41 protein-coding genes and 1 pseudogene are annotated in these 40,544 nt (G+C 61.7%); 19 read left to right on the top strand and 23 right to left on the bottom strand.

Annotated elements, in window-relative coordinates:
* Positions 1-900 (bottom strand): annotated as a pseudogene (locus C5L12_RS02075) (hypothetical protein); the annotation flags it as partial.
* On the opposite strand from C5L12_RS02075, the gene C5L12_RS02070 reads away from it, so the two are divergent.
* The 4 genes from C5L12_RS02070 to queF all read left to right on the top strand — a co-directional run bounded on the left by C5L12_RS02070 (position 887) and on the right by queF (position 5,198).
* Positions 887-3,076: an anthranilate synthase gene (locus C5L12_RS02070; RefSeq protein ID WP_105370331.1), complete on the top strand. Its 2,190-nt coding sequence runs from the start codon at positions 887-889 to the stop codon at positions 3,074-3,076. The pseudogene C5L12_RS02075 and the gene C5L12_RS02070 sit on opposite strands and share 14 nt — an antisense overlap.
* 1 nt (position 3,077) lies before the next feature.
* The gene (locus tag C5L12_RS02065; RefSeq protein WP_425350723.1) at positions 3,078-3,578 is read left to right on the top strand and encodes a GNAT family N-acetyltransferase; all 501 of its coding nucleotides are present in this window, start codon (positions 3,078-3,080) and stop codon (positions 3,576-3,578) included.
* A gap of 238 nt (positions 3,579-3,816) precedes the next feature.
* Positions 3,817-4,737, top strand: coding sequence for a cation diffusion facilitator family transporter (locus tag C5L12_RS02060; RefSeq protein WP_105370329.1), 921 nt, complete (start codon positions 3,817-3,819; stop codon positions 4,735-4,737).
* Positions 4,734-5,198 (top strand): preQ(1) synthase, encoded by a 465-nt coding sequence (queF, locus tag C5L12_RS02055; RefSeq protein WP_105370328.1) that lies wholly within the window; start codon positions 4,734-4,736, stop codon positions 5,196-5,198. The genes C5L12_RS02060 and queF overlap by 4 nt, the downstream gene beginning before the upstream one ends.
* An 88-nt stretch (positions 5,199-5,286) precedes the next feature.
* Here the strand turns inward: queF and C5L12_RS02050 are convergent, their stop codons facing one another.
* Entirely contained in the window at positions 5,287-6,099 is an 813-nt protein-coding gene (locus C5L12_RS02050; RefSeq protein WP_105370327.1) for a DUF2076 domain-containing protein, read from the bottom strand.
* Positions 6,100-6,190: 91 nt separating this feature from the next.
* Positions 6,191-6,763, bottom strand: coding sequence for a HupE/UreJ family protein (locus C5L12_RS02045; RefSeq protein WP_105370326.1), 573 nt, complete (start codon positions 6,761-6,763; stop codon positions 6,191-6,193).
* Positions 6,764-6,973: 210 nt separating this feature from the next.
* Here C5L12_RS02045 and C5L12_RS02040 point away from each other — a divergent pair, with 210 nt between their 5' ends.
* On the top strand, positions 6,974-7,561 hold the full coding sequence (locus C5L12_RS02040; protein ID WP_105370325.1) for an ATP-dependent Clp protease proteolytic subunit: 588 nt from the start codon (positions 6,974-6,976) through the stop codon (positions 7,559-7,561).
* Between the two features lie 80 nt (positions 7,562-7,641).
* Here C5L12_RS02040 and C5L12_RS02035 read toward each other — a convergent pair whose 3' ends face one another.
* Entirely contained in the window at positions 7,642-8,241 is a 600-nt protein-coding gene (locus C5L12_RS02035; RefSeq protein ID WP_105370324.1) for a hypothetical protein, read from the bottom strand.
* Between the two features lie 137 nt (positions 8,242-8,378).
* Here C5L12_RS02035 and C5L12_RS02030 point away from each other — a divergent pair, with 137 nt between their 5' ends.
* Entirely contained in the window at positions 8,379-9,035 is a 657-nt protein-coding gene (locus tag C5L12_RS02030; RefSeq protein ID WP_105370323.1) for a TetR/AcrR family transcriptional regulator, read from the top strand.
* Here C5L12_RS02030 and C5L12_RS28660 read toward each other — a convergent pair.
* The 4 genes from C5L12_RS28660 to C5L12_RS02015 form a co-directional block, all read right to left on the bottom strand.
* Positions 8,992-9,216 carry a hypothetical protein gene (locus C5L12_RS28660; protein WP_245422724.1) on the bottom strand — a complete coding sequence of 75 codons (225 nt, stop codon included), beginning with the start codon at positions 9,214-9,216 and terminating at the stop codon, positions 8,992-8,994. The genes C5L12_RS02030 and C5L12_RS28660 overlap by 44 nt on opposite strands.
* A 36-nt stretch (positions 9,217-9,252) precedes the next feature.
* Positions 9,253-10,035 carry a MerR family transcriptional regulator gene (locus C5L12_RS02025; protein WP_245422723.1) on the bottom strand — a complete coding sequence of 261 codons (783 nt, stop codon included), beginning with the start codon at positions 10,033-10,035 and terminating at the stop codon, positions 9,253-9,255.
* 130 nt (positions 10,036-10,165) lie between these two features.
* Positions 10,166-12,862 carry a bifunctional diguanylate cyclase/phosphodiesterase gene (locus C5L12_RS02020; protein ID WP_105370322.1) on the bottom strand — a complete coding sequence of 899 codons (2,697 nt, stop codon included), beginning with the start codon at positions 12,860-12,862 and terminating at the stop codon, positions 10,166-10,168.
* Between the two features lie 82 nt (positions 12,863-12,944).
* Positions 12,945-13,892, bottom strand: coding sequence for a GGDEF domain-containing protein (locus C5L12_RS02015; protein ID WP_105370321.1), 948 nt, complete (start codon positions 13,890-13,892; stop codon positions 12,945-12,947).
* 283 nt (positions 13,893-14,175) lie between these two features.
* Between C5L12_RS02015 and C5L12_RS02010 the strand changes: the two genes are divergently transcribed.
* The 3 genes from C5L12_RS02010 to C5L12_RS02000 all read left to right on the top strand — a co-directional run bounded on the left by C5L12_RS02010 (position 14,176) and on the right by C5L12_RS02000 (position 18,182).
* On the top strand, positions 14,176-15,360 hold the full coding sequence (locus C5L12_RS02010) for a benzoate/H(+) symporter BenE family transporter (protein ID WP_105370374.1): 1,185 nt from the start codon (positions 14,176-14,178) through the stop codon (positions 15,358-15,360).
* Between the two features lie 325 nt (positions 15,361-15,685).
* Positions 15,686-17,404, top strand: a complete 1,719-nt coding sequence (leuA, locus tag C5L12_RS02005) for a 2-isopropylmalate synthase (RefSeq protein WP_105370320.1) — start codon at positions 15,686-15,688, stop codon at positions 17,402-17,404.
* Position 17,405: 1 nt separating this feature from the next.
* Positions 17,406-18,182 carry an alpha/beta fold hydrolase gene (locus C5L12_RS02000; RefSeq protein WP_105370319.1) on the top strand — a complete coding sequence of 259 codons (777 nt, stop codon included), beginning with the start codon at positions 17,406-17,408 and terminating at the stop codon, positions 18,180-18,182.
* On the opposite strand, the gene C5L12_RS01995 is transcribed toward C5L12_RS02000, so the two are convergent.
* The 3 genes from C5L12_RS01995 to C5L12_RS01985 form a co-directional block, all read right to left on the bottom strand.
* Positions 18,179-19,027, bottom strand: a complete 849-nt coding sequence (locus tag C5L12_RS01995; RefSeq protein ID WP_105370318.1) for a Fis family transcriptional regulator — start codon at positions 19,025-19,027, stop codon at positions 18,179-18,181. The two genes, C5L12_RS02000 and C5L12_RS01995, sit on opposite strands and share 4 nt — an antisense overlap.
* A 2-nt stretch (positions 19,028-19,029) precedes the next feature.
* Complete coding sequence (locus C5L12_RS01990) at positions 19,030-19,509, bottom strand: RNA polymerase sigma factor (protein ID WP_105370317.1); 480 nt, start codon at positions 19,507-19,509, stop codon at positions 19,030-19,032.
* Positions 19,510-19,613: 104 nt separating this feature from the next.
* Positions 19,614-20,567 carry a metallophosphoesterase family protein gene (locus tag C5L12_RS01985; RefSeq protein WP_105370373.1) on the bottom strand — a complete coding sequence of 318 codons (954 nt, stop codon included), beginning with the start codon at positions 20,565-20,567 and terminating at the stop codon, positions 19,614-19,616.
* A 65-nt stretch (positions 20,568-20,632) separates the two neighbouring features.
* On the opposite strand from C5L12_RS01985, the gene C5L12_RS01980 reads away from it, so the two are divergent.
* Complete coding sequence (locus C5L12_RS01980; RefSeq protein ID WP_105370316.1) at positions 20,633-21,121, top strand: NUDIX domain-containing protein; 489 nt, start codon at positions 20,633-20,635, stop codon at positions 21,119-21,121.
* Positions 21,122-21,553: 432 nt separating this feature from the next.
* Here the strand turns inward: C5L12_RS01980 and C5L12_RS01970 are convergent, their stop codons facing one another.
* Positions 21,554-22,543, bottom strand: coding sequence for a glutathione S-transferase family protein (locus tag C5L12_RS01970; RefSeq protein ID WP_105370314.1), 990 nt, complete (start codon positions 22,541-22,543; stop codon positions 21,554-21,556).
* 277 nt (positions 22,544-22,820) lie between these two features.
* Here C5L12_RS01970 and C5L12_RS01965 point away from each other — a divergent pair, with 277 nt between their 5' ends.
* A complete protein-coding gene (locus C5L12_RS01965) occupies positions 22,821-23,321 on the top strand; it encodes a GNAT family N-acetyltransferase (protein WP_105370372.1) in 501 nt (166 codons plus the stop codon).
* A gap of 77 nt (positions 23,322-23,398) precedes the next feature.
* A complete protein-coding gene (locus C5L12_RS01960) occupies positions 23,399-24,712 on the top strand; it encodes an MFS transporter (protein WP_105370313.1) in 1,314 nt (437 codons plus the stop codon).
* Between the two features lie 12 nt (positions 24,713-24,724).
* On the opposite strand, the gene C5L12_RS01955 is transcribed toward C5L12_RS01960, so the two are convergent.
* Genes C5L12_RS01955 through C5L12_RS01930 form a run of 6 tightly spaced genes read right to left on the bottom strand, consistent with a single transcriptional unit; the run spans position 24,725 to position 32,481 of the window.
* Complete coding sequence (locus C5L12_RS01955; protein WP_425350725.1) at positions 24,725-25,138, bottom strand: GNAT family N-acetyltransferase; 414 nt, start codon at positions 25,136-25,138, stop codon at positions 24,725-24,727.
* 50 nt (positions 25,139-25,188) lie between these two features.
* Positions 25,189-25,605 carry a GNAT family N-acetyltransferase gene (locus C5L12_RS01950; protein WP_105370311.1) on the bottom strand — a complete coding sequence of 139 codons (417 nt, stop codon included), beginning with the start codon at positions 25,603-25,605 and terminating at the stop codon, positions 25,189-25,191.
* A 2-nt stretch (positions 25,606-25,607) separates the two neighbouring features.
* The gene (locus tag C5L12_RS01945) at positions 25,608-27,674 is read right to left on the bottom strand and encodes a hypothetical protein (RefSeq protein WP_105370310.1); all 2,067 of its coding nucleotides are present in this window, start codon (positions 27,672-27,674) and stop codon (positions 25,608-25,610) included.
* 11 nt (positions 27,675-27,685) lie between these two features.
* Complete coding sequence (locus C5L12_RS01940; protein WP_105370309.1) at positions 27,686-30,526, bottom strand: DUF4159 domain-containing protein; 2,841 nt, start codon at positions 30,524-30,526, stop codon at positions 27,686-27,688.
* Positions 30,523-31,440 carry a DUF58 domain-containing protein gene (locus tag C5L12_RS01935; RefSeq protein WP_105370308.1) on the bottom strand — a complete coding sequence of 306 codons (918 nt, stop codon included), beginning with the start codon at positions 31,438-31,440 and terminating at the stop codon, positions 30,523-30,525. Before C5L12_RS01935 ends, C5L12_RS01940 begins: the two co-directional genes overlap by 4 nt.
* 27 nt (positions 31,441-31,467) lie before the next feature.
* Complete coding sequence (locus tag C5L12_RS01930; RefSeq protein ID WP_105370307.1) at positions 31,468-32,481, bottom strand: AAA family ATPase; 1,014 nt, start codon at positions 32,479-32,481, stop codon at positions 31,468-31,470.
* Positions 32,482-32,675: 194 nt separating this feature from the next.
* Here C5L12_RS01930 and C5L12_RS01925 point away from each other — a divergent pair, with 194 nt between their 5' ends.
* The 3 genes from C5L12_RS01925 to C5L12_RS01915 are packed head-to-tail and all read left to right on the top strand — an operon-like array spanning position 32,676 to position 35,190.
* On the top strand, positions 32,676-33,299 hold the full coding sequence (locus tag C5L12_RS01925; RefSeq protein ID WP_105370306.1) for a DUF1285 domain-containing protein: 624 nt from the start codon (positions 32,676-32,678) through the stop codon (positions 33,297-33,299).
* Positions 33,296-33,931, top strand: coding sequence for a CoA pyrophosphatase (locus C5L12_RS01920; protein ID WP_105370305.1), 636 nt, complete (start codon positions 33,296-33,298; stop codon positions 33,929-33,931). Before C5L12_RS01925 ends, C5L12_RS01920 begins: the two co-directional genes overlap by 4 nt.
* Entirely contained in the window at positions 33,928-35,190 is a 1,263-nt protein-coding gene (locus C5L12_RS01915) for a CCA tRNA nucleotidyltransferase (protein ID WP_105370304.1), read from the top strand. Before C5L12_RS01920 ends, C5L12_RS01915 begins: the two co-directional genes overlap by 4 nt.
* 18 nt (positions 35,191-35,208) lie before the next feature.
* Here the strand turns inward: C5L12_RS01915 and C5L12_RS01910 are convergent, their stop codons facing one another.
* From C5L12_RS01910 to hemF, 3 genes are all read right to left on the bottom strand, one after another.
* Positions 35,209-35,400, bottom strand: a complete 192-nt coding sequence (locus C5L12_RS01910; protein WP_105370303.1) for a DUF1059 domain-containing protein — start codon at positions 35,398-35,400, stop codon at positions 35,209-35,211.
* Positions 35,401-35,493: 93 nt separating this feature from the next.
* Complete coding sequence (locus C5L12_RS01905; protein ID WP_157948976.1) at positions 35,494-35,766, bottom strand: hypothetical protein; 273 nt, start codon at positions 35,764-35,766, stop codon at positions 35,494-35,496.
* A gap of 113 nt (positions 35,767-35,879) precedes the next feature.
* On the bottom strand, positions 35,880-36,794 hold the full coding sequence (gene hemF / locus C5L12_RS01900; RefSeq protein WP_105370371.1) for an oxygen-dependent coproporphyrinogen oxidase: 915 nt from the start codon (positions 36,792-36,794) through the stop codon (positions 35,880-35,882).
* Between the two features lie 172 nt (positions 36,795-36,966).
* On the opposite strand from hemF, the gene C5L12_RS01895 reads away from it, so the two are divergent.
* The gene (locus C5L12_RS01895) at positions 36,967-37,224 is read left to right on the top strand and encodes a hypothetical protein (RefSeq protein ID WP_105370301.1); all 258 of its coding nucleotides are present in this window, start codon (positions 36,967-36,969) and stop codon (positions 37,222-37,224) included.
* A gap of 21 nt (positions 37,225-37,245) precedes the next feature.
* On the opposite strand, the gene C5L12_RS01890 is transcribed toward C5L12_RS01895, so the two are convergent.
* Positions 37,246-38,457: a hypothetical protein gene (locus tag C5L12_RS01890; RefSeq protein WP_157948975.1), complete on the bottom strand. Its 1,212-nt coding sequence runs from the start codon at positions 38,455-38,457 to the stop codon at positions 37,246-37,248.
* Positions 38,458-38,567: 110 nt separating this feature from the next.
* Positions 38,568-39,005, bottom strand: a complete 438-nt coding sequence (locus C5L12_RS01885) for a hypothetical protein (RefSeq protein WP_245422722.1) — start codon at positions 39,003-39,005, stop codon at positions 38,568-38,570.
* Between the two features lie 267 nt (positions 39,006-39,272).
* Here C5L12_RS01885 and C5L12_RS01880 point away from each other — a divergent pair, with 267 nt between their 5' ends.
* From C5L12_RS01880 to C5L12_RS01870, 3 genes are read left to right on the top strand one after another with little or no spacing between them, the layout of a single operon-like run.
* On the top strand, positions 39,273-39,587 hold the full coding sequence (locus C5L12_RS01880; RefSeq protein WP_105370299.1) for an ArsR/SmtB family transcription factor: 315 nt from the start codon (positions 39,273-39,275) through the stop codon (positions 39,585-39,587).
* A 1-nt stretch (position 39,588) separates the two neighbouring features.
* Positions 39,589-40,053, top strand: a complete 465-nt coding sequence (locus C5L12_RS01875) for an SRPBCC family protein (RefSeq protein WP_105370298.1) — start codon at positions 39,589-39,591, stop codon at positions 40,051-40,053.
* Between the two features lie 46 nt (positions 40,054-40,099).
* Positions 40,100-40,516, top strand: a complete 417-nt coding sequence (locus C5L12_RS01870) for a GFA family protein (RefSeq protein ID WP_105370297.1) — start codon at positions 40,100-40,102, stop codon at positions 40,514-40,516.
* Positions 40,517-40,544: the final 28 nt, after the last annotated feature.

The following is a 40,544-nucleotide window of genomic DNA, read 5'->3' as shown; positions in this document are numbered from 1 at the left end:
AGAGGTGTATAAGAGACAGGTCTCGGCCTTGTCCTCCTCCTCTTCCTTGCCATCAGGCTTGGCCTCGTCCGGTTTTTCCGCGTTTTTCTCGTCCGGCGTCGCAGGCGCGATGTCGTCAGGTTTTGCGAGGGGCTTTGGGACTTCGGCTTCGTATGGAGGTTTGGTGGCGGTGCCGGGCTGCTCGACGAGAGGCGGTTCCGCCACGGGCGTGGTGGCCGGCGGGCTGTCTGGGCCTTGGCTTGTCTGGTTCTGCGCCGCGGGTGGCGGTGTTTCCGAAGCGGGCGGTTTGCTGGGGGCGCCGTCGGCCTGTTGAGGTCCGTCGGGCGGGCTCCCGGCTTGCGTTGTTGCGTCTGGGGCGGGCTTCGGAATCGGCACGGGGACGCTGGCCAGTGCCGGGGGGTTCGGGATCGTGTTGCGTCCGCGCGACGAAGACCCCCGGCGTTGATTCGAGGATGCACGTTTGGGCCTGCCGTCCTGCAAGAGGCGATCGAGGAAGCTCACTTCCTGCAAATCGGCAGGCTGCGACCGCGGTATTGGTCGATCGAGCGGCAATCCGGCGCCTATGATCAGGGGCAGGCCTGCCAGAACTGCGATCCACGAATACTTCATGTCTTGTCCCTCTTGAATCCCCGGGGGATGATAAACGCCGATCCTCCGGTTTTGGTCGCATTGCTGGCGCAAGAAATTCGCTTGCGCACAACCGCGACCCACGCTAACAATTCCGTCCATGACGATTTCGATGAACATCGGCAACTGGTGGTGGGCACGCTTCGCGCGGCCTTGACCAGTCATGTCCATCGACAAGACGCAAAGCCGCCCGAGTACCGAGGCGGCTTTTTTATTGGCCGCTTGAGGGGTCGGGCAATACGATCGGAGAGGCAGGAAAATGGTGACGATCATTCGGGATGACGGTTCGGAGGTCTACGAGACCAAGGGGGGGATCGCGGTCAGCCGGCAGCGGCGTGCGGCGGAATATGCCAATGCGATCTCGAGCTATGTCGACAAGCTCGACGAGCGGCGCGGCGCGGTGTTTTCTTCCAACTACGAATATCCCGGCCGCTATACCCGTTGGGATACGGCAATCGTCGATCCGCCGCTCGGCATCTCCTCCCATGGCCGCAAGGTGTGGATCGAGGCCTATAACGGTCGTGGCGAGGTGCTTCTTGGTTTTGTCGCGGAGAAACTGAAGACGGTTTCCGACCTGACGCTCGGGCAACAGACCGCCCGCCGGCTGGACCTCACCGTCAACGAGCCGAACCGTATCTTCACGGAGGAAGAGCGCTCGAAGATGCCAACGGTGTTTACCGTGCTTCGTGCTGTTGTCGATCTCTTCTACTCGGAAGCGGATGCGGCGATCGGCCTGTTCGGCGCCTTCGGTTACGACCTTGCCTTCCAGTTCGACGCCATCAAGCTTTCCATGCAGCGGCCCGAAGACCAGCGCGACATGGTGCTCTTCCTCCCCGACGAGATCCTTATCGTCGATCACTATTCGGCCAAGGCCTGGATCGATCGCTATGACTTTTCGAAGGACGGTGTGACCACCGAGGGCAAGTCGGGGGAGATTGCGCCTGAACCCTTCCAGCGAACGACGGCAATGCCGCCGAAGGGCGATCACAAGCCGGGCGAATATGCCGAACTGGTAACCAAGGCGAAGGAGAGCTTCCGCCGCGGTGACCTTTTCGAGGTGGTGCCGGGTCAGAAATTCATGGAGCGCTGCGATTCGAAGCCGTCGGAGATTTCCAACCGTCTGAAGGCGATCAATCCGTCGCCTTATTCCTTCTTCATCAATCTCGGCCATCAGGAATATCTGATCGGCGCCTCGCCGGAAATGTTCGTCCGCGTGTCCGGCCGGCGTATCGAAACCTGCCCGATCTCGGGCACGATCAAACGCGGCGAAGATCCGATCGCCGACAGCGAGCAGATCCTGAAGCTCCTGAATTCCAAGAAGGACGAATCCGAGCTCACCATGTGCTCGGATGTCGACCGCAACGACAAGTCGCGCGTTTGCGAACCGGGGTCGGTGAAGGTGATCGGCCGCCGGCAGATCGAGATGTATTCGCGGTTGATCCATACGGTCGACCATATCGAAGGGCGGCTGCGGCCCGACATGGACGCCTTCGACGGCTTCCTCAGCCACGCCTGGGCGGTAACGGTCACCGGGGCACCGAAACTCTGGGCGATGCGGTTTATTGAGAACCACGAAAAGAGCCCGCGCGCCTGGTATGGTGGCGCGATCGGCATGGTCGGATTTAATGGCGACATGAATACCGGCCTGACGCTGAGGACGATCCGCGTGAAGGACGGCATTGCAGAAGTAAGAGCGGGAGCCACTCTTTTGAATGACAGCGATCCCCATGAGGAAGAGGCTGAGACGGAATTGAAAGCATCGGCCATGCTCGCCGCGATCCGCGATGCGCGCGCCGGCAATACGGCCAAGGTCGGCCGCGACGTGGCGCGGGTGGGGCAGGGTGTGAAAATCCTGCTGGTCGACCACGAGGACAGCTTCGTCCACACGCTCGCCAACTATTTCCGCCAGACGGGAGCGGAAGTCTCGACCGTGCGCACCCCCGTACCGGAAGAAGTGTTCGACCGCTTCGATCCGGATCTCGTGGTGCTTTCCCCGGGGCCGGGCAATCCGAAGGATTTCGACTGCAAGGCTACGATCAAGACGGCGCGGGCGAAGAACCTGCCGATTTTCGGCGTCTGCCTTGGCCTGCAGGCGCTTGCCGAAGCCTATGGCGGCGAGCTCAGGCATCTGGCGCTTCCGATGCACGGCAAGCCGTCGCGCATCCGCGTGCTGGAGCCCGGCATCGTCTTTTCCGGCCTGGCGCGCGAGGTGACGGTCGGCCGCTACCACTCGATCTTCGCCGATCCGAAGACGCTCGATCCGAATTTTATGATCACCGCCGAAAGCGAAGACGGCACGATCATGGGCATTGAGCATGTGAAGGAGCCGATCGCCGCCGTGCAGTTCCATCCGGAATCGATCATGACACTCGGCGGCGATGCCGGCATGCGGATGATCGAGAACGTGGTGGCGCATCTTTCGCGCAAGCGCGAGACCAAGGCTGCGTGAGGTGACGGAAACCATCGCAATTGAACGCATCCGTGAGGACCATATCGAGAGCTTTCACGAGGCTCTCGATACCGTATCCCGCGAGCGCAAGTACCTGACCTTCCTGGAGGCGCCGCCGCTTGAAGCGACGCGTGCCTTCGTGCAGGACATGATTAAAGGCGGTCATCCGCAAGTCGTCGCCATGGTGGACGGCAAAGTGGTCGGCTGGTGCGACATTCGCCGCAATGCCCGGGAGACGCATGCCCATTGCGGAGCGCTCGGCATGGGCATCATCCCCGGCTATCGCGACAAGGGGCTCGGCAGGCGGCTGATCACGGCGGCGCTGGATCTTGCGCGGGGGAGCGGCCTCCATCGTGTCGAACTGCACGTGCATGCGGACAATCCGCGCGCCATCGCACTTTACGAAAAAGTGGGTTTCGTGCGGGAGGGCGTGGCCCGCGATGCGGTGAAGATCGATGGGCGGTTTATCGACGCGATCCAGATGGCAGTGATTTTCGGATAAGGGTCAGGCGCTGACCGAGGTGCGGGTATGAATTAGGTATCATCGAGTGATACTCCGCGTGACGCTGCCATGAGAGTACATTCCGTCCGGCTGCTGCGATGTCTCCTTTGACAAAGCCCTCCACCTGAGTCATACACCCCGCCAATCGAAACCGCCGAGCGATAATGTCGCGCCGGCGGTTTCGGCGTTTTGGGGCTCGGCTCCTGCAAATCATTCGCATGCGCATGAGGAAACGACGATGGTGGCGGTCAAGGTTGATCCGGTGGTAGAGCGGCTTGCCTTCTGGGGCATTCCGATCTCCTTCGGTGTCATGGGGCTGAAAATGCTCGCCTGGTGGGTGACCGGATCGGTGGCGCTCCTGTCGGACGGGCTGGAATCGACCGTGAATGTCGTTGCAGCCTTCATCGCCTATTTCGTCATTCGCTACGCTCAACGGCCGGCGGACCAGGACCATCAGTTCGGACACTACAAGGCGGAGTATCTCTCGGCCGTCGTTGAGGGCGTACTGATCGTCGTTGCAGCGCTTTTGATCATCCAGGAGGCGTGGGGAGCGCTTTTTGAACCGAGACTGCCGGATGCCCCGGTGCTCGGCCTGGCGATCAACGGACTAGCCGGCGTCATCAATGCCGGCTGGGCGACGATTCTGATACGGACCGGCAAGTCGCATCGCTCACCGGCATTGGCCGCGGACGGCCATCACATTATGTCGGATGTGGTGACCTCGGCCGGCGTCTTCATCGGCCTTATCCTCGCCGTCTGGACGGGTTACGCGATCCTGGATCCGCTGCTCGCCATCGTCGTCGCCGTCAACATCCTCTGGCAGGGCTACAAGGTGATTTCCAATTCGCTCGGCGGTCTGATGGACCGGGCGCTTGAGCCGGACGAAGAGGCGGCGGTGCGCGAGGCGATCACCACGCATTCGGAAGGCGCGCTCGGCGTGCACGACCTGAAATCCCGGCGCGCAGGGGCGGCCGCTTTCATCGATTTCCACCTGGTCGTGACGGCCGGAATGAGTGTCGGTGAGGCTCATCACATCTGCGACCGCTTGGAAGATGCGATCAAAGCGATTATTCCGGGCGCCACATTGGCGATCCATGTGGAGCCCGAAGGCGAGCGCCCCCATGGACAGAAAGTAGAAATTGAAGGAACAGTGAAATGACGATGACGGATGTAAGCGGGCTTTCCCAGCTCGGAGCCAATGTCAGCACCCCTCAAAGTCCGGAGGCTGCGGTCCTGGAAAAAGTGCCGAACGGCAATCAGGGCACCGACTACGTGGTGCGGTTCACGGCGCCGGAATTCACGTCGCTCTGCCCGATGACCGGGCAGCCGGATTTCGCCCATATCGTTATCGACTATATCCCGGACGGCTTTCTGGTCGAGTCGAAGTCGCTCAAATTGTTCCTGCATTCCTTCCGCAACCATGGCGCTTTCCACGAGGATTGCTCGATCTATATTGCCAGGCGGATCGTCGACCTCCTGCAGCCGAAATGGCTGCGGATAGGGGCTTATTGGTACCCCCGCGGCGGCATTCCGATCGACGTCTTTTGGCAGACCGGCGAGGCGCCGGCCGGTGTCTGGCTGCCGGAACAGGGCGTCCCGACCTATCGCGGGCGCGGGTGAGGAACGAGCCGGCGAAGCCGGCAATCGATCCAGTGGATCGATTGCCGCGACAAGCGCGCCGGGATTTGGCGCCGGAAATTCGCCTCGCTCACACGTCCATCGAGCTGTCGTCGTTGCCGAAGTCGCTGTTGTCGAAGTCCGGCTGGTCATCGGCAAAGTCGTCGTTGCCGTAATCAGCCTGCTGAAGCGCATCGTTCGAATTGTCGGCCGCTCCGGCCGCACCACGGTTGTCCGAAGCCTCGCGGATCGCGTCGTCGCCGAAGTAGTTGTTGACGGTGGTTTCCTCCGTCGGAGCATTGCCGAAGGGATTAGTGCCTTCCGAGGGCGAGCCCCATCCGAGCGACGACATATGATGGCCGAAGATTCCGGACAGTGAATTGGCAAGCAGCATGCCGCCCGCCACACCCGCAGCCGTGCCGAGAGCTCCCCGCAGAAAGCTGCCGCCGGCCGATGGCGCAGAGGCTTGCTGCGCCCATGGACCGGGGAAAGCAGACTGGGATGATGCGGCCCGATAGCCATCGTCACCCTCGCGGTTTGTGCGGTAGGTCTGGCGAGGGGCCGCGTTCCATGGGCCGGATGAGGAAGCCGGAGCGGGTTGCTGCGGCTGGCTCGATCCGAAAATGGAGCTGAGGAAGCCGCCGCCCTGCTCGGCGCGATGGTGTTCGCTTTCGCCCACCTCCAGCTGGCGGACCCGTTCTTCAAGTTCCCTGATCCGATTGGCCGCCGCTTCCAGACCCTTTTCCTGAACCACCACCGCCTGGGCCAGATAGTAAGTGGCATAGGGCTGTTCGCGGCTCGCCTGTTCGATGAAGATCTCGGCCTCGCGATCCCTCGGGGTGGAGGACGCGGTTCGAACGCGGTCGAACAGGGAGGTCAGGATCTGGCGTTCTTCCGGGGACATGATCTTACTCCTTGCGAGCAAATAGTTCTCACAAGGAGTTAGGTTCGGTTTGGGGCGTTTAAAGCCGACGTTTTCTTAATTCTCTGTAACTTTAGCCAAAGGCCAGCGACAGGCCGACAAGTGCGGTCGCGGCGCCGGCGACGCGCGTCAATGCCGGGGCGAAGCGGGAAATGCCGTGGCCGAGCCCGATACCGGCGGCGTGAAGCGCTGCGGTTGCAACAGCAAATCCAAAGCCGAACTGCAGCGCTCCAGCCGAACCAAGCTCGCCGCCATGGGCAAAACCGTGGAAGAGCGCGAAGACGGCAACGACGGCCGCAGACACCGATGCGGGGACTTTCACGGCCATCGATACCAGAAGGCCGAGGCCGATCACCGAGGCGAGGATCGCCGGCTCGACGAAGGGCAGGGCAAGCCCGGTCAGGGATGCGCCAAAGCCCAGCGCCATGGTGCCGACGAATGCTGCGGGCACCGTCCAAAGAGCCTTGCCGCCGATCTGTGCGGCCCAGAGGCCAACAGCCACCATGGCGAGGATGTGATCGAGACCAAAAAACGGGTGCGACACGCCGGCCAAAAACGAACCGTGCTCCGTCGGGTCAAGATGGGCGAAGGCCGGGGCGGAAAAAGCCGCAAGAATAGCGGTGGCGAGTAAAAGGCGTTTCAGCATTCGGGTCCCCTCGAAATCGTGATCGTGTGAAATGAGATCGAAGGATAGGCAAGCGGCGGCGCACTGTCCATTGTCAATCGCGGATCGGGCGGAATGCAGCCTACGTCATTCACCTTAGTCCGTGGAAGGTTGCTTCTTAGACTTCGTCTCCATTGTTTTACGGCCGCGAACGCATTATGTCCCGTATCAGAATCCATCCAGGAGACCGTAATGAACGACGAAGACGACAACGAAGACAAGACGAAGGAACTGCCGCTCGGCAAGGAAACGGAGGCGAATCTTTTCAAGTCGCGTTCGATCTTCATCTACGGGCCGATCACACAGGAATTGGCGCAGAAGGTCTGCACCCAGCTCGTGGCGCTCTCCGCGGCCAGCGACGAGGACATTCGGATCTACGTGAATTCGCCCGGCGGTCACGTCGAGTCCGGCGACTCGGTCCACGACATGATCAAGTTCATCAAGCCGAAGGTCTGGATGATCGGCACAGGCTGGGTCGCCTCCGCAGGTGCCCTGATCTATGTCGCCGCTCCCAAGGAGCGCCGCATCGCTCTGCCGAACACCCGTTTCCTGTTGCACCAACCGTCCGGCGGGACGCGCGGCATGGCTTCCGACATCGAAATCCAGGCTCGCGAAATCATCAAGATGAACGAGCGGCTGATCAAGATCTTCTCCAAGGCTACCGGTCAGCCGGAAGAGAAGATCGCCAAGGATATCGATCGCGACTACTGGCTCGGTGCCGAAGAGGCCGTCGCTTATGGCTTGGTTTCCAAAATCGTCACCTCTCAGAGCGAAATCTGAGCGGTCGAACCCAAAGCAAAGCCCCGCCAGCAGAAGCCGTCGGGGCTTTTTCTTATCCGGCTTTGCCGCGAGTGCCGGTGCTAGCCCGCAACGCCGATCCGGCGCGCCTTGAAATAGGCGAGCAGTCTGACAGACAGTGCCGCGGCGATGAGCACCATGGCGGGAAGATAGGCGGTGTCCATGACGGCCCATTTTCCGAAGGTGAAGACGAAGGAAATCCAGATATACCAGGCGCCGAAACCGTGCACGCCGTGCCAGAGCCTGTCGCCCATCGCCGCAACGATCCGATCGAACGAACTTGCGGCCATGGCGGCGATGAAGAGATAGGCGAGGCTTCCGGTCAGGATCGTGACGGGGTTGGTCAATTTCCAGAACAGGTCCGGATCGACCGATGCCAAGAGCAGGATCGCCCCGAGATGCACGAAATGCGAGAGGGCGAAGGAAAGTCCGAGGTAACGCCGATTGCGGCGCTGCCAGATGGTGTATGCCCCCGGCACCAGCTTCACCCATGCCGAGGCCGTGAAGGCCATGAGGAAGAGGATGAGGGAGAGGCGTGCGGTCCACCGGATGACCATCCGCGCGCCCTCGGTGGTGGCGGTCGTCGATCCGGCGGCAACAGCCAGCAGAAGGAATAATACACATGCGACGGATGCGACCAGTCGCCAGCCATTCAATGCCATGTCGGCAGCCTCCCAGGGTTTAAACATGTAAGCAGTGATTACATGCCTTGAGCCGGTGAGCAAGGGATGTAATCAGTGATTACAAAAAAGTGATGCCGTGCTAAGGTTGCGTGATCACGATGCAGTTGAAGAGAAACATGCCGAACACCAAAGACGCCAAGGTCCCCCGCGGGACCTATCACCACGGAAACCTGGTCGAAGCGCTGGTGGCGGCGGCCATCGCGATCGTGGAGGAGAAGGGCGTCGACAATCTCTCGGTGCGTGAGGTCGCGAAAAAAGCCGGCGTTTCGCCGGGCGCTCCTTTTCGTCACTTCAGCAGCAAAGCCGCCTTGCTGACGGCGGTGGCCGAGCAGGCGATCCAACGCCTGGCCGGTTCGGTCGGGCAGGCGCTGTCGGTGCTTGCGCAGGACGATCCCATGGAACAGCTTCGGGCGATGGGCATGGGTTACATCGATTGGGCCCGGCTGAACCCGACACATTTCCAGATCGTCAGTTCGCGTACGCTGATCGACTTCCACGGCTCGGAAACTCTGGTGGCAGTGAACGAGGCATTGCGGCTACAGCTTGCGGACATCATTCGGCGGGCCAAGGACGAGGGGCGGATGAAAGCGTCGCTCGACGTCGAGGACGTCATGCTTTCGGCCCGCGCCCTCGTCTACGGATTGGCGCGGATGTATATCGACGGGCATTTCCCGGAATGGAAGGTTTCCCGGCCACCGGAGGATGCGATGCGCCGGGCGCTCGATCTGTTCATTGAGGGGCTTCGTGCATCGCCGCCGGGCGCCAGGCGATGAGGCCTTCGGTACGGGCGCGCACCTCGGGAGGGGCAAGACAGGTGGCGACCGCTTCGTAACCTGGAGCGCCCGGATAGGGAGCGACTCTCCTCGGCGGGCTGTGGTTGGCTGGGCAGAGCAGAATCGCCTCGTCCGGTCCAACGAGCGAGAGGTCGAGGATCGCGGAGGAGCGGGTCAGCATGAAGAGTGGCCTTTGGGCAGGTGTTCGATAGCGCAGCTAGGCAATCAACGCTTCCTGCGTGGCCCGGTCGAGGCCCTGTTCGATCATGTCTATGACCAGGACGCGTGGGCCCTCTGCTTCCAATGCGGCGAGAAGAACGGTGAGGTCGGGGGAGGGCGTAGCCCCATCCTCGGCGAGCCAGGCGAGCACCAGATCGACGCGAGCTCTCAATTCCTCATCGGCGGAAAGCTGGCGGTTTAGTTCCGAAGCATCGTCACCGGCCCGGTCTAGATCGAGAAAAAGCGCGCCGGGCAGGCGTTTCGCAATCTCCCTGGCGAGCCGCGTCTTGCCGCTGCCGAGCGGTCCGATGAAGTAGAGACGCCTGATGTCGCGCAGTTCGAACCGTTCACCACCCCAAGGCCAGGGAAGGTCGAAGCTCACGACGGGATCACCGGCCGGCTGCGCCAGCCGTATCAGGCTCTCGGTTCCCGGCGGACGACCATCCGCCAGCTCCGCGCGCAGGGTCCGGACCCGCTCGATTGTCTCCGTGACGCGGCGCGCCTCGAGCTTAAGCCTCGCATGATGCGCGGCAAGCACAGGCTCAAGATCCTGCGGTTCGCCCTTCAGGACCCGGGCTATCTGCGCAAGACTGAGGCCCAGCGCCCTCAGGGCTGCGATCTCGGCGATGCGGGTCATCTGGACAGGGCCATAGGTGCGCCATCCGGCGGCGGTGCGGACGGGCGTGACAAGCCCACGCTGTTCATAAAGACGGAGCGCCTTCTGGGATATCCCAAGCCGTTCGGAGGCTTCGGAGGGGCTCAGATAGTGTGCGGACGTCATCAAGAATCACCTCGCCGGTTGTTGGCCGCAGCTTTTATCGGAGCGGACCCAGGGGCCAGGTCAATAGGTATCGGCAGGCGAGGACGACGGTTTTATCCGCATCCAGTACATCCCGCGGCCGGCACCGGGTTTAAGCCGACCGAACCAGGGCGGGAGGGAACGATGCGGGCCGGTCGCTCTGCCAGTTTTGCGCGAAGGCGATAAAGTCCGCCGACGACATCGGTTTTGCGAATGCGTATCCCTGGAGGATCTGACAACCGAGGCTGCGCAGTATTTCGATATGAGCCGGGGTCTCGACCCCTTCTGCGACGATCTCGATGCCTTGAGAGCGGCCGATCTCGATAATCGATGCGACGAGCTGCCGCTGGGAGCCGGATTCCAGCGGGGCGATGAGCTTGCGGTCGATCTTCAGCCTCTTCGGGCCGAGTTCGAGCAGGCTGACGATAGAAGCATGGCCGGTTCCGAAATCGTCGATTTCGATGTCTATTCCGAGAGCTTTCAAATTGAGGATGGCGGCCTTCAGTTCCTTGTCCTGATCCTCGAACGAAATCGATTCCAGAAGCTCGAAGGAGAGCGTTCCGGGGGTGAATGACAGTTCCGTCACCCGCTTGAAGAGCCGCTCGTCCTTCAGTCTCTGGGCGGAGATATTGACCGACAGATGCGGAACGTCGATCCCGAGGGTTCGCCACCAGGTCGTCTGGAAGAGCGCCCGATCGAGAATGGTCGCGTCCATGTCGGCCGCCTTGTGCAGATTTTCGGCGATGTGGAGGAATTTATCAGGCGTCAGCAGGCCCCGGGTCGGATGCTGCCAGCGGGCGAGCGCCTCGACGCCGACGATTGCCAGCGAATGTGCGTCGAACTGGGGCTGGAAGTAGGGAATGATCTGGTCCTGCTCCAGCGCGCTCAGGAACTCGTCGGACAGCCGCTTTGTCAGCACGGCGGCGGCGCGCAGCTTTTCGGAGAACAGCTCGACCCGGTTGCGGCCGAGCTTCTTGGCCTCATAGAGCGCGATATCGGCGTTGATCAACAACTGGCCAAGCTCTTCGCCAGCCCTCGTCTGGCACGCGATACCCGCGCTGCAGCCGATCCGGCACTGGTGCTCGCCGATATGCATCGGCCTTGAGAGCGCCGTCACGATCGATTGCGCAAGATGGCGGGCCCTTGCGAGCGGCTCGGCTCCGCCGGTAACGACGACGAATTCGTCACCGCCGATGCGGGAGGCGAATTCGTCGTGCCCGATAAGATCGAGGAGGCGGGCCGTGGCCTCCTTGAGAACGGCATCGCCTGCCGCATGGCCGAAGGTATCGTTGACCTCCTTGAAGCGGTCGAGATCGATATGAATGAAGGCGAGCTTGTGATCGTCCTGGCTGGCGGTCTCTTCAGCAGCCATGAACTGGTCGAGGAACCGGCGGTTGGGCAGGCCGGTCAGCGCGTCGTGCAGAGATTGGTGCTCAAGCGTCCGTCTGGCTGACCGCAATTCCGCGTTCTGCCGCTCCGCCCGAGCCTTTGCTTCCCGCAGTTCGGCGTTCATTGTCACGTCCGTGGTGACGTCCCAGTTGGCGCCAACGACCCGCTTGATCCCACTTGCTGCAACATATGTGGCACCGTGAGCGCGGATATGACGGATCTTTCCGTCACGCGACACCACGCGGAATTCCAGGCCGTGGCTTGTATCCTCGTGGATCGACTTGGCGAGCTGTTCGTTTACGGCCTGGACATCATCGGGATGGATCGCCTCCCGCCAGTCCCGATGTTCGCAAGTCTCTTTGTCCTGCGGCACGTCATAAAGCTCGCGCATGCGCCGATCCCAAATGAGCGCTTTGGACGATGGCTCGTATTCCCAAACACCGACGCCGGATGCTTCGAGGGCCAATTCCAGCCGCTGCGACAGGGTTTCGAGCTGCTCCTCGCGCTGTTGCAGAGTGAGCGTGTTGCGATGGCGCTGTTTCATCAGCAGGCCCGCCCAGATCAGCGGCCCGGCGATGCAAAGCGCGACCAGAAAGGCCGTGATGCGAAAACTGACGATATCCGGCGGCGAACCGTGCCATCCTTCTTTCGGCACAGCGGCAAGATACCAGGTATCGTGTCCGAGCTCGAACCGCGCCTTGACCGGTTCTTGCGAAAATACTTCGCGATTGCCAAGGAAAACATCTTCGTTGCCCGGCACGGGACGCTTTGCGATCGCTATGTCGAGGCTCTGGCGAGGCGTGTTGACGTTGCTGTCGGTATAAAGCCTCTGGAGGTCGATAACCGCCGAAATGACGCCCCAGAAGCGGCCATTAGAAAGCGAAAAGACGGGGTATCGGGCGATCAGTCCCTGTCCGCCCTGAACGAGGTTCACCGGGCCGGTGATGACCAGGGCCCGTCTTTCGACGGCCCTCATCACCGATCCCCTCTGCTGCTCATTGGTTCGGTAATCGAGGCCGATCGCTTTTTTGTTCGCGTGTTCCGGATAGACGAATTTGACGACGAGATCGGGCGCCGCCGCGATGTTTCGAAGCTGGGAGGGAACCCCAAAGATGCGCTCGGACAAGGCCGAAAACTGCGGCTGGGTCATGTTCGGGTTTGCAGCGACGGCTGCGATCAATCCATAGATCAGGTTGACGTTGCCGCGGACATTGGTTTCCAGGCTCGATGCGACCCGCGCGAGCTGCTCTGCCGCCTTGACCTGTTGCGCTACGCGAAATTGTTCATGCTTCTCGATATCTGCCCGAACCACCCCGATCACCACGGCTGCGGCAGCCACCAGGGCGGGAAGGAAATAGCCAAGCCCGTAGAAAGGCGGCCTTAGCCATTTCGATTTCGAGGCGAGCGACAGAGGGATCATGCGGATTTCCGAAGAGGGTAAAGACTGTTGCTCATAAACTCTTGATTGCCATGGGGATCGGGTCGAGCACCGGCGTCCGACGTCAGGTGGAGTTGATCCGGTTCCTGCCGGTGCGCTTGGATCGATAAAGGCCGTCGTCAGCCCGCTTGAGAGCCTCGTCGGAAGATGCATCAAGCGCGGAAAAATCGCTCAAGCCGCCGCTGATCGTCACGTTGTGTCCGACTGCACGTTGAAGATCCGACGCAACCTGCTGCCGCAGCTTATTGGCGATGATAATGCCATGCTGCTTGCGGGTAGCAGGCATCACGATCACGAATTCATCCCCGCCGAGACGCGCCACGAAATCCGTCTTTCGCAATTCCTGGCGACAGACATTGGCAGTCACCTGCAGAACCATATCGCCCACCGCATGGCCCAGCTGATCGTTGACCGTTTTGAAATTGTCGATGTCGAACATCAGTATCGAGGTGGGGATGTGCTCATCGCGGAAGAGTTCGAATTTCAGCTGAAGGACGTCCAGCAGTTTTCTGCGATTGAAAAGCCCGGTCAGCGCATCGGTTTCGCTTTGATGACGCAGCTGGTTCTCGATCGCGTTCTTTTCGGTGATGTTGCTTGCCACCCATACGACCGCGTCCTCGTCGTCCACCTGGAAGTCCAGAGCCTGGACGCGTCCTTCGAACCAGATCGGATGGTCCGGTCCAGCGGAGTCCATTCCCAAGACATCGCGGGCGGAAAGGCTGTATTCGACGATGTGCAGGGAGCGCGAAGACAGCGCCTTGTCGATCTCGCGGATAAAGCGATTGGCTTTTTCGAAGCTCAGGACATCGTGGACGTTCTTGCCGACGAGCCCGCTGCCGTCATGGTAGTAACGTGTGTCCTTGCCGCCGAACAATGCAGCGTAACGACCGCTGCGCGTCAGAATGAAACAAGGGTCCGGCATGGCCGACAGGATGAAGTAGAGCTGTTCGCGCGAAAAGAGAGAGTGAGTTCCGACGTCAATCTCTGCAAGGCGACCTGGCAATGCCGTCATGGATGGTCTCTAAGCTTCTCTCGTTGGCCCGTTTCTCCAATGGAGCGCGGTAGGAGGACATACCTCGACAAGGCTACAGCCAAGTTCCTTCGAAAGTATCAACGCATGCGAATATTCGCACAAACGACTGGACGGCCTGGATCGCGGCCGCAGGGCGCTCCGGGTGCGTGAACGGCCTTCCCGAGGTTTGTTCATCGCCGTACCTTTTTGTCGCCAACAGACCTTGCTTCGGCGGTGGCAGTGATGCTCCATGCCGGCTTTCGAGCTCACGAGTCCCGCCCGCATGCTCAAGGATTTTTCCATCTCCGCCCTGATGATGGGCCTGCTGACTGCATTTGTCGGCTTCATCAGTTCGTTCGCCGTCATCATGCAGGGGCTGCAGGCCATGGGCGCCAGCGCACCGGAGATCGCCTCGGCGCTGCTTGCGCAATCGGTGGCGATGGGCGTGCTGGCGGTCGTCTTCTCCTCCTGGTTCCGTATGCCGATCAGTATCGCCTGGTCGACTCCTGGCGCCGCGCTCCTGTCCGGCATCAGCGCGATCGAGGGCGGCTTTCCCGCCGTCGTCGGAGCGTTTGTGGTGTGTGGCGCGCTGATCATCCTTTCGGGCCTGTTCCGTCCGCTCGGCCGTGCGATCCGGATGATCCCGGCGCCGCTCGCCAATGCGATGCTTGCCGGCATTCTGCTGAGCTTGTGCCTGGCGCCGGTAAAAGCCGTCGCATTCAATCCGGCGCTCGGCCTGCCGATCGTCCTGACCTGGATGGTGGTGGTTTCCCGCTGGCGGCTCTGGGCCGTGCCGGCCGCGCTTGGCGCGCTGGTACTGGTATTGATCTTCGGGGTCGAATTGCCGCCGGACGTCTTTACCCAGATCGGCGCCGCCATCCATCCGGATCTGACCTTCATCAATCCCGTCTTTACCTGGCATGGCATCGTCTCCGTGGGGATACCGCTCTTTATCGTCACCATGGCGTCCCAGAATATTCCGGGCATCGCGATCCTCAAGGTGCACCATTACGAGCCGCCGCCGGGCGTGCTCTTTGCCGGGACTGGCATATTTTCGATCCTCGGTGGATTGGTCGGCGGCGTGCCGGTCAACATGGCCGCGATCACGGCGGCCATGTGCGCCAGCGAGGATGCCCATCCCGATCCGAACAAGCGCTATTGGGCAGCGATCGTGGGCGGTTTCGGCTATATCGGCCTGGGTTTGGTTGCCGGAGGAATCATAGCTTTCGTATCGCTGGCGCCGCCGATCCTGCTGCAGGCCGTGGCGGGGTTGGGGCTGGTCGCGGCTTTTTCGAGCGCCGCTTTCGCCGCCTATAAGGAGCCCGACACGCGCGAGGCTGCGGCAATCACCTTTCTCGTCACCGCTTCCGGCACATCGTTTGCCGGTATATCCGGGGCTTTCTGGGGCCTGGTTGCAGGCGGCGTGATGTTGGGTTTGCGGCATTTCCTGCATGCCTCGAAAAGATGAGCAGGGACTTGCCTCGCTTTTCGGCTGCGGTTATACATCCGGGCATGACCATGACAGGCGCAATCATGTCCCACCGTTTGCCGACCCGCCGCACCGCGGCCGGGGCGACGGTTTTTGCGCTTTTCTCGCTTCTTAGCCTCGACCTTACGCGCGGTTGCCGGGTCCGTTGAGGAGCGCCCGGCGGCCGAAAGCCTGCCGGCGCAAGAGCTCCTCTCACGAACATTCAAGACATCGGCCACAATAGACCCTAAGGGTCCGCATCGCTGACGGCTTTTCCCGGAACGGGCGCCACAGCAACGCGTGAAGCGAGAAGAGAGTTCAAACCATGGACGCCAAGACCCACACCGTAAAACAGGGCATGCCGGAAGCAGCCGTGAAATACCGGCCTTATCCGGCGATCAACATTCCCGATCGGACCTGGCCTTCCAAGACGATTTCCAAGGCGCCGATCTGGTGTTCCGTCGACCTGCGCGACGGCAACCAGTCGCTGGTCAACCCGATGGGTCACGACCGCAAGGCGCGCATGTTCAAGCTGTTGCTGGACATGGGCTTCAAGGAGATCGAAATCGGATTTCCATCCGCATCCCAGACGGATTTCGATTTTGCACGCTGGTGCGTGGAAGAGGGGGGCGTGCCTGAAGACGTTTCGCTGCAGGTGCTTGTTCAGTGCCGCCCGGAGCTGATCACCCGCACCTTCGAGGCTTTGGAGGGCGCACACAAGCCGATCATCCATTTCTACAACTCGACCTCTGAACTGCAGCGGCGCGTGGTATTCGGCAAGGATGTCGCCGGCATCAAGCAGATCGCCGTCGATGCGGCGAAGATGATCACGGAGATGGCGGAAAAGGCAGGCGGCGGTTATCGCTTTGAATATTCGCCGGAAAGCTTCACCGGCACCGAACTGGAGGTCGCGCTCGAAATTTCGAATGCCATCATCGACATCATCAAGCCGACCGCGGACAACAAGCTGATCCTGAACCTGCCGTCCACCGTCGAGATGGCGACGCCGAATATCTACGCCGACCAGATCGAGTGGATGTGCCGCAATATCGACAACCGCGAGAACGTCATCGTTTCGCTGCATCCCCATAACGACCGGGGCACCGGCATCGCCGCGACGGAGCTCGCCCTGATGGCCGGCGCCGACCGGGTGGAAGGCACGCTGTTCGGCAATGGCGAGCGCACCGGCAATGTGGATATCGTGACGCTGGCGCTCAACATGTACACGCAGGGCGTGGACCCGGAGCTGGACTGCTCCGACATCGAGCGGATCAAGGCTGTCTACGAATATTCCAACGAGATGAAGATCCCCGAACGGCACCCTTACGTCGGTGAACTGGTCTATACCGCGTTCTCCGGCTCGCATCAGGATGCGATCAACAAGGGCATGAAGGCGATCAAGGTGGCGAACCACCCCGTCTGGGAGGTGCCTTATCTGCCGATCGACCCGCGGGATGTCGGACGCTCCTACGAGGCGATCATCCGCATCAACTCGCAGTCCGGCAAGGGCGGCATCGCCTATATCCTGCAGGAAGACTACGGCCTCAATCTGCCGCGCAATCTCCAGGTCGAATTCCGGGAGGATATCCAGCGCATTACCGACGAAGAGGGTGTGGAACTTCCCTCGAAACGCATCTACGCGCGCTTTATCGAGCGCTATGTGGAACAGCCGGACGCCCGACTGAAGTTCGTCGACCACCACACCTATCCGGCCGGCAGCGACCACAAGGGCGTGCGCGTCGTGGCTGCCGAGATTACCGACGGCGGGGAGACCAAGCGCATCGAGGGCAAGGGCACCGGGCCGATCGACGGCTTCATCCATGCGCTGTCGACCTATCTCGGGATCGAGCTGTCGGTCGCGGATTACTCCGAACATTCGCTGCAGCACGGCTCCAACGCTTCTGCGATCGCCTATGTGGAAATGGAGCATCCGGGCGGAAAACTGTTCGGCGCCGGCATCAACAAGAACATCGTCGCGGCCTCGCTCGAAGCGATCGTATCAGCGGCGAACAGGGTGCTGGAAGAGCGGGCGGCAAAGGCCTGACATGAGCCTCCACGCCGAACTTTATGGTGAGCTGCATCGGGCAGCTCCCATCGTGCTTCTGCATGGGTTCGGCGGAACAGCCGCCGCCTGGACCGCCGTCGCCAAGGCACTGGCGGCGGAACTGCCGGTCATCGCCTATGATTTGCCGGGACATGGCAGGTCGCTGTCCGTGGAGCCGGCCGGCGGCGCGGGATGGATGGCGAAAGCCATAGTTGCCGATCTTCACCAGCGCGATGTTGAGAAGTTCCACCTTGCCGGCCATTCCATGGGCGGCGCGGTGGCGGCGCTCATCGCATTGCGAACTCCGGAACAGGTCGCGAGCCTGACGCTTTTCGCACCGGGCGGCTTCGGCCGGGGGATCAATGGAGAAGCGTTGAGATGCTATGCCTCTGCCGGGAATAGGGAGGAGATGCGGGCCGCGCTTCTGATGATGAGCGGCCGACAACATCCCGTAAGCGACGCCGAGGTGGAAAGCACGCTGGAGCGGCGGCGCCTTTCCGGTGCGCGCGAGGCTTTGAAGCGGATTCTCGGTACCATCCTGGTCGATGCCGGAGGCCGTGAGCAAGGGACGCTATCGGTCGAAGATCTGGGACGGCTGGCAATGCCAGTGCGTGTTCTATGGGGCGAGGGAGACAATATTCTTCCCGTTACGCAGGCCGACGGCTTACCCTCGAATGTCGCTGTTCACCGCTTGCCGGAGGCCGGTCATATGCTGATCGACGAATGTCCGGAGGCGGTCGTCCGCGTCATTCGGCTCGGTATTTCTCAAGCGGTCTAGATCAGTCCCGCAGCCTTTGCGGCGATATCGTCCAGATCCGCGGCGGAGGAGGGGCCTACGACCATGTAAGTGGCAAGCGGGGTCACCCAGGTGACGATTCCCGTTTCGTTGCGGATTTCCTCGAGCGAGCGGTTGCCTGCGGGCCGCGTCTTGGTGAAGGTGATGGCGATCACATCGCCGTCCGCATCGCCATCAATGCGCCGGTAAAAAAGCTGCCCGGCCGGCGTGCCGCCGGCGGAAAACATGCGCGCTCCCTGAAAGACGAGGCCGCTGCCTTGAAGATCCGGAATGCGGAAGCTTATTCCGGTATTGGTCGTCAGCCATTCGAGGATGTCGGCGGCTCTTTCGGCGGGGATTTCCGTCAGATGATTGGTCTGGCGGGCATAAAGCCGATACTGGGCGATGATATCGTCCAGCCAATCGCGCGCGGCCTGCGCCGGCGCCGCAATGGCGACACGTCCCTGGGGCGCTGCCGGGCGGCTGCCAAGCATATAGCCGATTGCGCCGCCAAGCACGAACAGGGAGAGGCAGGCAATGAAGGTCCGCACGCCAGATGGTTTGAGCGAAAAGCCGGAGCGCGGAGCCTGCGGCAGCCGGACGGCACGGCGCGGCAACGGTGCGTTCTTGATGGAGCGGACCAGATCGAGCGGAACGGGTTCCTTCAGCATATCGTCGAACGCCCGTCGGCCGATTTCCGAGCCGTGCCGCAGCGCGTCGTGCAATGCGCGGACCTGAGGATCGTTCACCAGCAGTTCTTCGACATCGTGCCAGTCGCCGTCGCCCGTCTGTGCGTCGACATAGGCGGAGAGCCGCAATTCGAGCGGTGACGGCTGCGACGCGTTCACCGTCACGCCCTCCGCTCGGTTGTCACGGCGTTGAGCGATGAAAGACCAAGGCGGGCGGCACAGAGGCGGGCCGCAAGCTGATCTGCCGGAATACCCAGGATGGTGGCGGCTTCCTGACAGGTGAAGCCTTCCACATCGGTAAGCAGGAAAGCGGAGGCAAGCCCTTCCGGCATCGAGAGTACGGCACTCGCCGTCTTCTTCCTTTCGGGCGCCGAGCCGGCATCGGTTCCGGCGGGTTCAGCCTTTCGGCGCTTCCTCGCTTCGTCCGACCAGATCGTCCGCATGATGCTGAATAGCCAGTTCTCGAGCCGTCCCTCTCCCTTCCAGTGGTGGCTTTTTTGAATCGCCCGCATGGCAGCGCCACGAACCAGCTGGTCGGCATCCGACGCATCGCCCGTGAGCGTCATCGCAAAACGACGCAGGCGTGGCAGGAGGGCGACGAGATCGCGCCGGATGTCGGTCGATGGGCTCGGTTGGCTCATAGGCAGAGAGCGGCTTTGCTATGGTTGATAATGTCGGTGATGACTGTGTCTGATACTAGCTATGACGGGAATGTGGCGATTCCGCAACAATCGCGACATTGATTCTACAACATTCTCGCGGCTTCCGGGATCGAAATGGTCGGCGGCATCTCGCCATAGAGGAGCCGGCTGTTATCGAGACCCACGCCGTCTCCATTCTCGGTGAGACTGTAGCGCTCGCAGAGGAGGTTCCAGGCGCCGGGTTCCCCGGAAAGGGTGAACAGGTTGTAGGCGGCCCGCGGTTTGTGCCCGCCCGGCCCCTGCGACGCAGAGGCTATGCCGAGGACGGGAACCTGACCGTGGTGACTTCTCAGCCAATAAAGCGTGTTGAGATGGGTGTGCCCGTGCAGCACCAGCTCGGCGCCGCCGGTCGAGATCGCGGCGGCAAAACGGCGGATGCCGATCATTCTCTTGTGCGAGGATGCCGCGCCATGAATCGGGGGGTGATGGATCAGCACGATGCGGAACAGACCCTCTTCGCCGGCCTTCTTCAGCAGGTTTACGGTTTCGCGCGCCTGCCTGGGACTGTAATAGCCGGAAGCCGAGAAAGGCGGGGTCGCATTGGATGTCGAGCAGCCGATGACCGCGATCGGTCCGCGCCGCCGATAGGTGGGGAAGATGTGGTCGTGCTCCGGCCAGATTTCCGGGTCGTCATCGCTGGCGATGAAGGGATACCATGCCGCCACCGACTTATCATGGGCGCCGGGGACATAGGCATCGTGATTGCCCGGCACGACCGTCGTTTCCAGAGGATCCCCGATGGTCTGCAGCCATTCGGCAGCCAGTCGGATCTCGATGCCGGTCGCAAGATTGACGAGATCACCGGTCACGACCAGATGATCCGGCTCGCGCGTCTTCAAATCGCTCAAAAGCAGGTCAAGCGTGTTGACGAAAAGATGCTTGCGGCGATTCCGGTGCCAATTGACAAAGCCGGTGATACGCTTCGAAAAGAGTTCGCGAAGCGTCAGTTTCGGAAGCGGGCCTAAATGGATGTCGGAAATATGCGCGAATTTGAACATGCCGCAGACATAACGCATAAGCCCGCAAATCGTTATCGATTTTCTGACGGCTCCCGGAGTTATGAATGAGCAATGACGGCATTCCGGAGGTCCGAGGTTTTCGAACAAGGATGATGGTCTGGCTGTTGCACCAGTTCTTCATCGTGAGACGGGGCATGACGCTTGGCGTGCGCGCAGCCTGCTTCGATGCGGAAGGGCGCATCTTCCTGGTTCGCCATACCTATGTTCCCGGCTGGTACATGCCGGGCGGAGGCATGGAACGGCACGAGACTGCCCGCGCCGCACTCGCGAAGGAGCTGAGGGAAGAGGGCAATCTGGAAATCCTCGGAGAACCGGCCCTTTTTCACGTCTACTATAATCGCAATGCCAGCAAGCGGGATCACGTCCTCTTCTACCAGGTGACCGTCGATCAGATGGCACCGAGGGCTCCCAACAGGGAGATTGCGGAGAGCGGATTTTTCGCGTTGGATGCCTTGCCCGAGGACACGACGACTGCGACCCGGCGACGGCTCAAGGAACTGTGCGGCGAGGTTGAGAAGTCGGATTTCTGGTGAAGCTTGCCGACCGATCGATCAGCCGGGAATCATTCCGCCAAAGCTGGTGTGTCCATTTTCCAGGCTCTCGAAACATCCGCCAGCTTCCATAGGCGCCCGCTTTACAATGCCAGCGCCAGGGGAAAATGACCTGTTCAGCCTGATGTATTGGCCCTCAGCCCAGGCGCGAGCGTGTACTTCGTAAAGAAACTCGCGTTCGGCTTCGGCGCCCTGTTCGACAATCCGTACGACCCAGTATTGGTTTCTGGGAAACACCGAAACTGCATTGCACATGGCTGCCTCCCTTCCGTCGGGGGAGAAGCGATTACTGGCGCCCGACCCGTGACCCTTCGTCTCCTTATTCATAGTCCGTTTGGACGCCAAAGTCGATCGAAATATTCTTTTGGATATATCGGCGGCGGTGTGTCGCAGCCGTCGCCGATGCGATGCCGATCATGCTGCGGTCTTCAATTTCTCCCTTCCGTGCGGTCCATCCAGATCGATCACCGGGCCCACGGGCACTATGCCGGTCGGATTGATCGTCCGGTGGCTGCCGTAATAGTGGTTCTTGATGTGCAGGAGATTGCAGGTCTCGGCGATACCCGGATGCTGGTAGAGGTCGCGCAGGTAGCCTGAGAGGTTCGGATAGTCGGCGATGCGGCGAATATTGCATTTGAAGTGGCCGACATAGACCGGATCGAAGCGGAAGAGTGTGGTGAAGAGCCGCCAATCGGCCTCCGTCAGCCGGTCGCCGAAGAGATAGCGGCTGGGGCCGAGGCGCTGTTCCAGCATGGTCAGAGTATCGAAAAGCCGGGCAACGGCCTGCGCATAGGCCTCCTGCTCGGTCGCGAAGCCTGCCTTGTAGACGCCGTTGTTGACGGTGTCATAGACGAGCGTGTTCAGCTCATCGATTTCAGCGCGGAGATCTTCCGGATAAAGATTCGCAGCGGAGCCCGTCAGTCCGTCGAAGGCGCTGTTGAACATGCGGATGATTTCCGCGCTTTCGTTGGAGACGATCGTGTTCTGCTTCCTGTCCCAGAGAACCGGTACGGTGACGCGTCCGGTATAGTGCGGATCGGCCTTCAGATAGACCTGATAGAGATAGTCGTAACCGAAGAGGTCGTCGCCGGTCGCACCATCGCGCCTTTTAAACTCCCAGCCGTTCTCCAGCATCAGATAATCGACTACCGAAACAGAAATCAGCTCCTCGAGCTTCTTCAGTTTGCGGAAAATCAGCGTGCGATGCGCCCAGGGACAAGCGTAGGAGACATAGAGATGGTAGCGCCCGGCCTCCGCCTTGAAACCGCCTATGCCAGACGGGCCGGCGGCGCCATCGGCAGTTATCCAGTGCCGGAATTGCGAAGCAGCCCGCTTGAAATGGCCCTTGCTTTCCTTCGTGTCGTACCAGACGTCCTGCCATTTTCCATCGACAAGCATGCCCATGGCATTCTCCTTGAGGTTATTTCGGTCAATAGATACGGCAGCGGTGACTTTTGGCGAGCCGCGTTTTTGCAAACACTGCGTTTTTCGATTGGACGGAAAGGAATTTTCCTGCTAGTTGGCTTTCCGCAATTTGGGGATATTTGTTTCCATGACTGAGGCACGAGCACTGCGACGACGCTGATCTTAGGGAAAGACGCTCACACGGCGTCATCGAGATCACTTGTCCTGTCCGCTCTTTTTCCACGGCTTCGGTCCTTTCATGTCTCAGCTCGAATTCCTGCACAAGCACGAACTTGTCTATCTCACCGAAGACGCGTCCCATGACGACGTCATCGAACTCATCAATGCGGAAGCTTTCGGGCCGGGCCGTCACACCCGTGCCGCCGCCCGGATCCGGGAGCAGGGGCCGCACGACCGCTCCTTGTCCTTCGTCTGCACCGATGATGGCGAGACGATCGCCTCGGTCCGGATGACCCCGGTTCTTGCCGGGGATGTAAAGGGCCATCTGCTGGGACCTCTCGCCGTGCGGCCGTCGCATAAAAACCGCGGGATCGGGCGCGAGCTGGTGCGGATTGCGATCGAGGCGGCGAAGCGGAAGGGATCGGAAGCGGTGATCCTGGTGGGGGATCCGCCCTATTACAGCCCGCTCGGCTTCGAGAAAGTTGCGTATAACGCGCTGCAATTCCCGGGGCCGGTGGATCCAAACCGGGTCCTGGTCGTACCCATTTCGGAAGACGTGCATAGCCGTCTCAAGGGAACGATCGGCTGGCGTCCATAGCGCAAGTCCGCTAATCAACCTTACCATTGGCCGGCAGTGACTGCCGGGATGATTCGTCAACTCCGGGGGGCAGGTGCATGGCGGCAATCACGATGGACGACGCGCTGGACCGCGCCGGGGCGGGAACCTACCAACGGCGGCTGATGGGGATTTTCGGCCTCGTCTGGGCCGCGGATGCGATGCAGGTTCTGGCGGTCGGTTTTACCGCCGCCTCTATCGCGGCGACCTTCGGTCTGACGGTGCCTCAGGCGTTGCAGACGGGCACGGCCTTCTTCTTCGGCATGCTTCTCGGTGCGATGGGTTTCGGCAGGCTCGCCGACCGTATCGGCCGCCGCCGGGTGCTGATCGTGACCGTCGCCTGCGACGCCGTGTTCGGCACCCTTTCCATCTTCGCGCCGGACTTCACGATCCTCGTGATATTGCGCTTCCTGACGGGCGCTGCGGTCGGCGGCACACTGCCGGTGGATTATGCGATGATGGCGGAGTTCCTGCCGGCGAAGAACCGCGGGCGCTGGCTGGTGTTCCTCGAAGGGTTCTGGGCCGTCGGTACGCTGATCGTGGCGCTCGCCGCCTGGGGGGCGAGCCTTGCCGGGGTAGCCGATGCCTGGCGCTATATCTTTGCGGTGACGGCAATTCCGGCTGTTGCGGGTATCGGCCTGCGGTTCCTGGTGCCGGAATCGCCGCTCTATCTCCTGCGTTCCGGCCGGAGTGAGGAAGCCAAAGCGATCGTGGAACGGATGCTCGTCGTCAACGGTCGGCCGCAGCTCGGGGCTGAAACCAGTCTCGTTTCGCCGCCGCCGGTGAAATCGACCGGCATCTTTTCGTCCGGACTGCGCCAGCGCAGCATCATGATCCTGGCGATCTGGTTTCTCGTGTCGGTGTCCTATTACGGCGTCTTCACCTGGATGCCGGCAAGACTCGCCGGCGAAGGTTTCGGCTTCGTGCGCGGCTACGGTTTCCTGGTGCTCGTGGCGCTGGCGCAGCTTCCGGGTTATGCGCTCGCGGCCTACGGCGTCGAGAAATGGGGCCGCAAGCCGACCCTGGTCGGTTTCTGCCTGCTGTCGGCGCTCGGTTGCCTGCTCTTCGTGATTGCCTCGAATGCTAGCCTCATCGCAGCGGCTCTGCTGCTGATGAGCTTTGCGCTGCTCGGCACCTGGGGCGCTCTCTACGCCTATACCCCGGAGCTTTATCCGACGGCGTCGCGCGCAACCGGCATGGGGGCGGCAGGCGCCATGGCTCGTCTCGGCGGCCTGCTCGCGCCGTCGCTGGTCGGTTATGTCGTAGTGCAGGGCCTCGGGCTCACCATCGGCATCTTTGCCGGACTGCTCGTGCTCGCCGCGCTTGCCGGGATCATGATCAATACGGAAACGCGCCAGACGTCGCTGACCTGAGGTGAGGGAAGGTCAAAAACGCTTTTGCAGCCAAGTGACAGAATGGCCTCCCGCAAGGCCGTTCAGGCTGCCGATGTCGACATAACCCTGTTTCCGGTAGACCCTCAAAGCGTCGGGGTTCATCGTATCGATATAGGCGCCGATGCAGCCCCGGGCGCGGGCTTCTGTTTCCGCCAAATCCAGCATGCGGGCGGCAAGGCCCTGGCCGCGCAGTTCATCGGGAACGTAAAGCATTGCCACATAGAGCCAGCCGCGGCCGGTATAGCCTGTCAATCCGCCGATCACCTTGCCTTCGGCATCGTAGATCGGCACCGCCAGTTCCCTGCGGTCGCTCTTGCCGAATCTCTCAATATTGTAGGCTTTCAGTCGATCGAGGATGATTTCTTCTTCCTCGGGCGTGACGCCCTCGACCAATTTGAGTTCGATATCCATGCCGCCGGCGTCTTTGCGTAAAATTCCGTAAGCGGATGAATAACTCAAAGCACCTTCTTGAGGAAGGTACGGGTCCGGCCACTCACAAAGCCGGGTAATTCGCCGAATGTCTCATAACCCTGACGCTTATAGGCTTCGAGGGCGACAGGATTGAAGGTGTCGATCCAGGCGCCATGGCAGCCGCGGCGGCGGGCTTCTTCCTCGGCCGTCCGAAGCAGCCGACCGGCCATACCATTGCCGCGCAGCGATTGCGGGATGAACAGCAGCTGGGTGAACAGCCAGCCCCAGGACGTGTACCCGGAAAGACCGCCGATCACCTTTCTTTCTGGATCCCGGATCAGCACGGCCAGCGTCTGGCGTTCCGCCGCGCCCACTTCGCCTTCGTTGAAGGCGGTCAGCCCGTCCAGGATTACGGCAAGGTCCTCAGGCGAGGGCTCGGACGTCAGTTCAAGATCGGCCATGCTCAGCGCCCCTCGCGCCACCACATGGCAGCGACGGCAAAGAGGAGGGCGGAAAGCCCGGCAACGCCGGCAAACAGCGGCAGCGTATCGATGCCGCGCAGCACGCTCTCGTCCGTCATGCGGATCACCATCCGGTCCGGGTCGTTGACGCGCACTTCACCGCGCACGGGCAGGATGTCCGGCAGCGATATTCCGTCCCCGGAGGCGACGCGCTTGACAAGGCCATGGGTTTTGTCAGCGTAGGGTTTCAGCGTATTCTCGGTGGAGATCATCGCCTTGAATTCCGGCGCATCGACAGCGCCGACATGGACGAGGGTGGAAAACTCGCCACTGCTGACTTCGAAAAGGCCGGTTTCGTCCATCCGGCGCTCCAGCCGGTATTCGCCGGGGCCGGCGGAGGTCATAGGCACCGTCTCCGTGCGGCCGGAGGGATAACGAAGCCTGGCAGGACCCGGATCGTCGCCGATCGTCTGGCGTGTCGCCTCCAGCGTCCGGCCGAGGGCGCGAGCGGTCAATGCCTCTTCTTCGAGCTCCGGTTCCTTCATCAGCCAATGGGCGATGCGGCGGTAAAGGGAGACATGCGGCCCGCCGCCTTCGAAGCCTCGCGCCCAAAGCCAGCCCTGGTCCGACAAGAGCATGGCGACGCGGCCTTCGCCCTGGCGGTTAAGCACGAGAAGCGGCCGGCTGCCATCCCCTTCCATGACCGTCTGGCCCTGCGGCGTATTGACGTCGATGGTGCGGAACCAGCGGCCCCAGGCAGGCGGCGTCTGGTCCGATCCGTCCAGGCCGCGGGTGACGGGGTGTTTCTGGCCCGCTTCCGACAGATGCGGATAGAAAGCCGCGCTGTGGACCTCTCCAGTCGGTGCGGCGGGCAGAACCTGTTCGAGCGGAGTAGAGGCGATCGAATCTTCGCCCGCGTGCTCCGGACCTGCGGCGATCAGCAACGCGCCGCCGCTCTGCACATATTGGGCGATATAATCGTAATAGAGAATCGGCAACACACCGCGATGCTTGTAGCGGTCGAAGATGATCAGGTCGAAATCCTTGATCTTCTCGACGAAAAGTTCGCGGGTGGGGAAGGCGATCAGCGACAGTTCGTTGATCGGTGTGCCGTCCTGCTTTTCCGGGGGCCGCAGGATGGTGAAATGGACGAGGTCGACCGAGGCATCCGATTTCAGGAGGTTGCGCCAGGCGCGCTCGCCGGCATGCGGTTCGCCGGACACCAGCAGGACGCGCAGGTTCTGCCGAATGCCGTCGATGACGTGGACGGCGCGATTGTTGGCGGTCGTGACTTCGCCCGGCAATTCGGCAACGGAGAATTCCATGACGTTGTTGCCGCCGCGTGGAACCGTGAAGGCAAACGGCGTTTCGATGCCGGTGCGCGCCTGAAGCGTGGCGATCTGCTGGCCGTTCATCCGCACCGTCACCTGGGCGGCGTTGCTGCCGGAACGGCCGTCGTCGAAGACGCGCAGCGTCAGTTCCTGTTCTTCGCCGACAATGCCGAAGCGGGGCGCACGCACCACCTCGACGCGGCGGTCGAACTCATCCGGCTGGCCGGTGATGAGACCATGGACGGGAGCGTTGAAGCCGAGGTTCTGATTGATGCCGGGAAGGTCATGGATCTGGCCGTCGGTCAGGAAAACCGCGCCGCCGATGCGTGCCGGGGGAACATCGGAAATGGCAGAACGCAGGGCGGTAAAGAGCTTCGTCGAGGGCGTGTCCGAATTTTCGTCGTCAGCGACATCGACCACCCTTGTCTCGATCCGCGGATATCGCGAGAACCGGTCGTTCAGGCTGGCGAGAGCCTCGTCGGTCTGCTCCTTACGCCCCGCGGTCTCCTGGCTTTGCGAGCGGTCTACAATGATCGGAACCACGGTCGAGAGCTGTTCCCGATCCTCCTGCATCAGGGTCGGATTGGCGAGCGCCAGAAGCAGCGCGGCAAGTGCCAGCGAGCGCAGCGTGGCTCCGCGCACGCCGCGCCAGAATGCGAGGCCGGCGAGGATAAGCGCCAGCACACCGAGAGCGGCAAGAACCGGCCAGGAGAAGAAGGGGGAGAATTCGATGGTCATCGGCTGCTCCCTTACTGGCCAAGACGCTCAAGCAGCGCCGGGACATGCACCTGATCGGCTTTGTAGTTGCCGGTCAGCATGTACATCATGATGTTGACGCCGGCGCGATAGGCGTATTCGCGCTGCATCTCATCGGGCGGCACCGTGGGCAATACGGGCGCTCCCTGCGGGTCGATGGCCCAGGCCCCTGCGAGATCATTGCCGGTGATGAGGAGCGGTGTGACGCCGTCGCCCGAAGACGACAGCTGGGCGCCGGTGTTTCTCGCCTCCTGCCGCGCCTCGACCCAGAGCGGACTGCCGGTATAGCGGCCCGGAAAATTGGTGAGCAGGTAGAATGAGCGCGTAAGGACATGATCCTCGGGCGTTGGCTCTAGCGGCGGTATGTCGATATTGGCAAGGATTGCCTGCAGGCGCTCGCCGTTCGGCGTCGTCCCGACACCGTCGAGCGCGGAGTACTGGTCGCGCGTGTCGAAAAGAACGGTGCCGCCGTTGCGCATATAGGCATCGATGCGGGAAATCGCTGCTTGCGAGGGCATCGGCGCGTTGGCGGAAATCGGCCAGTAGATAATCGGATAGAAGGACAGGTCATCCTTGGTGATATCCAGCCCGACCGGCGCGCCGGGTTCGAGCGTGGTGCGATAGGTCAGGAACTGGCTGAGCCCTTCCAGCCCCTGTTCCGACAGGTTGTCGACGTCGGCCTCGCCGGTGACGACATAGGCCAGATGGGTGGTGTCCAGCCGCTCGAGGATCTGCTCGTCCCCTGGCTTGGCTCCCGCGCCCGGCGGCATGTCCTGCGCCATCATCCGGCCGGGTGTAAAAGCGAGGAGGCCGAAGGCAAGGGCCGCGACAATCGCGGCTGCGGCCGCGCCGCGATTTCGTCGCACGCCACCGCGGGCGAAGGCGCCATTCATGAACAGCACGATGAAGCTGTCGAGCACCAGCAGCGCGAAGGCTGCGGCAAACAGGGCAGGGCGGAGCGAAATGGCTTCACCGCCAGCAAGCCCCTCGCGCGCCACCGCTGCGCCGACAGGCGTCACATCGAAGGGCGCGATGACGGTTTTCGGAGCCAGCAGGTTGACGGCGGTAAAGCCGTCTTCGGTGCCATAGAGGCCCGGGGGATGATCGAAACTGGCGACCGGGGTCTCGTTGGCAGCGACGGCGATCGGCCGGGCGGTTCCGGTTTCGGTGGTCAGGATGCCGTCTGCGGTCAAAAGGCGATAGGGCGGCAAGGTTGCTGCCGCGCCATCCGAGGCCGGGCCGGAGGATGCGGCGCCGCCGGCGCGGGCGATCTGCACGAGACGGCGCAACATCTCCACGAAATTGCCTGACAGCGGCAGGTTGGACCAGGTTGCCTCGGCGGTGGTATGGACGAGGACGATGCGGCCGGCCTCGACTTCCTTGGTGGTGACAAGGGGGGTGCCGTCGGCGAGGCTCGCCCAGGTACGCTCGGCGAGATCCGGCGTCGGCTCGGCAAGAACCTGCCGCGTGACGGTGATATCCGTCGCCCGCGGCATGCCGGCGAAAGGACCGAAACTCGGGAAGTCGGCAAGCGGCTGGGGTTCGGACCAGGACATGGCACCGCCGAGCGCGCGCTCGCCCTGGCGGAGGATGACCGGAACCAGCGGGTCGTCGGAAGGCGCTGCGGCCAGGCGCGGTCCGGCAAAGCGGATCAACGTACCGCCACGGGAGATCCATTGCTGCAGCGGCGCATAAGTTTCCGCCGGCAGGCGGCCGACATCGGCCAGGATGATGGCGGAAGGATTGCCTTCGAGGATCTGCGGGATGGAGACGGACAGATCAGCGGTATTCGGCTGGATGACGTCCGCATAGGGCTGCAGTGCCCGGCTGATGTAATAGAGCGGCTGCAGGAGCGGCTGGAAATCACTGCCGCTCTCGCCGGCGAGAAGCGCGACGCGCCGGCGCTTGAAGCCGTCGTCGAGCAGGTGGGCCGAGCCTGCCGTTGCCAGGCCGTCGAGACCTAGGCGGGCAAAGTCGTTGCGAAGCTCGAAGGGCGAGGCGATCTCGGCCGTGGCGGTCGTGGCGCCGGCGGCAAATTCGAACGTTCCGGAGGCGAGTGCCCGGCCTTGCGCGTCTAGCGCATTGACCGCCAACTGCTGCGGCGCTCCGGTGGTAAGACGAGTGGCCGTGACCGACATCGCGCCGGCATTGTTGACCGCGTCGGTGATTGCCACGGCGCTCCGGCCGTCGCCCTCGATGAGGCGCAATTGGGCGGGTGAAAGCGCTGCCAGAACCGACAGTGCTTCGGCGTCCTGAGGGGCGGCCACGCCGTCCGACATCACGACGAGTGTTCCGGGACGGTTTCCGTTCATCGCTTCGCTGATGGCCTCGGCGGCGCGGGCGCGATCGGGAACCAGAGGTTTCGGGCGTGCTGCGGCGAGCTTTTCGCGGGCGGCTGCGGCGGTGCCGGGGACGGCGTCGTGGCTGGGATCGGCCGTAAAGGCGATTGAGACAGGCACATCGGCGCTTTCTGCGTCGTCGACCAGAAGATTTGCCGTCTGGACGCGCCGTTCCCAATCGGCGGCACTTGCCCAGCCGTTGTCGATGACGAGCACCAGCGGGCCGTCGGTATTCAACGAGTTGACACGCGGATTCATCACCGGATCGGCAATCGCCAATATCACGGCGGTGGCAAGAGCCATGCGCAGGAGCGTCAGCCACCAGGGGCTCTTCGAGGGCGTTTCTTCGCGCTTCAGGACGCTCGCCAGGATCTTCAGCGGCGGGAAGACCTCCGTCTTCGGGCGCGGCGGCGTGAGCCTCAGCAGCCACCAGATGACCGGAAGAGCGATCAGGCCGAAGAGGATGGCGGGGTTTGCAAAGATCAAACCGCTCATGCCCTGCCTCCCGGTTTCTGTGCCGGCAGGCCGGACAGATAGCCATGCACGGCGACGAGCGCTTCGGAAGCGAGATGATCGGTCCGGTGGAAGACGAAGCTCCATCCGAGCCGGCGCAGCCCATCGCCAAGGGCCATGCGCCGGGCGAGATAGGCGCGCTGATAATCCTCGCGGATCATTTCTGCGCGGCCAGAGACCAGCCTTTCACCGGTTTCCGGGTCGGTGAACTCGGTACGGCCGGCATAGGGGAAGGTTTCCTCGGCCGGATCGGCGATCTCGACTACGTGACCGCGCAGGCCGCGACGGCCGAGCGGCGTGATACGCTCCATCACCCTATCGGCATCATCCAGAAAATCGCCGATCAGGACGATATCGCTGTGGCCACGAATCATGCTGGTTTCCGGCAGCCCGGTGGTCAACGGGGCGTGCATGATGGCGGCGGCAAGCCGCTCCGCGGCATTGCGTGCCGAAACGGGCTCCATGATGCCGGGACACCCGATGCGCTCCCCGGAGCGGGCAAGGATTTCGGCAAGCGCCAGCATCAGCACCAGCGCACGGCTTTCCTTTGAAACCAGTGCCAGCGTCGACTTGTACATCATGGAGGGAGACATGTCGGCCCAGAGCCAGACTGTGTGGGCTGCCTCCCATTCCCGGTCGCGGACATAGGTGTGGTCGTCGCGGGCGGAACGCCGCCAGTCGATGCGCGAAAGGCTTTCGCCTTCCGCATAGGGCCTGAACTGCCAAAAATTTTCGCCGATGCCGCGTTTGCGGCGTCCATGCCAGCCCGCAATCACCGTATTGGCGATACGTTTTGCCTCCACCATGCAGTCAGGTACCAGTATGGCACGCGCTTGGGCGCGGGAGAGAACTTCGCTACTCGGTGTCTGCTCTACGATCTGGCCGATGGATGCCACGCATTGTCCTTTCTAACCCGACGGAGGCTATCCGCGCGCCTGCTTCACTAGGCCGCCGATCACGTCGCGTACCGACATGCCTTCTGCTCGCGCCGCGAAGGTGAGCGCCATGCGGTGCTCGAGGACGGGTTCGGCGAGTGCATAGACGTCGTCCAGCGAAGGCGCCAGCCGCCCTTCGTAGAGGGCGCGGGCACGGGCGGTCAGCATTAACGACTGCCCGGCGCGCGGGCCCGGACCCCAGGCGACATGCTTGTCGGTCGAGGCATTGCCGTGTCCGGGGCGTGCGGAGCGAACCAGCGACAGGATCGCATCCACGACCTTGTCGCTTACCGGCATCTGACGGATGAGCACCTGGATCTCCTGCAGGCGGGCAGAATCGATGATGCCCCGCGGCTTTGCTTCCGAAAGCCCAGTGGTTTCGAGCAGGATCTGCCGTTCGGCGGCAAGTTCGGGATAAAGCACGTCGACCTGCAGCAGGAAACGGTCGAGCTGTGCTTCCGGCAGCGGATAAGTGCCTTCCTGCTCCAGCGGATTCTGCGTCGCGAGCACGTGGAAGGGGGCGGGCAGATCATATCGCTGGCCCGCCACCGTGATATGATATTCCTGCATGGACTGCAGTAGCGCCGACTGGGTGCGCGGCGAGGCGCGGTTGATCTCGTCAGCCATCAGGAGCTGGGCAAAGACCGGACCCTTGACGAAGCGGAAGGAACGGCGTCCGGCATCGTCGGTATCCATCACTTCCGAGCCGAGGATATCCGACGGCATAAGGTCCGGTGTGAACTGGATGCGGTTGGAGTGGAGACCGAGGACCGCGCCAAGGGTGCTGACCAGCTTGGTCTTGGCGAGGCCCGGCACGCCGACCAGCAGCGCATGGCCGCCGGAAAGCACCGCAAGCAGCGTATTTTCGACCACCTTTTCCTGCCCGAAGATCACCTTGGCGACTTCGGCGCGGATAGCGGCGATATCGGCAAGCGCATTTTCGGCGGCCGCGATGATGGCTTTTTCGTCCAGGACTGCTTCGGTGGAATTCATCATGCCCATGTCGTTCTCCATCATCCGGAACCGGCAGGCTCAGCCGGGTGGTCGTCGGCCGGCGGCGAATCGCTGCGGTGCAGCGCAGACCTCATCTGATCAAACTTATTACCCGAAACATGGCTGACAAGCTCGTTTCGAATGACTATCTCGTGAGGAACATTTGCTTCAGTGATTGATTACGGTTCAACCGGGACTGAAAGATGGCAGCGCAGACGATAAATTCCGCATCCGATGCGGCGGGGCTCGCCGCCCTGATTTCGCGCGCCTCGGAACAGAAGGGGGCGGAAAAAACCGGTCTGCCGCCGGTGGAGAAGTGGAATCCGCCTTTTTGCGGCGATATCGACATGGAGATCCGTGCCGATGGCACCTGGTATTACATGGGAACTCCGATCGGCCGGGCGCCGCTCGTCAGGCTCTTCTCGACGGTTCTGCGCAAGGATGAGGACGGCAGAACCTATCTCGTAACACCTGTGGAAAAGGTCGGCATCCGGATCGCCGACGCGCCCTTCCTGGCGGTCGAGATGCAGGTCACGCTGCGTGAGGGCCGTCAGATCCTCACGTTCAGGACAAATGTCGGTGACGTGGTGGAGGCGGGTGCGGGACATCCGATCCGCTTCGCGATATCAGGCGATAATCGCGAACTCAAACCCTATCTGCTGGTGCGCGGCCGGCTGGAGGCATTGGTGTCGCGGGCGGTGATGTACGATCTCGTGGAGCTCGGCGAGCCCGTGGTGGTGGATGGCGTCGAAATGTTCTCCGTTCGGTCCGGCGGTCAGACTTTCCCCGTGATGCCGGCAGCAGAACTGGATGCCTTGGCGCGATGAATGGATTTGCTCCCTATTCCGCCGAGGATTTTCGTAGGCGGGCACTGAACCAGAATGGCGGTCCGGTGGATCATGCCTGGCGCGACCACGGCGACCACCTTCTCAATCCCGGACTGGTGGACTTCGCTTCTGGCCTGAAATTGAAAGATGCCGCCGTGCTTGTGCCTGTCGTAGACGATGGCGACGAGGCCAAGGTCATCCTTACGCAACGGACATCGACTCTACGGAAGCATTCAGGTCAGATTGCTTTTCCCGGCGGAGCGATCGACCCCGAAGATGTCTCGCCGGAACAGGCGGCGCTGCGCGAGGCGGAGGAGGAAATCGGTCTCGACCGGTCTTTCGTCGAGCCGCTTTCCCGCTTGCCGACCTATTATGCTGCGACGGGATTTCGAATCACGCCGGTGCTTTCGCTGGTCAGACGCGGCTTCGAGCTGAAACCAAATCCGACCGAGGTGGACGATGTCTTCGAAGTGCCGCTGTCGTTCCTCATGGACGAGGCGAACCATCAACGCGGCAGCCGCGTGTGGGATGGGCATGAGCGGCATTTCTATCTGATGCCCTATGAGGAGCGGAACATCTGGGGCATAACCGCCGGCATTCTGCGCACGCTTTACGAAAGGCTCTATGCATGACCTCGGTTGCCAACGAGGCCTGGTTCCAGGACCCGGCGCTGCAACGTGTGCTTAAGCTATTGAATGCCGATGGCGGCGAGGCTCGCGTTGCGGGCGGGGCGGTTCGTAATGCGCTGATGGGACTGCCGGTTGCCGATATCGACATCGCCACCACGCTTCTGCCGGAACAGGTCATGGAACGGGCGACGGAGGCCGGCATCAAGGCGGTGCCGACCGGGATCGATCACGGTACGGTAACGCTCATCGCCAACCACCATCCATTCGAGGTGACGACCCTGCGGCGCGACGTCGAGACCGATGGACGGCGCGCCAAGGTGGCGTTTGGTACCGGCTGGCAGGAAGACGCGGAAAGGCGCGACCTGACGATCAATGCGCTTTATGCCGACGTGAAGGGCGAGGTGATCGATCTTGTCGAGGGTCTGCCGGATATCGAAGCGCGGACCATCCGCTTTATCGGAGACCCCGCGCAAAGGATTGCCGAAGACCATCTGCGGATCCTGCGCTTCTTCCGCTTCTTTGCTCATTACGGTTCCGGGCGGCCGGATGCGGAAGGGCTGAGGGCCTGCGCCCGGGCGAAGGACAAGCTCTCGGCGCTTTCGGCGGAGCGGGTATGGGCCGAAACGAAAAAGCTGCTTTCCGCCGCCGATCCCTCCCGCGCATTGCTCTGGATGCGGCAGGTCGGCGTGCTGACGGAAATCCTTCCTGAAACGGAAAAATGGGGGATCGACAATATCCACCCTCTTGTCGCCACAGAGCAGGCACTGGGCTGGGTAGCCGATCCAATGCTGAGGCTCGCGGCAACCGTGCCTCCGGATGCGGAACGGCTGGAGGGGCTCGCAAAGCGTCTCAGGATGTCGAATGCCGAGGCAGCGAAGCTGACTGGCTGGGCCAGTGCTCCCATGCCGCCGGACGACATCACGGACGTGGTTTTCGACCGGCTGCTTTACCGCCACGGCACAGAAGGCGTCAAAATGCGGCTCAAGCTCGGCCTTTCCCTGGCGCGGGCAGGAGCGCAGGGCGACACGGCTGGGATGCGCAGATCAGCGCGTCTGTCGACGCTTCTTGAAAGGGCCGAGAGATATCAAAAGCCGATCTTCCCGTTTGGAGGCGCAGACGTCATTGCCGCCGGAGTGCCGTCGGGAAAACGTGTGGGCGAAATCCTCAATCAGTTGGAAGAGTTCTGGATCGAGCGCAATTTCAACCCCGACCGGGCAACGCTTGCCGCCCGGCTCGGCGAGATGATCCGCAAATCCCTCTAACGCTGATAGTTTACGGGATCAGGCCGCGGCGGCGCTATCGTCGTTGCGAATGCGCGCCTTGATGTTTTCGATCATGTTTTCGCGAATGGTTTCTTCGCCATGGGCCGTGCGCATGTGCTCCACGGCTCGGCGGACAACTTCGGCATCTTCCTCGGCGCGGGTGTGCCACTGGCAGCCCGGCACGAGAGTTCCGCATTCGAACAATCGCATGACGTCTCCTCCTGTTGCCGTCGGCGGGCGGAAAGAAATTCCTCCGTCTGCCCGCCTTAGAGCGATAACTCGGAACCCGTTCCGCCGTTCCCGCTAGTAATCACACAAGGCCCAGGCTTCGAAGACCGAAGCCTCCTGTGAGGTCCTGTGCCGGCCGGGTTGGTCATTGGCTGGCGCGGTCTCGTAAGCCTTGCCCGCAAGCTGACGCCTTACCTGTTCCACACAGAAGGCATGGGGCAGTTCGCCGCCGCTTTTCACCCGCATTTCTGTAGCGAGGCGTTCGATTATTTGGGGACTGTCGGTGGTTCGGAGCGCGTCCTTTGCATCGGACGCATTTGGCATTGGTATGCTAGTTGATGCAGTCATCGCATCCTCCTCCCGGTGCTACCGAAAGGGAAGCTAGCACAGCGCAGGAAATTTGAAATGACTTTTGTTAAGCTATAGCTAAAACGCCGCAGGTGACGCCGGACCAGGGCTTCTTACGGCCACCTGACTACCGGAGGAAGAGACGACAGGATGGATTCGACATTGCCGCCTGTCTTCAGACCAAAGATCGTGCCGCGGTCATAGAGCAGGTTGAATTCCACGTAACGGCCGCGGCGGATAAGCTGCTCGTCGCGGTCTTCTTCCGTCCATGGCTTGTTGAAATTGGACCGTACGATTTTCGGATAGGCCAGATTGAAGGCGCGTCCGACATCCTGAACGAAGGCGAAGTCGGCTGCCCAGCCGCCTTTTTCCTCGTCGGAATGCAGCCAATCGAAGAAAATGCCGCCGATGCCGCGTGGCTCGTTACGGTGCTTGAGGAAGAAATAGTCGTCACACCAGGCCTTGTAGCGGTCGTAGTCGGCCACAGCCGCATGGCGGGTGCAGGTGATTTCCATCACCCGGTGGAAGAGCGTGCTGTCGGGATCGGTCTGGGTGCGGCGGCGATCAAGCACCGGGGTGAGGTCGGCTCCGCCGCCGAACCAGTTGCTCGACGTCACCACCATCCGGGTGTTCATGTGGACCGTCGGCACATTGGGGTTGACCGGATGGGCGATCAGCGAAATTCCGGATGCCCAGAAGCGGGGGTCTTCCTCCGCACCTGGGATCTGGCTGCGGAAATCGGGCGAGAATTCGCCAAAGACGGTGGAGGTATGAACGCCGACCTTTTCGAAGACGCGGCCTTCCATCATCGACATCTTGCCGCCGCCGCCTGCGCCTTCGTCGCGCTGCCAGTCCTTCTTCTGGAAGCGTCCCGGCTCCTGATCGCAAAGCGGTCCGGTGAGCTCGTCCTCAAGCGATTCAAACGAGGCGCAGATGGTGTCGCGGAGGCTTTCGAACCACGCCCTGGCGACAGCCTTCTTCTCTTCGATATCCTCGGGCAAGCCCTTGGGCAGTTCCGGCCGTTCCATATCCAGTCCTCTCGCCATCTCCTTGGCGCGATTCGCATTTTTCCCGCTGGCCATTAGCATCTATAGCTTTCGCGGGCCATTCCATAGCTTGTCGCGGGTAGAAAATGAGACTCGCAAAGCGTGTCCACGACCATTATTCTAAACGTCAGACAGGTGCGGATGAGAGGCTCTCATGGCGAAATTCACACCACCGCCGCTCGACGGGCTGAGGCGCAGGATCCAACGCCACCGGCAGGAGAAAGCCGGCGAGCGCTCCGGAATGTTCGTCCGGGAAACCTTCCTGCTGTCGCGGGAGGAGGCGCGCGAAAAAGCCCGGCAGTGGTTCGATGAATTTCCCAAGGCCGCATACTGGACCGAGGTGGAAAGCTGGCGCCAGCTCGACGGCGACCGCATCGAATTCACGATGCGGCGGCTACCGAGCGCAGATTGAGCCGCGGAGAAATTTTCCGGATTACCTCGCCTTTGAACCTGGACGCTTGCCGGACCGCGGCGCCCGGCGCATTGGCGGATGCGGCGCGGGAGCGACCGCAACGACCGGTGTCGGGGAAGATTCCGGCTGAGCTGGAGATGTTTCCAGGGAAGGCTGTTCTTCGCCTTGCTCTTCGACCGATGGCGCAAATGGCGGCTCTTCAGGCGCCGGAACGGTCGATATGGCTGCTTGCACAGGTTCGGCTGGCGCGGCCTCCGGAGCGGTTGCAGCCGGCTGAGCCACTTCTTCGGGAGCTTCGGCGCGAGCCAGAATTTCGCGCAAGACTGCCGTTACCGGAAGATGGCTCGGAAGTTCCGTATTGGTGTGATGCCAGGCCTGGGGAACCACTTCATCATTGTGAATGAAGGTGCGGGAGTTGATCTCGCCGAACCAATCCCATCCTCCCATCACGTCCACCACATCCTTAAACAGGGGCGGCATGGCGATACGGGCGCTGAAGGTGACGATCTTGGCGTTCAGGGCAAGTTTTTCCGCAGCCGCTGCGTCCGTTTCCGCAAGGTCGTAAAGGGCCTCCGACAGAACCAGGTTTCCTTTGGAGTGACCGGTGAGCAGGCGGAAGGACAAGCGGGGATCTGCCAGCATTGCCCTGACAGTCTGCGTGTCGAGGCTGCGGCTTGCGAGTCGCTCGGGGTCGAGGCGCGGTGCGGCTCCAAATTTCGGCCGTCCGGAAAATTCGTCCAGAATTTCAAAGGTATGTCGGATCTGGTTAAGGTAGCCGAACAGGAAGTAGCCGCCCAGCGCCTCGGTTGCGACATCGGCGAGACCGTAACCCGAAACAACAACGGCCACCGGCCGCCCGGCAGCGTTGGCGATGTTGCGGGCGAAGGCGGCCGAACCGAGGGCGGAACTTCCCACACCCGCCACGGCGAGAATGTCGATCTTGTCTCCGCCCGCGATGATGAACTCGTCCAGCGTATCAAAAAGCTTCAGCAGAGGACCGTCCGAGGGCGGGACGATGAGGATCGCTCCTTCGGCAGCGAGGGAGTCACTGATGTAGAAAGCCTCTTCCGGCGTGATGGTCTTGATGTCGTAGAAAAGGGAATCCAGCGTTGTGTTGCGCCGCCGCAAGGTTTCAAGGGACAGATTGCGAAGCGGCGTGTTCTGCAGGCGCTCAGGCAGGCTGAGTATGCGCGCAAACTGCGTGATGTTGTGAGTGAATGCGGTAGGGAACATGATGGCCTCGTCGGGTAGACGTTCGTTCGTGGCGAGCATTCATGTTCGAAGCTTCTCATAAACATGCTGCACTGCCAACCGCATTTTCGCAGGTGCGACAGCAAGTCCGCTTATCGGGGATCTTCGTAGGTATAAAGAGCGCACATCTCCTCGCTGCTTTTCGGAGGCCTGTTGCCGGTGAAGACGGCGATAGCCGACAGGCCGTCGCCCGCCGCCCAGTTGGCGACATAGGTGACGTCACCGGCTCCGCAGAGCTGGTTGCCGTTTTCGAGCTCGGGGTCGGCAGGATCCTCCACGCGATAGACTGAAGCCGGTATGCGCCTGCCATCGACACGGAAATGATCGGCGACCAGGTCCGAGAAGGCGAGAGATTCTTCGTTTTCGAACGTGATGCTGAAATCGTCCAACCAGATGTCCCCGGTCACGCTCATCGCCGTATTACTTACCGCCGAGTAGTGATCCGCCTGCTGCGCGGTGGCGGGAGAGGTGGCGATCGCCGAAATCAGAACCGGCAAGCTCAGAAGCAGACGAGGAAAACGAGCAGGCATCCATGGACCTTTGCTGCGGGTGGCGTGGGAACCAGGCCGGTTTCGGGCGGGCTTGGCATGGCTGCCATTTAACAGGTGTTGGTTAAACCTGAACGAAGAAATTCAGGACTTTCTTCCGTAGGCAATCGAGCATCCCGGCGCGTCGTCGCGATACACCGGCCGCCCTCCCGGTAGGGCGCCAGTGACGAACGACGGGTCAAGGGGCAACTGTCATTTGACATGCAGGTATTTACCTGCATATTCTATCTTCATAGATGAGTGAGACCGATGGACACGGACAAGGTTTTTAAGGCGCTGGGCGACCCGACACGCAGAAAGCTGCTCGATCTTCTTTGCGAGAAGAACGGGCAGACGCTCGGCCAGCTTTGCGAGAACCTGGATATGGCCCGGCAATCTGCCACCCAGCACCTCGAGATATTGGAGGCGGCCAATCTGGTGAGCACGGTCAAGCGGGGCCGGGAAAAGCTGCATTTCATCAACCCCGTGCCCCTCTACGAGGTCTACGAGCGGTGGGTGCGCAAATTCGAACATCAGCGGCTCAGCCTGCTGCACGATCTGAAGAAGGAACTCGAAGGAGAGTGATATGACCAAAGAGACAACCAGCTTTGTTTACGTGACCTACATTCTCTCGACGCCCGAAAAGGTGTTCGAGGCCATAACGAAACCGGATGTCGCAAGGCGCTACTGGGGCCACGAGAACGTCTCCGACTGGAGGCCCGGATCGAAGTGGGAACATGTTCGCGCCAATGACGGGCGCAGTGTCGAACTCGTCGGCGAGGTCGTCGAGGTTTCACCGCCCACCCGTCTCGTCATCACCTGGGCGAACGCTTCGCAGGCCTCCGATCCGGCAAGCTACAGCCGGGTGACGTTTTCGATCGAGGAATACGACAACATGGTCCGGCTGACCGTCAGCCACGACGAGCTCGAAGCTGGTAGCGGGATGGCGAACGGCGTCATGCGCGGTTGGCCGGTCGTCCTTTCAAGCCTGAAATCCTTCCTGGAAACCGGGCAGGGGCTCGATGTTTTCGCCAAGCCGAAATCGGCATGAATTCCTTGCGGTGCCAATCAACAAGTCTGCCAGTGGGAGAATGACAATGACCAAGGCCTATATCGGCGGATGCGCGTGTGGCGCGATCCGCTATGAAACGAGCAGCCAACCCATCTTCGAGAACCATTGCCAATGTCGCGACTGCCAGAAGCGAAGCGGCACCGGGCACGGATCCTATCTGACCTTCCCCCGGCGCGCCGATGTGACGATTACCGGCGAAGCGAACACGTGGCGGGTGACGAGCGATAGCGGCAACGAAAAGATCCACGCCTTCTGCCCGACCTGCGGAACGCCGGTCTACCTGACATTTCCCGCAATGCCGGATCCGATTGCGATCTCCGCGGGGAGCCTCGACAACCCGGCCGCATTTAATCCGCAAGCCGTCACATACGGCATCCGGGGCCATGCGTGGGACACGATCGATGCCTCGCTGCACAGATTCGAGAAAATGCCGCCCCGATAACTCCGCCGCAACTGTTGACAATGTCGGT

The organism is Neorhizobium huautlense, assembly GCF_002968575.1.
Taxonomy (GTDB): domain Bacteria; phylum Pseudomonadota; class Alphaproteobacteria; order Rhizobiales; family Rhizobiaceae; genus Neorhizobium; species Neorhizobium huautlense.
Note: the sequence above shows the minus strand (reverse complement) of the source record. Positions and strands in the feature narration are given on the sequence as shown.

What these genes read in the sequence shown, in the direction of transcription:
- C5L12_RS02070 (WP_105370331.1), top strand. Translation starts at nt 887, where the DNA reads ATGGTGACGATCATTCGGGATGACGGTTCGGAGGTCTACGAGACCAAG.
- C5L12_RS02060 (WP_105370329.1), top strand. Translation starts at nt 3,817, where the DNA reads ATGGTGGCGGTCAAGGTTGATCCGGTGGTAGAGCGGCTTGCCTTCTGG.
- queF (WP_105370328.1), top strand. Translation starts at nt 4,734, where the DNA reads ATGACGATGACGGATGTAAGCGGGCTTTCCCAGCTCGGAGCCAATGTC.
- C5L12_RS02050 (WP_105370327.1), bottom strand. Translation starts at nt 6,099, where the DNA reads ATGTCCCCGGAAGAACGCCAGATCCTGACCTCCCTGTTCGACCGCGTT.
- C5L12_RS02045 (WP_105370326.1), bottom strand. Translation starts at nt 6,763, where the DNA reads ATGCTGAAACGCCTTTTACTCGCCACCGCTATTCTTGCGGCTTTTTCC.
- C5L12_RS02040 (WP_105370325.1), top strand. Translation starts at nt 6,974, where the DNA reads ATGAACGACGAAGACGACAACGAAGACAAGACGAAGGAACTGCCGCTC.
- C5L12_RS02035 (WP_105370324.1), bottom strand. Translation starts at nt 8,241, where the DNA reads ATGGCATTGAATGGCTGGCGACTGGTCGCATCCGTCGCATGTGTATTA.
- C5L12_RS02030 (WP_105370323.1), top strand. Translation starts at nt 8,379, where the DNA reads ATGCCGAACACCAAAGACGCCAAGGTCCCCCGCGGGACCTATCACCAC.
- C5L12_RS28660 (WP_245422724.1), bottom strand. Translation starts at nt 9,216, where the DNA reads ATGCTGACCCGCTCCTCCGCGATCCTCGACCTCTCGCTCGTTGGACCG.
- C5L12_RS02025 (WP_245422723.1), bottom strand. Translation starts at nt 10,035, where the DNA reads ATGACGTCCGCACACTATCTGAGCCCCTCCGAAGCCTCCGAACGGCTT.
- C5L12_RS02020 (WP_105370322.1), bottom strand. Translation starts at nt 12,862, where the DNA reads ATGATCCCTCTGTCGCTCGCCTCGAAATCGAAATGGCTAAGGCCGCCT.
- C5L12_RS02015 (WP_105370321.1), bottom strand. Translation starts at nt 13,892, where the DNA reads ATGACGGCATTGCCAGGTCGCCTTGCAGAGATTGACGTCGGAACTCAC.
- C5L12_RS02010 (WP_105370374.1), top strand. Translation starts at nt 14,176, where the DNA reads ATGCTCAAGGATTTTTCCATCTCCGCCCTGATGATGGGCCTGCTGACT.
- leuA (WP_105370320.1), top strand. Translation starts at nt 15,686, where the DNA reads ATGGACGCCAAGACCCACACCGTAAAACAGGGCATGCCGGAAGCAGCC.
- C5L12_RS02000 (WP_105370319.1), top strand. Translation starts at nt 17,406, where the DNA reads ATGAGCCTCCACGCCGAACTTTATGGTGAGCTGCATCGGGCAGCTCCC.
- C5L12_RS01990 (WP_105370317.1), bottom strand. Translation starts at nt 19,509, where the DNA reads ATGAGCCAACCGAGCCCATCGACCGACATCCGGCGCGATCTCGTCGCC.
- C5L12_RS01985 (WP_105370373.1), bottom strand. Translation starts at nt 20,567, where the DNA reads ATGTTCAAATTCGCGCATATTTCCGACATCCATTTAGGCCCGCTTCCG.
- C5L12_RS01980 (WP_105370316.1), top strand. Translation starts at nt 20,633, where the DNA reads ATGAGCAATGACGGCATTCCGGAGGTCCGAGGTTTTCGAACAAGGATG.
- C5L12_RS01970 (WP_105370314.1), bottom strand. Translation starts at nt 22,543, where the DNA reads ATGGGCATGCTTGTCGATGGAAAATGGCAGGACGTCTGGTACGACACG.
- C5L12_RS01960 (WP_105370313.1), top strand. Translation starts at nt 23,399, where the DNA reads ATGGCGGCAATCACGATGGACGACGCGCTGGACCGCGCCGGGGCGGGA.
- C5L12_RS01950 (WP_105370311.1), bottom strand. Translation starts at nt 25,605, where the DNA reads ATGGCCGATCTTGAACTGACGTCCGAGCCCTCGCCTGAGGACCTTGCC.
- C5L12_RS01945 (WP_105370310.1), bottom strand. Translation starts at nt 27,674, where the DNA reads ATGACCATCGAATTCTCCCCCTTCTTCTCCTGGCCGGTTCTTGCCGCT.
- C5L12_RS01940 (WP_105370309.1), bottom strand. Translation starts at nt 30,526, where the DNA reads ATGAGCGGTTTGATCTTTGCAAACCCCGCCATCCTCTTCGGCCTGATC.
- C5L12_RS01930 (WP_105370307.1), bottom strand. Translation starts at nt 32,481, where the DNA reads ATGGGCATGATGAATTCCACCGAAGCAGTCCTGGACGAAAAAGCCATC.
- C5L12_RS01925 (WP_105370306.1), top strand. Translation starts at nt 32,676, where the DNA reads ATGGCAGCGCAGACGATAAATTCCGCATCCGATGCGGCGGGGCTCGCC.
- C5L12_RS01920 (WP_105370305.1), top strand. Translation starts at nt 33,296, where the DNA reads ATGAATGGATTTGCTCCCTATTCCGCCGAGGATTTTCGTAGGCGGGCA.
- C5L12_RS01915 (WP_105370304.1), top strand. Translation starts at nt 33,928, where the DNA reads ATGACCTCGGTTGCCAACGAGGCCTGGTTCCAGGACCCGGCGCTGCAA.
- C5L12_RS01910 (WP_105370303.1), bottom strand. Translation starts at nt 35,400, where the DNA reads ATGCGATTGTTCGAATGCGGAACTCTCGTGCCGGGCTGCCAGTGGCAC.
- C5L12_RS01905 (WP_157948976.1), bottom strand. Translation starts at nt 35,766, where the DNA reads ATGACTGCATCAACTAGCATACCAATGCCAAATGCGTCCGATGCAAAG.
- hemF (WP_105370371.1), bottom strand. Translation starts at nt 36,794, where the DNA reads ATGGAACGGCCGGAACTGCCCAAGGGCTTGCCCGAGGATATCGAAGAG.
- C5L12_RS01895 (WP_105370301.1), top strand. Translation starts at nt 36,967, where the DNA reads ATGGCGAAATTCACACCACCGCCGCTCGACGGGCTGAGGCGCAGGATC.
- C5L12_RS01890 (WP_157948975.1), bottom strand. Translation starts at nt 38,457, where the DNA reads ATGTTCCCTACCGCATTCACTCACAACATCACGCAGTTTGCGCGCATA.
- C5L12_RS01885 (WP_245422722.1), bottom strand. Translation starts at nt 39,005, where the DNA reads ATGCCTGCTCGTTTTCCTCGTCTGCTTCTGAGCTTGCCGGTTCTGATT.
- C5L12_RS01880 (WP_105370299.1), top strand. Translation starts at nt 39,273, where the DNA reads ATGGACACGGACAAGGTTTTTAAGGCGCTGGGCGACCCGACACGCAGA.
- C5L12_RS01875 (WP_105370298.1), top strand. Translation starts at nt 39,589, where the DNA reads ATGACCAAAGAGACAACCAGCTTTGTTTACGTGACCTACATTCTCTCG.
- C5L12_RS01870 (WP_105370297.1), top strand. Translation starts at nt 40,100, where the DNA reads ATGACCAAGGCCTATATCGGCGGATGCGCGTGTGGCGCGATCCGCTAT.